Genomic DNA, 57,671 nt, shown 5'->3' on the forward strand with positions numbered 1-57,671 from the left:
TTGCATCGACAACTATAAGCCGAACCTGTTCCATAATGGAATCCGTGAAAAGCTGGATGAATTCCGCACAGGGTTTTATGATATTGAGGCAACCACCTATTATTTCCATTCTGTCCAGTCATACTTTAAAAACAGCATGTCACTGCTTGAAAAAGACAGATACCGCGCATTTTTCCACGGTGAAAATCTGGTGAAGACCAAAATCAGTACTAATCCGCCCACATTGTATAAAAAGGACAGTGATGTAAAATCATCAATCCTTGCAAACGGTGTAATAGTGGAGGGATCGATTGAAAGCTCGGTCATTTCAAGAAACGTCACTGTTAAAAAAGGAGCCACAGTTAAGAACTCGGTGATTTTTGCAAGCTGTACCATTGAACCGGGCGCCTATGTGGAGAATGTCATCCTTGATAAAGGGGTTACGATCACAGAAGGCCGTAAACTCATTGGCTCGGAGGATAAACCGTATATCGTTGCCAAGCGCTCAACTATTTAAAATGCTGAGATAGGAGGCGGAGACTACATGAAGCATGTACTTTTTGCTGCAAGTGAATGTACACCATTTATAAAATCCGGAGGACTGGCGGATGTTGTTGGAAGTCTTCCCCAGGCACTGGTGAAAGAGGGGGTGAATGTTTCTGTCATCCTGCCTTTGTACAAAGAGATCATCCATTCGGACTACCGTTCAAAAATGGAGGAAGTCACTGTTTTCAGTACACCTGTCGGGTGGCGGAACCAGTATACACGAATTTTAAAACTGACAGATCGGGGCGTAGTATATTATTTTGTGGACAATGAGTATTACTTCAACCGCGATGGCCTGTATGGATATATCGATGACGGTGAGCGCTTTATCTATTTTTCAAATGCAATCATTGAATTCATGTACCGGACGGATGAAGTATTCGATGTACTCCACTGTCATGACTGGCAGACCGGGGCTGCCGCAGCAATCGGCAGCATAAAACGGCCGCAGCCCGGCATGAAAACCGTCTACACGATCCACAATATAAAATATCAGGGCTGGTTCGGGCATTCAGGTTTCGGTGAGCTTTTGAACCTCGGCATGGAGCATTTTGCAGGGTTTGAGTGGCATGGGATGTTGAACATGATGAAAGCTGCCATCCATCATGCGGATATTATAACCACAGTTTCAGATACTTATGCAGAAGAGATTCTTACGCCATTTTTCGGAGAAGGGCTGGAATCCGTGCTGGAGAGCAGAAAAGAGGATGTTTACGGTATCGTCAACGGTCTGGATATCAATGATTATAATCCTCTCAAGGATAAGGCACTGGATTACAGATTCAAAACTTCACGCAGTACGAAGCTGAAAAATAAACGGGCACTGCAGGAAACGCTGGGACTCAAAGTGGACGGCAATGTGCCCTTGTACGGAATTGTCACACGGCTTGTGGCTCAGAAAGGACTGGATCTGATCAGGCATATTCTGCATGAATTCCTGACTTCGGATGTACAGCTCGTTGTGCTCGGTTCGGGCGAGCAGGAATACGAGGAATATTTCAAATCACTTGAAGTGAATTTTCCAGATAAAGTCCATGTCACTCTGGGATTCAGTGAGCCTTTTGCAAGGCGTATTTATGCTTCCAGCGATTTCTTCATCATGCCAAGCCTCTTCGAGCCCTGCGGGCTGGGCCAGCTGATCGCGATCCGTTATTTGTCAGCACCGATCGTTCGGGAAACGGGGGGACTGAAAGATACTGTCATCCCATATAACGAGTTCGATCATACCGGCAACGGTCTGTCATTTGAAAATTACAATGCACATGAACTGCTGGGGAAATTGGAGTACAGTCTGAGATTGTATGGAGAAGCGGAACATATGGAAGCACTCTGTGCGAATATGCTCGCGTCCGACTACGCTTGGGCAAACTCCGCCAGGCAATACGTGGAGCTGTATGAGAAGTGATGCTGCAGCTGAGACCTCCTGTTTTAAGTGGAGGTCTTTTTTGATGTATTGAAGCGGCATCAGTCAATTACGTCATTCCGCATCAACGATGAGACATATTCATCACAATCCTGCTGCGAACAAAAAGCGGGCTCCTGAGAGCCCGCTTCTGTATTATTAATGCTTCACTTCCATACTGTCCACTTTTTTCCTGTCGGGCGTTACAAATACCGTCTGCTGGTCTGTATAGGTGACAAAACCGGGTTTTGCACCGCTGATTTTATGAACATGTTTGATTTCAGTGAAATCGACCGGCACCGATTCGGATTCCTTTGCCTTGGAGAAGAATGATGCGAGCATGGCGGCTTCCAGTATATCCTGTTCTTCAATCTGATTTTCCGGATGTGTAATGACCACGTGCGATCCCGGAATGTCTTTTGTATGGAACCACAGATGGTTGTTCTGTGCTTTACGGGATGTCAGATAATCGTTCTGCTTGTTATTTTTACCGACCAGGACTGTCAGGCCGTTGCTTGTTTTATATTCATGCAGCTGAATCCGGCGTTTATTCTTTTTCTTCGCGCCTTGATTCCGCTTCACTTTGATGATGCCTTCTTCATGCAGCTCTTCCCGGATTTCATCGACTTCTTCCTCGGTCGAGATCTCCTCCATCTGATGCAGCAGGCTGGTGAAATACTCCATGTCCATCCGTGCCTGGTCGAGCTGTTCGGATGCCGCAGTTTCCCGTTTTTTCAGCTTGTTGTACCTGCTGTAATATTTCTGGGCATTATCACTGGGTGAAATATTCGGATCCAGCGGAATGCTGACCTTTTCGTCCGTGTAGTAATCCAGGACTTCCACTGAATCCTCGTACGGTTTCACCTGGTGCATGTAGGCAGTCAGCAGTTCACCGTATTTCTGAAATTCATCTTTTTCCGCCGCTTCCAGAAGGTCGTCCTTCAGCTTCCCGATCTTCCTTTCAGTCCGCTCGTATTCCCGCGTGATGACGTTCAGGTAGTCATTTGCTTTCTGCTTGATCAGGGCGGTATGATAGCGGTTGTGATAATAGTGGTCGACAAGCTCTGATATCGTATCAAATGTTTCTTCCGGTTCCCCCAGATGGCTGAGCCGTGTATAATAAAACACCTCTCTGCCGTCATTTTCATATATAGCCGGATAGATATCCTCCGCTTTTGAAAGTGTCTCTTTTACTGCCGGCACCATATTCCTGATAGTGAAATGGCCGGCTGTATGCTCGATCTCCTTGACGAACAAAGGGCTGAACCCCTCTACAGCGCCGAGTATCTGCCTATTGATCCGTCCGCTGTTGAAATCGATCCGGACCGGCAGCTTTTCTATGTCCTCAGTCCTCGGATTAAGTTTTTCTGCCGTCGGCGGCGCCTGATACATGAAGCCGGGCATGATCGTCCGCGCATTATTATTCGGAGTCAGGTGTTTGATCCCTTCGAGGATATTATATTTTTCATCCGTGATGATGATGTTCGAATGCCTGCCCATGATTTCCAGGATAAGGATGCGTTCCACATCATCCCCGATCTCATTGCGGGACTGTATATGAAATTCGACACGTCTGTCGTTACCGATCTGCCTGATGTCTTTTATGATACCGCCTTCGATGTGCTTTCTGGCCACGCGCAGGAACATGGGCGGATTGAACGGGAATTCATATTTTTGTTCCGTCAGATGGAACCGGGCGTACATCGGGTGTGCACTGATCAGCAGGTTGTGGTTGGACCGCTGCGAACGGATTTTAAATACCAGGGAAGTGTCATCCATCTGCTGGATTTTATTAATTTTGCCTTTTTCCAATATGGAAAGTTCGTCGATGATTGCATGGACGAAGTTGCCGTCGAATGCCATAGTCTGTTCCTCCTGTAATTTGCTATCCTGTATTTTAACATGAAACGGGGCAGTTTGAATCATACAGAGATTTATAATGAATTTTAAACTTATATATGGTACATTAAGAGGTAATTACAAATAGAAAGGTTACGTGTTATGACTTCAGAAAAGGGACTTCTAATTGTTCTTTCCGGACCGTCCGGTGTCGGTAAAGGTACCGTAAGAAAGGCAATCTTCGATCATCCGGAAACGGATTTCAAGTACTCGATATCAATGACAACAAGACAGATGCGTGAAGGGGAAGTGGACGGCGTCGACTATTTCTTTAAAACAAAGGAAGAATTCGAGTCGCTCATCGAACAGGATAAGTTTATCGAGTATGCCGAATATGTCGGCAATTACTACGGGACCCCTGTAGAATATGTAGAACAGACAATGGCGGATGGACATGATGTATTCCTGGAAATTGAAGTCGAAGGTGCGAAACAGGTTAGGGAAAAATTCCCCGATGCACTTTTCATCTTCCTCGCTCCACCGAATCTCACACAATTGGAAGCGCGGCTTGTCAACCGCGGGACAGATTCCCCGGATATCATCAGACACCGGATCGAAGAAGCCAAGCGTGAGCTGAAACTCATGAACCTGTATGATTATGTAGTTGTGAACGATGATGTCGATGCTGCGCGCCAGCGGGTCCAATGCATTGTGGAGGCATCCCATATGAGACGTGCACGTGTCGAATCTAAATTAAGAATGCTGCTGGAGGTTAATAATTAATGCTTTACCCATCAATTCATGAACTGAAGAACAATGTCGATTCCAAATATCTGCTTGTGACTATGGCTGCCAAACGCGCACGCCACCTGCAGGATCATCCGGATGATCTGATTCTGGACGAGTATAAGACGCTCAAGACTGTAAGCCGTGCTTTAGAGGAAATCGCAGAAAATAAAGTGACAGAACAACGCTAGCTGACAATTCATTGTCAGCTTTTTTTAAAGAGGTGAGGACATGGCAAATATTGTATTAGGTGTGACAGGCGGTATCGCCGCCTATAAAGCAATCGATCTGACGAGTAAGCTGACCCAGTCCGGGCATGATGTTCGTGTCGTGCTTACGGATAATGCGCTTGAATTCGTGACGCCGCTCGCTTTCCAGGCAATCGGACGCAATCACGTTTACACAAATACGTTCAAAGAGGAAGAACCTTCCGTCATTTCACATATCAAGATTGGGGAATGGGCGGATATGATCGTCGTCGCCCCGGTCACTGCAAATACGATTGGCAAGCTTGCGAGCGGAATTTATGACAATATGCTGCTGAATGTACTTGCTGCAAATACAAAACCGGTAATCATGGCACCTGCAATGAATGTCCATATGTACAATCAGCCGGCAGTGCAGCGCAATATAAAGGCTTTGATGCAGGAAGGCTACCATTTCATCGATGCTGAATCCGGTTTTCTGGCCTGTGGCTATAATGCGAAAGGCAGGATGGCCGACGTTCCGCAAATAAAGGCCCATATCGAAGATATGCTTTCCATGGAACAGAGTCTTGCGGGGAAAAAGGTGCTGATTACAGCAGGACCGACTCAGGAAGCGATCGACCCGATCCGTTATTTGACAAACCATTCCAGCGGCAAGATGGGGTATGCGATCGCAGAAGCCGCTGCTGCGCGCGGTGCTGACGTCGTACTGGTCAGTGGACCGGTCAGTCTGCCGGCACCCGGGAATGTGACCCGGATAGATGTCGAATCCACCCGGGATATGTTCGAAGCGGTAAAAGATCATATGGATGCCGATCTCGGGATATTTACAGCGGCAGTCAGTGATTTCACGCCCCGGGAAGTACATGGTTCCAAGATGAAGAAGCAGGACGGCAGGGAAGTGTCTATTGAACTGAAGGAGACCCAGGATATCCTCCAATATGTTGGCGCGCATAAAGGCGGCATGTTCGTCGTCGGTTTTGCAGCGGAAACGGATAATGTGCGTGAATATGCAGCCGGCAAGCTTAAAAAGAAAAACGCAGACTGCATCGTGATGAACGACGTCTCCAACAAGGAAATAGGGATGAACAGTGATGAAAATGAAGTGGTCATGCTTTTCAAGAACGGCGGCGAGCAGGCCTATCCAAGGATGGATAAACAGACGCTCGGCATACAGATCATCGAGACGATTGTTAAGAGGTGGAACGATTGATGTTTGCTTCAGTCATAGTGGATGTACCAAGCAAAAGTGTCAACCAGGTCTTTGATTACAGGATTCCTAGCGGGATGCAGGACATCATTAAGGTGGGTCACAGGGTCGTTGTGCCATTCGGGCGCCGGACAATCCAGGGTTATGTGATGAACATCAAGGATACGGCTGATTTCGATCCTTCAAAAATCAAGCCGATTTCACGTACTTTGGATATCGAGCCGGTTCTCACGGAGGAAATGATCGTGATTGCGAAGTATCTGGCGGAATATTATGTGGATCAGTACATCAGTGTCATAGAGACGATTCTGCCGGCTGCGCTTAAGGCGAATTATAAAAAGATCATCCGGGCAGCTGGAGATGACGGGGAGGCGGCACAGGCGCTCAGAAATCTCGGTATCTCAGGTGATATCGAGACGAGCAGGCTCACAGCGGACCAGCTGAGTGTACTGCGTCCGCATTTCAAATCAGGAGAGCTGGTTGAAGAAACAGTCATTTCCCAGCATACACGTAAGAAGACGGCGCTGGGTGTTTATTCGTTGAAAGTTCCCGAGCCGAACCTGGGACGCGCGAAAAAACAGATCGAGCTGCTTGAGAGGATTGATATGTCATCAGAACCCATACTGCTTGGCACACTGCAGGAAGAGGGGTATTCAAACGGCATGGTGAATACTTTGTACAAAAAAGGGCTCATCGATAAGGTGGACGTTGAAATCGAACGGGATCCATATTCGGGACGGATCTTTGAGTATGACAAGCCAAAAGTACTGAATGGGGAACAGCGTAGAGCCTATGAGGAAATTACGCAATCCATGGATGAAAAATCCGCTGAGACATTCCTGCTTCACGGTATCACAGGCAGCGGGAAAACAGAAGTCTATCTCCAGGTCATTCAAAAAGCATTGAATGAAGGCCGGACCGCGATTATGCTTGTCCCTGAAATTGCGCTGACACCGCAGATGGTGAACCGGTTTAAAATGCGTTTCGGGGATGATGTGGCAGTGCTGCATTCCGGGCTCTCGCCTGGCGAAAAGTATGATGAATGGCGCAAGATCAAAGAAGGCAGGGCAAGGGTTTCCGTAGGTGCGCGGAGCAGTGTGTTCGCCCCGTTTGAAAATGTCGGTGTCATCATCATCGATGAAGAGCATGAAACAACGTACAAACAGAGCGACCGTCCGATGTATCATGCGGCGGAAGTGGCAAAATTCAGAAGCCGGCGGCATGGGTGCCCGCTGATTCTCGGAACCGCGACCCCGAGTCTGGAAACCTATGCGAGAAGCGAGAAGGGTGTCTACAGACGGCTTGAACTGACAGAACGCGCCGGGACCAAAATACTGCCGGAAATACGCATCGTTGACATGTCGGAACAGCACCGTGCGGGAAACACTTCGGTCATTTCTACGCCGCTCCATGAGGCGATTACCGACCGTCTTGAAAAAGGTGAACAGACAGTGCTGCTCTTAAACAGGCGGGGATACTCCAATTTCCAGATCTGTCAGAGCTGCGGTCATGTGCCGATGTGTCCGAACTGTGATATATCTCTCACTTACCACAAATCCAACAGTTCGCTCCTTTGCCACTACTGCGGCTATGAATCAAGAGTTACCAGACAGTGTGACAATTGTTCAAGCGAGGATGTGACGTTCAGGGGAACGGGGACGGAGAAAGTGGAGGAAATTCTGCGTGATATGTTCGAGACTGATGTGGTCCGGATGGATAACGACACGACCAGGCGTAAAGGCATGCATGAAAAACTGCTGAATCATTTCGAGAAAGATGAAATACCGATACTTCTCGGCACACAGATGATCGCAAAAGGTCTGGACTATCCCAAAGTGACACTGGTCGGCGTATTGAATGCGGATACGATGCTTAATCTTCCCGACTTCAGGGCGAATGAAAAGACGTTCCAGCTGCTGACCCAGGTTTCGGGACGCGCCGGACGCCATGAACTGAGCGGAGAAGTGATTTTCCAGACATATAACCCGACCCACTACGCCATAGAACTGGCAACGCACAATGACTATAGAAACTTCTATGAAAAAGAAATGGCATTCCGGCGCATGGCAAGATACTCGCCGTTTTATTTTCATGTATTATTTACGGTTTCGAGTGAAGATGTGAGAAAGTGTCTCGGTGCAACAAGCCATATACACGAAACCCTGGCGGGAGCGATGAGCGAACAGTCGATCATCGTCGGCCCGTCACCGAGTCCGATCGAGCGGATAAACCGCCAGCACCGTTTCCAGATATTGCTGAAATATAAAAGGGAGCCGGCACTGCTGGAACTGCTCAATGAACTTGACGCGGAATATCACGAAAAATACAAGAAGGAAGGCATCTCTTTGAAAATTGATGTCAATCCGCTTGTGATCATGTAGGAGGCACCATTATGAACGAAAAGATAATATTCATGGGAACACCTGATTTTTCTGTTCCTGTACTAAAGGCACTGCACGAGAAGCATCCGGTATCCATGGTCATCAGCCAGCCGGATAAGCCTGTCGGGCGGAAGCGTGTCATGACACCGCCGCCGGTTGCGGCTGCAGCAGAAGAAATGGGCATACCTTTATTCCAGCCGGACAGAATCAGGGAGGAAGCGGCTGTTGAAAAGATAAAAGAGCTGGATCCGGACCTGATCATCACGGCAGCCTACGGGCAGATACTGCCGAAAGCATTGCTTGAAATCCCCCGTCTGGGTGCTGTCAATGTTCATGCATCCCTCCTGCCGCGGCACAGGGGCGGAGCGCCCATCCACCGTGCCATACTGGAAGGGGACAGTGAGACGGGAATCTCCATCATGTACATGGCCGAAGGCCTGGACTCCGGGGATGTCATCAGCCGGAGTGCAACCGGAATCATGGACGATGACAACACAGGAACACTGCATGACCGGCTGAGTGCAATCGGTTCAGAGCTGCTGCTTGAAACGCTCCCATCCATATTGGACGGCACAAATACACGTACACCGCAGGACGCAGAAAGAGTGACGGTCAGTCCGAATATTTCCAAAGAGGATGAATTGCTGGACTGGACGAGGGATGCACGGGATGTGTTCAACCATATCCGCGGATTATCCCCGTGGCCGGGCGCTTATACATCATTCGACGGCAAGCGTCTGAAAATATACGGTGCAAAGCTGCCGGAGGGGAAATCGGATGCAGAACCGGGTGTCATTACAGATGTGACAGAGTCAGGGTTCACAGTGGCCTGCGGGGACGGAAATACAGTCGAAGTGACTGAAGTCCAGCTCTCCGGGAAAAAGAAGACCGATGCACAGAATTTTGCAGCGGGCAGACAGGGCCTGACCGGTACCGTCATGGGGCAGGTGGATTAGATGAATGTAAGAGAACTCGCACTTGAAGCATATACAAGGATTACAGAAGAGGGCGGCTACAGCAATATCGTCCTGAACGACATCATTAAAAATAACGAGATGGAAAGTGCGGACAGGGGATTATTAACCGAGATCGTTTATGGTACAATTTCAAAGCGCCTCACGATCGACTTTTATATAAAACCATACATCAAAAAGAAAATCAGACGCTGGCAGAAAAGCCTGTTATACCTCTCCGTATATCAGATTGTCTGGCTTGAGCGTGTGCCGAATTACGCTGTGATCAATGAAGCGGTGGACATCGCCAAAGACATTGGAGGACCTGGACATGCGAATGTGATCAACGGCATACTCAGGAACTTCGAACGAAATCCGCTCCGTGACATCGGCGGAGTCAAAAAGGACCTTTCGAGACTATCTATAGAAACAAGCATCCCCCTCTGGATATTGAGACAGTGGAAAACGCATCACGGTATGGAGGGGGCTGAAAAAATCGCCCGTGCCCTGAATACGCACCCGGTGATGTATATCCGTACAAACACCTCAGTCATTTCCAGACAGGAACTTCTTGAAAAATTACAGATGGACGGGCATGATGTAGAGAAAAGTGCTCTGCATCCGGATGCGGTAAAGGTGCACGGCGGGGATATTCTGCGCTCCGCATTGTATAAAGAAGGGTACTTCAGCATACAGGACGTAAGCTCTATGCTTGTGAATACAGCGCTTGAACCGGAGCGTGACGATGTGATACTCGATGCCTGCAGTGCCCCGGGCGGCAAAGGGCTTCATGCGCTTGAAAAGATGACGGTCCGGCATGTGGATCTGTCGGACATCCATGAGCATAAGATCCCTTTGATAAAATCGCAGGCGAAACGACTTGGTCTGGAGAACTTCAATGCATTCCAGGGGGATGCGGCAGCTCACGACTATTCCAGGATGTATGACCGCATCATCGTTGATGCGCCGTGCTCAGGCCTTGGTGTAATCAGAAGAAAACCGGAAATCAGATACGAACGCACAGAACAGGATATCGGGCCGCTGGTTGAACTGCAGCTGGATATACTGAATCACGTTAAAAATTATTTAAAGCCTGGCGGGATACTCGTTTATTCCACATGTACCATCCATCAGATGGAAAATGAGAATGTGGCCTACACTTTCAAAAAGCAGAATGACGATATGGAATTTGATCCATTCAGCATTGATGCCCTTGATTTTGAAGGTCCGTTCAAGCAGATTCTGCCCCACGAAGCGGGTACTGACGGATTCTTTATTGCCAGGTTCAGGAAGAAGGAAAAGTAATGATGATAGAAAGACCGCCTAAGAAGGAAATAAAAAACTACAAATTGCCGGAGTTTGACCAGCCGTCAATATATTCACTGTCAAAGGATGAACTGAAGGACCTGGCAGTGCAATGGGGAGAAGCGGAATACAGGGGAGAACAGATCTTTGAATGGCTTTACGTCCATCGTGCAAATCATTTCGATGAGATGCTGAACCTTCCCAAATCATTCCGCACGCAACTTGCGCAATCCTATAACATGGACAGCCTGGAGACAGTCGTGCGGCAGGAAAGTAAGGACGGCACGATGAAATTCCTGTTCCGCCTGAGAGACGGATACACAATTGAAACGGTCCTGATGCGGCATGACTACGGCAATTCGGTCTGTGTTACAACACAGGTCGGCTGCCGTATCGGCTGCAGTTTCTGCGCATCGACCCTGGGTGGATTGAAGCGTAACCTGGAAGCAGGTGAGATTGTCTCACAGGTCGTCCAGATCCAAAAAGCACTGGACGAGACAGGCGAACGTGTCAGCAGCATTGTCATCATGGGCATCGGTGAGCCGTTTGAAAACTACAACCAGATGATGAAATTCCTGCGTGTCGTCAATCATGATGATGGATTGAACATTGGTGCGAGGCATATCACTGTATCCACGAGTGGCATTGTGCCGAGGATATATGATTTTGCCGAGGAAGATATCCAGATAAATTTTGCTGTGAGCCTCCATGCTGCGGACAATGATATCCGCAGTAAATTGATGCCGATCAACAGGGCATATGATATCGGAAAACTGATGGATTCACTTAAATACTATCAGCAGGTGACAAACCGGAGGATCACTTTCGAATACGGCTTGTTCGGCGGTGTGAACGACCAGCCTGAACATGCACGGGAATTGAGTGAACTGATCAAGGACCTCAAATGTCACGTCAACCTGATTCCTGTCAACCATGTACCGGAGCGCAATTATGTAAGGACGAGCCGTGATGACATTTTTGATTTTCTCGAAACATTGAATGAATGCGGTGTGAATGCGACCGTAAGACGCGAACAGGGTACTGATATTGACGCGGCATGCGGACAACTTAGAGCAAAGGAATCAAAAGAAGAGACGGAGGAATGATCCTTGAGAGTTGTTGAAAAGAGTATTTGCGGAAATTTCAGAGAGACAAACGAGGATGCTACCGGCATATTCCATAATGGCACAGGACAGATACTGATCATGGTTTCTGACGGAATGGGGGGGCACCAGTACGGGGATGTAGCCAGCAGTTTCGTACTGGACAGAATTGGTGAGGCCTGGAAGTCCGAGAATCTGCTGGATGTGGATACCGGTGAACAGTTCCTGCGCAATCTTGTGATGAAAGTGAACCGCAGCCTGTATGATTACCAGGAGGAGAATCCCCGTTACCGGGGCATGGGGACGACACTGGTCCTTGCAGCATTCATAGAGGAGACGATCATCATTTTGAATGTGGGTGACTCAAGGGCCTATGTAATGAATCCGAGATCCATCGAGCAGGTGACGAAAGATCATTCTTTCGTCAATATGCTGGTGGATGCGGGGGAAATCACTGCCGATGAGGCTAAAAGGCATCCGAAGAAAAATATCATCACTAAAGCGATGGGCACGGACAGGCTGATACAGGCGGATGTGTTCCGCCTGAGGAACAGACAGTACGATTATCTGATTGTGGCATCTGACGGACTGACTGACGAAATGGCTACAGACGAAATCCATACCCTTACCTATACATCGGAAAAAGCATTGTCTGATAAGGCAGATGATCTCATCGTACGTGCTGAAAAAAATGGTTCCACTGATAATATCAGCCTCGTACTGGCAGATCTGAAAGCGAGTGAATCAGAGTGATAGGACGAGTGGTATCGGAACGCTATAAAGTTTTAAAGTATCTGGGCGGCGGTATGAGTTCCGTCTATTTAGCGCGTGATATCATCCTGGATCGTGAAGTGGTTGTCAAACTCATCAAGGTGGACCATCATAACCGAGATAAATCGAAAGCGCGGTTTCAGCGGGAAGTAGAGAGCACCATCCAGCTTTCCCACCCAAACATAGTGAGTGTACTGGATGTTGACGAATCAGACGAATATCATCTGCTGGTCACAGAAGTGGTGAATGGACCGACTCTGAAAGAGTATATCCGTGATCATCATCCGGTCCCGCTGGATGAAGCTGTACGGATCGCAGTGATGATATTACAGGGGATCAGGCATGCACATCAAGCCGGGATCATACACAGGGATATCAAACCGCAGAATATTCTGCTGGATGGGCAGCAGCGCGTGAAGATCACTGATTTCGGCATTGCCAAAGCGCTCAGTGAAACGCGGATGACGGAAACGAATCAGGTGATGGGTTCAGTGCAGTATATTTCGCCGGAACAGGCAAAAGGCCGTCAGACAGATGAACGTACGGATATTTATTCGTTTGGAATCGTCCTGTATGAATTGCTGACAGGCAGCCTGCCATTTGATGGTGAAACGCCGGTATCGGTCGCTTTGAAACATATTTCCGAGCCGATGCCGGATGTACTCGCACACCGGGATGTTCCCCAGGGTCTCAAAAACATCATACTGAAATGTACTGAAAAAGATCCGTATAACAGATACAGGCATGCTGATGATGTAATAAGGGCAATCGGTGTTTATAAAGATAATGAAACCCCTTATGCTGCACAGGATGTGAAAGATGTTGAAAAGACGATGGTCACGCCTGTCGCAGCGCCAAAGTCTCCTGAAGAGCCGGAGGGTGAAGAGGAGACAGCAGAGGAAAAACCATCAGGAAGGAAACGCCGGTTTTTATTATGGCTGATCCCCCTGCTTCTGCTGCTGTCTGCAGGCGGAGTGCTGGCATCCACTTTCTGGCCGGAACCAAGTTTTGCAATGCCTGATTTCGAAGGCTCGACGATGGATGAGGCAGAGCAGATGCTCGAAGAAAACGGATTGGTCAAAGGCGAAGTTATCGAAGAGTACGATGACTCAGTCGAAACTGAACATATCATCGGAACTTCTCCTGATACGGGTACTGAAGTGGAGGCGGGTTCAGCAGTGGATTTTGTTGTCAGCCTCGGCAAAGAACCGTATAAGATGGAGGATTTCACGGGTGGGAACTATGATGATGTCAGCAATACAATCAATTCATTGGGTTTCCAGGCAGTGAATATAGAAGAACAATATGATGACAGCGATCCCGGGACGATCCTTTCGCAATCCATAGAACCGGAAGCCGAAGTGCATCCCGCCGAGGAGACTTTGACGCTTACAGTGTCACAGGGACTCGAACCGATTGAGGTCGTTGACTATACCGGTGAATCCTATGAAACTGCCCATGAACAATTGACGGCTCAGGGCTTCAACGTCGAAACTTCCAATGAACTGCACCACAGCGATGTGCCGGAAGGCAATATCATCAGTCAGAGCCCGAACTATGGAGATTTCCTGCCCGGGTCGACAATCCAGATGGTCGTATCCCTCGGCGAGGAACCGGGTGAGAAACAATATGTCCAGAATATTACAATCCCCTATCTGAAGGAAGGGGCCTCATCCGAAGAAGCAACTGCAGAGGAGAAGACTGGTGAAGAGGAGGAATCGGAAGAAGAATCCACTGAAGAGAAAGATTCTGAACCCGAACCTCAAAGTGTTGAAATTTTCATCGAAGACAAGGATAATGACATCAGTACAGTTGCCGACTCTTTTGAAATGACTGAAGAAAGAGAGTATGCAATCGACCTCACAATCGAGGAAGGCGAAACAGCTTCCTATAAAGTTGTAATCGACGGAAAGACAGAAATGGAAGATGAGATCTCATATGAGTAATTGTTGGCATTCGGCCAATTGATTATATATAATGGTAAGGAAACTGAAATTGGAGGAGAACTAATGGGCACTATTAAAAAAGACAAAGGTCTTGATAACACTCTAAAAGTAATGAAGCAGGGCTATCTCTACACTGCTAACCAAAGACAACGCCTCGGTGCTGACAACATTTTCGAAACGCGGGCACTTGGTGGAAAACGCGTTGTAGTAATCAACGGTAAAGAAGCTGCTGAACTATTCTACGACAATGATAAAACAGAACGTTCCGGAACATTGCCGAAACGTCTCGTAAACACATTGTTCGGTAAAGGTGCAATCCACACGACTACCGGTAAAAAACACATCGACAGAAAAGCACTGTTCATGTCCCTTATGACAGAAAATAATCTCCAGCATCTCAGAGAATTGACACGCAATCATTGGTATATGAATACCCACAAGATGGAACAGATGGATCAGATCAATATCTACAGGGAATCCATCGTTCAACTGACTAAAATCGGAACCAAATGGGCAGGCGTACAGGCACCTGAAGAGAAGATTGAAGACATCGCAACAGATATGGATATCATGATCGATTCTTTCAAAGGTCTCGGCAGCGCTTTTAAAGGCTATAAAGAATCCGTTAATGCCCGTAAACGTGTCGAAGACTGGCTTGAAGAGCAGATCATCGAAACACGCAAAGGTAAAATCTTCCCGCCTGAAGGCACTGCACTTTACGAATTTGCACATTGGGAAGACTATCAGGGAAATCCTATGGACTCAAGACTGTGTGCTATCGATCTGATGAACACGTTCCGTCCGCTGATTGCAATCAACCGTTTCGTTTCATTCGGTCTGCTTGCAATGCATGAACATCCAATTTCAAAAGAAAAGATCAAAACAGATGACGATTATGCATACATGTTCTCTCAGGAAGTGAGAAGATTTTATCCATTCGTTCCATTCCTTCCAGGAAAAGCGAAAACCGATATCGAATTCAAAGGTCATAAGATTGAAAAAGATACTATGATGGTAATCGATATTTATGGAACAATGCATGATGAGAAAGTCTTTGAAAACCCGGATGAATTTTATCCTGAACGCTTTAAAGAATGGGATGGCAGTCCATTCGACCTGATTCCGCAGGGCGGAGGGGACTACTACACCAACCACCGTTGTGCAGGTGAGTGGATGACGATCATCATCATGGAAGAGACAATGAAATACTTTGCTGAACGCATCACTTACGATGTGCCTGAACAGGACCTGACAGTGGACCTGAACAGTATTCCAGGCTACGTAAACAGCGGGTTCATCATTGAAAATGTACAGGAAAACATCGATCGTAAATAAATTTGCACTCACAGTCCGCGACATCACCAGATGCCGCGGGCTTTTTGATGCAAAAGAACCGGATTCGATATCGAATCCGGTTCCTGAACCAGCACATTTTAAATATGGTTGACCGGCCCTTCGTAGGCTGACATGCCGCCGAGGACATTGACTGCCTCATAACCACTGTCCAGCAGATAGTTCTGAACGTTTTCACTGCGTTTGCCCGACCTGCAGATGACATAATATGTCTTGTCTTTATCCAGGCTTGAAATTGTACTTTCGAAGTTTGACATTGGATAATGGACGGCACCCGGTATGAAGCCTGTTTCTTCGAGCTCGGGCGTTTCCCTGACATCTATAAGGACGTTTCCATCTTCTCTGACTGCATCGTTCACTTTGCTTACATCAATTGTTTCTGCCATTTATATACGCCTCCTATTATAATACTACATCTCATATTTTATCATAAAGAATTAAACTGTTATAATAAAGTAAATCTTTTTAAGCAGGGGTGAGGTATGTTAAAAGGGAGAATTATTAAAGCATTGAGCGGTTTTTATTATGTTGAGCATGAGGGCAGTATGTATGAGACCCGTGCGAGAGGGAAATTCAGGAAGACGCTTGAGACGCCGCTTGTCGGAGATATCGTTTCTTTTCAGATTGAAAACGAAAGCGGTGGATACATCAACGAAATCCATGAACGGAAGAATGCGCTGATCCGTCCGCCGGTTGCAAACATCGACCAGCTACTCGTGACGATGAGCATGAAATCTCCGAATTTCAGCTATTATCTGCTGGATCGCTTTCTGGCCTATGCAGAAGCGCATGATATGGAGCCTGTAATTGTCATTACGAAAATGGATCTGGGTGATGATACGCATGCCTTCGAAGAAATCAGAAACGTATATGAAGGGGTCTATCCAACTCATTTTACCGACCGTGACCATATAAATGAAGACCTTAAAGGAATTTTCAAAGACAGGCTGAATGTGCTGGCCGGCCAGTCCGGCGTAGGGAAATCGACACTGCTTAATACGCTTGTCCCCGAGCTTGAATTGAATACGGCTGAAATTTCCAATGCGCTCAACCGCGGGAAACACACAACGCGGCATGTGGAACTTGTCGAAGTCGGCGGCGGATTGATTGCGGATACGCCGGGTTTCAGCACAATCGAATTCACTGATATCGATAAATACAACATCAAATACTGCTTCCCTGATTTCAACCTGTACAGTGAGGGATGTAAATTCAGGGAGTGCTCCCATATCAATGAACCGAAGTGCGGTGTGAAGGCGGCAGTGGATGAGGGGAAACTTGCTCAAAGCCGGTATAACAGCTATCTGAGCATCCATCAGGAAATCAATAACAGAAAAGAGAGGTACTGATCATGAATAAAGTATTGCCATCGCTCCTTGCAGGCGATTTTATGCGTCTGGGTGATGATATTGAAAAAATGGAAGCGGCGGGTGCCGATATCTTCCACCTGGATATCATGGACGGACAATTTGTCCCGAACATCTCATACGGTCTGCCGGTGGTCAAGGCGATTGCGGAAAAATCTACAATTCCGCTGGATGTGCATCTGATGACCAATCAGCCGGAACAGTTCATCCCGGAATTCGCTGAAATGGGTGTGGCCATGGTCTCCTTCCATATCGAGGCGACAGCCCATCCGCACCGTATAATGCAGCTGATTCATAATCACGGAATGAAGGCGGGGATTGCACTCAATCCGCATACGCCTGTAAACATGGTCAAACATCTGCTGCCTGAAATCGATTTTGTGCTGATCATGACTGTGAACCCCGGATTCGGCGGACAGGAATTCATCAGTTCCTGTGTGGATAAAATAGAGGAACTGGCCGTGATGAAAGAAGACTCAGGATATGATTTCGCAATTGAAGTGGATGGCGGCATCAACAATGAGACGGCGGAAATATGTACAAAAGCGGGGGCAGGTCTGCTCGTCAGCGGCTCCCATCTGTTCAAATCCGGAGATTGGAAGCGTGCTGTAGACACGCTGAAAGGGTAGATCATATGCATATCAATGTCATAGTACGTGATGCTTCAAGCCATATACAGGAAGTATTCAGAGAGCGGCAGGACGAACCTTGGGCAGGAGTGGACCACGGTGTTGTCCTGCTGCTCAAGGCGGGAATAGTGCCGGCATATAATTACGGAGACTTCGATTCAATCACAGAAGAAGAAAGAAAATTCATTAAAGAACACATAGACATAGATCCTGTCCCCAGTGAAAAGGATGATACCGATCTCGCGCTCTGTCTGGCGGACCTTGCTGCAAAAGGATATGAGTCCATCAACGTCTACGGCGCAACAGGCGGCAGGATGGATCACGCACTGGGTAACATTCAGCTGCTGATGCATGAAGAACTCAGAGGGACGGAGATAAAGATCATCGACCGCCAAAATGTTATAAGCCTGATCCAGGAGGGTAAGCATGAAGTGAGACGGCAGGAAGGGATGAAATACATTTCCTTCCTGCCATTTAATGAGAAAACGACTTTATCATTGGACGGCTTCCTGTACGATCTGGATGAACAGCTGCTTGAATTTGGTACGACGCTTACAATAAGCAACGAATTTACGAAAAATATAGGAAATGTATATACAGACAAAGACATTCTTATGATACAATCCAAAGACTAGCATGAAAGAGGTGATCGAATGATGTTTATGGGTGCAGTTGCCAACGGTCTGGCAATTATCATCGGGGGACTTCTCGGGCTGGTATTTACATTCATACCTGAACCGATCAAAGACTCAATTATGAAAATCCAGGCACTGGTAATCATGACGCTCGGGATACAGATGGTTGTGCAGGCAGAAGATATCATCGTGACACTTCTCAGTCTGATCATCGGTGTCGTCATCGGTGAAGTAATCCGGCTTGAGGAGCTGTTGAACCGGTTCGGTCACTGGATGGAATTCAAACTCGGGGATAAACACGCCGGTAACTTATCGCAGGGGTTTGTTTCAGGTACACTTGTCTTCATCGTCGGAGCCATGGCAATCGTCGGCGGTCTGGATGCGGGACTGAGAGGGTCGAACGAGGTCCTGTATACAAAGTCCATCATGGATTTCTTCATCGCAGTTGTGATGACCACAACCTACGGGCTCGGGGTGATCATTTCTGGAATACCGGCATTCCTGTATGAATCCGGAATTATCGTTTCCGCTGCCCAGATCGCGCGGATCATCCCGGAATATATTCTGGATGAGATGATTCTGCAGGTTTCGGCAACCGGCGGCGTCATTCTTCTTGCCATCGGTCTCAATATGCTGAACGTGACCAAAATGCGGGTGGGGAACATGATACCCGCAATCTTTACAGCAATGGCGATGGTCTACATTCTTAATATTTTCTGATTTAATTCCCGGCAGCATGTCAATCTGAAGCTGTCCGGGGATTTTTAACGGGTGATAATGATATAATAGGCATATAAAAAATCCACCCGGGGAAATCCCGGATGGATCGAAAGTTGAATTATACGCGCTGTACTTTACCGGATTTGAGGGCACGGGCTGAAACCCATACTCTTTTCGGTTTACCGTCGACCATGATTCTTACTTTCTGAAGGTTTGCACCGAAGCTTCTTTTGTTAGCGTTCATAGCGTGTGAACGATTGTTTCCTGAAGCCGCTTTGCGTCCTGTGAAATAGCAAACTTTAGACATGCTGTCATCTCCCTTTTATAAAGATTTCAATAAAGATTGATTGCTTTATTCTTTGCATACTATAATATAATACATGATTAGAATTAGATTGACAAGTAAATTTATATTCAAATGAAAAATGAAAACTGACGGATTTAGCTTGTATTTGAAGCATATTTCTGATTATAATTAAATGATGTGTCAGGGGGGAAAGATATGACATTGGAAATTAAAAACGATTTGGGCAGCATCGATATCGCGATTGATGTGATAGCAAACATCGCAGGCAATGCAGTAGTGGAGAGCTACGGTGTCGTCGGAATGGCCTCGAAGCACCAGGTGCGCGACGGCTTTGCAGAATTACTTGGAAAAGAAAATTATGCACGCGGTGTAATTATTGAAAATAATGATGGGAATCTGGATGTCGATCTTTATATCATCGTCGGATACGGAATTAAAATATCCGAAGTGGCGAGCAACGTCCAGTCCACTGTAAAATATAATCTTGAAAAGACGCTTGGACTGAATATCAACGCTGTGAATATTTATGTACAGGGAGTCAGGATCATCAATTCAGAGGATTGATCAGGGAGGATTTACGATAGAAATGAATAAGATAGATGGCAAAATGTTTAAAAATATGATTTTAAGTGGGGCCGAAAACCTTCGGCAACACGCTGAATATGTGGATTCATTAAACGTCTTCCCTGTCCCGGATGGTGATACAGGTACGAATATGAACCTATCGATGACTTCAGGTGCCGATGAAGTGGCACACAAGGATGATACACACATCGGTACAGTCGGCAAGTATTATTCAAAAGGTCTTCTGATGGGGGCGCGGGGTAACTCCGGTGTCATCCTTTCCCAGCTTTTCAGAGGCTTTTCAAAGGCAATTGAAAATAAAGATACAATAGACGCTTCCGAATTTGCCTCCGCTCTGGGAACGGGAGTAAAAACAGCCTATAAGGCGGTCATGAAGCCGGTAGAGGGCACAATCCTCACCGTCGCGAAAGATTCAGCCGCTGCTGCAGAAGATGCTGCGGCTGATGCCGATTCGATCATCAGCATCATGGAAACAGTGATCAAGGAGGCTAAAGCTTCACTTAAGCGTACACCGGACCTGCTTCCCGTATTAAAAGAGGTCGGTGTCGTGGATTCCGGCGGGCAGGGACTGGTATATGTATATGAAGGCTTCCTCTCTGCGCTGAAGGGCGAGAAGATAGAATCCGTGACTGAAAAGGTGGATACAGACAAATTCGTTGAGGACACGCATGAATTTGATGAATTCATGACAGCAGAAGATATTGAGTTCGGTTTCTGTACTGAATTCATGGTGCGCTTTGAAGATGGGAAACGTGAATTCGATGAGGATGCTTTCCGTAAGGATATGAGCGGCTTCGGTGATTCACTGCTCGTAATTTCGGATGATGAAATAGCCAAGGTCCATGTGCATACCGAAACTCCGGGCGAGGCGATGACATATGGCGCCACGTATGGTGAGCTCATCAAGATGAAGATTGAGAACATGCGTGAGCAGTTCCGCACGATCCAGGAGAAAAAGGCTCCCAAAGAGAAGAAATCCTATGACACTGCCGTCATCACCGTATCTTCCGGTGAGGGCATCAACAAGCTTTTCAGAAGCATTGGTGCAACCCATGTAATCAACGGCGGTCAGACGATGAATCCTTCCACAGAAGATATACTTAAAATCATCGAAGATGAAGATGTGAAGAAAGTCATCATCCTCCCTAATAATAAAAACATCATCATGGCAGCCGAACAGGCGCGTGATATGCTGGAAATACCGGCAGTCGTCATTCCGACAACTTCCATACCTGAAGGGCTCGCAAGCCTGCTGTCTTATTCTCCGGATGTCGATTTGGATGATAACAGGGATGCGATGCAGGAATCACTGGAATATGTTAAGACCGGCCAGGTGACGTACGCTGTACGCGATACGAAGATTGACGGTATGAAAATTAAAAAAGATCAGCATATGGGAATCAATGACGGCAAAATCACTGCTGCGAATGATTCCCGGGAAGAAACATTGAAAACACTGATTGAATCAATGCTTGATGACGATTCTGAAATTGTCACGATACTGATCGGCACAGAAGGCAGCCGTGAGGAAGTCGACCGCATTGTAGACATGATCGAAGCTGAATATGACGAAGTTGAATTTGAAGTTCACGATGGTCAGCAGCCGGTGTACAGTTACCTGCTATCTGTAGAATAGACATACATGACCACACCGGTTTTACGACCGGTGTGGTTTTTTGGAAAATTTTTACTTATTATCCAAGGGGGATTATCATGAAATATAAAAGTGTGTTTGATATCATCGGTCCGGTAATGGTAGGGCCTTCATCCTCCCATACTGCGGGGGCGGCGAGAATCGGACTGCTTGCGCGCAGTCTTTTTGGCGGACAGCCGGATCATGCGGACATCTACCTTTACGGATCCTTCAAAGATACTTATAAAGGACATGGTACGGACGTCGCACTCATCGGGGGACTGCTTGGCTTTGACACTGATGATGACCGCATCATCACCGCAGAGGAACAGGCTAGAGAAGCGGGCCTGCATGTACAGTTCATCAAGATGGAGGAAGAACGCTCCCATCCGAATACGGCGCTGCTGCACCTTGTCAAAGGCGATGAGCGTCTCACAGTGGAAGGCATCTCCATCGGGGGCGGCAAGATAGAGCTTGTCAGCATCAACGATTATGAAATAAACGTATCGGGCAACTATCCGACCCTCCTCATTTTCCATAAAGATACTTTCGGTACGATTGCACGGGTGACAACGATACTCGGCAACAATGAAATCAACGTCAGCCAGATGAACGTATCGCGTAAGGAAAAAGGGGATATTGCCCTGATGACGATTGAACTTGATGATGAAATCAGTGATCACATCATCAAGGAAGCCAGCGGCGCTGAAGGTGTGGACAGAGTCATAGAAATGAAAGAAAGTTAGGAGGGGTTTTATATGTTCAACAGTATAGATCAGTTGGTGGAAACGGCAAACAGTGAACAGGAATCAATTGCCGATGTTATGATCAGCCAGGAGATGGAAGTGACAGGCCGCTCTTACCTTGATGTATATAAAGATATGGAGAGAAATCTGGAAGTGATGGAATCTGCAGTGGAAGAGGGCATTGCGGGTGTCACAAGCACTACAGGGCTGACAGGGATGGATGCAGTCAAGATGAAGAAGTACATCGAAAGTGGAAAGGGCCTGAGCGGGGATCTCACGCTTTATGCCATTGCCCACGCAGTCAGTACGAATGAAGTGAACGCTGCCATGGGTAAAATCTGCGCAACTCCGACGGCAGGATCCGCAGGTGTTGTACCGGGCGTATTGTTCGCCATGAAGGAGAAGCATGACGTCTCCCGGGAGGACATGATCAAATTCCTGTTTACTTCAGGTGCCTTCGGTTTCGTCGTGGCGAATAATGCAAGTATTTCAGGTGCGGCCGGCGGCTGCCAGGCGGAAGTGGGCAGTGCCAGCGCCATGGCGGCGGCCGCCCTTGTCGAAATGGCCGGCGGCACACCGGCTATGAGCGCCCATGGTTTTGCAATCGCTCTTAAAAATATGCTCGGGCTGGTCTGCGATCCTGTCGCAGGCCTGGTGGAAGTGCCCTGCGTCAAACGGAACGCTGCCGGCGCAAGCAACGCACTGACGGCCGCTGATATGGCACTCGCTGGAATTGAATCGAGGATTCCGGCGGATGAAGTTGTGGAAGCAATGTACAAAATCGGTCTCACCATGCCTTCGGCACTGCGTGAGACGGGCCGCGGAGGTCTTGCGGCTACACCGACAGGGGAACGTCTGAAACAGGAAATCTTCGGTGGCCAGTAATGGTGGCGATGTATCAGGTCATAACTCCTGAGAAACCAGTCGGAATCTTAAAAGGTGTGGGTCCGAAAGTGGCAGAAAAGCTGATGTCCATCGGGATTGAAACTGTCAATGACGTAGTATTCCATATTCCGAACAACTATGAGAACCTGAGCGTCATGAACCTGAATGATGCTGAAAATAATGATAAGGTCACGGTTCAGGGCACTGTTAAAACAGAGCCGGCCCTTGCCTGGTTCAGAGGCGGCAAAAACCGTCTGACAGTCTTTATGGAAATCGACGGCATATATGTGAAGGTCATATTTTTCAACCAGCCCTATCTGAAAGATAAACTGATCATCGGGGAAGAAGTAAGACTGTCCGGAAAATATCTGAAGCATAAGTTGGAAATCAATGGCCAGCGTCTGATATTCGAAGCGGGAGAAGGTTTCCGTGTGAAATATCCGATGGGCAAAGTCATGCACTCAAAAACATTCAATAAGATTGTCGCCGAAGTGTTCCATGCATTTTCATTCAACTATGATCTGCCTGAGGCGGTAAAAAGCAAATACCGTCTGCTGTCAGTAAGGGAAGCTTTGAGGCTGATCCATTTTCCGAAAAGCCAGCATGACATCAAAGAAGGCCGGCGCACCATCAAATTTTATGAGCTGTTCATGTTCCAGTTGAGACTGATGGAGAAGAGGCAGGAAGAGCGTGTCAGAAATGAGCGCTACATCATTGACTATGACATTGATGAACTGAAAGCATTCATAGACACCCTGCCGTTCGATCTCACAGGGGACCAGAAGAAATGCACGAATGAAATATGCCGTGACCTGAAACAGAATGTTTCCATGCACCGGCTTCTCCAGGGTGACGTAGGGAGCGGTAAGACGATTGTTGCAGGCATCGCCGCATATGCGGTGAAGACGATCGGCGAGCAAACGGCCGTGATGGTGCCGACGGAAGTATTGGCAAACCAGCATTACCAGTCGTTCATCGATACATTCGGCGGCCGTCTCACGATTGCCAAACTGACCGGTACGACAACCAAAAAGGAAAAGATGGAAATCGTGACACGGCTTGAGTCAGGTGAAATCGATCTGATTATCGGCACACATTCTCTGATTGAGGATGACGTCTATTTTGACAGACTGTCATTGATCATTACCGATGAGCAGCACCGTTTCGGAGTCAATCAGAGGAAGAGACTGAATGATAAGGCACATCGCAAGAACGTGCTTTATATGACAGCGACGCCGATTCCGAGGACACTTTCAATCACCACGTTCGGTGACATGGATGTATCCATCATCAGGGAAATGCCGAAAGGCCGCAAACCGGTTGAAACCTACTGGCGGCGCTACGAAGAAGTGGAAGAAGTAATAGCGTCCATCGCTGCAGAAGTCAAAAAGGGGCACAACGCCTATATCGTAGCCCCGCTGATAGAAGAATCGGAGACGCTGGACTTGAAGAATGTCCAGGAAATCTACCAGATGTTCCTGGATTATTTCGGCGAAGAACAGGTTGAACTTGTGCACGGCCGGATGAAATCTGCAGAGAAAGCGGAGGGTATGGGCCGCTTCGAACGGCTTGAGAAACCGGTTCTTGTATCGACGACAGTGATCGAAGTCGGCATCAACGTGCCGAATGCCACTTATATGGTTATCTTCAATGCCGAACGTTTCGGCCTGTCCACACTCCACCAGCTGCGCGGGAGAGTGGGACGGAGTGACAGGCAGAGTTATTGCGCACTCGTCAGCGATCCGAAAACTGAAAACGCAAAACAGAGGATCGATATCATGACTTCCACGACTGATGGATTTGAACTCAGTGAGCAGGATCTGGAAATGCGGGGGCCGGGTGACTACTTCGGTGTCAGACAGAGCGGACTGCCGGAATTCAAAGTCGCGGACCTTGCCGAGGATTACAGAATACTTGAGCATGCACGCCTCAGTGCAATAGAGCTGTCAGGAGAAATGAGGAAAAACGCATGAGATTATTTCTAAGATTACTGGGGATTATCCTGATGCTTTCGGCTGTCGTACTTTTCTTCTGGCAGGATATCCGGGAGTTTTTCACCGACCGTGTCAATGACCGCATCATCGAAGCCTACCGGGACGGAGACTCGTCAGTCGAAGTCGGGCAGCTGGAATCGATGATCACCGGCATCAGTACAGACGGAGGAGACCCGGATGCGTCAGATGGTGTCTCCGGTGAGCCGGACGCTGCACAGTCAGGAATCAATATCGGGGAAGGGATGGCCGGAGTCCTGAAAATCGAATCGGCCGGCATCAATGAGCCGGTGTTCAGCGGACCCGTGACGGAGGAAAAGATGCGTAACGGTGTTTCTTTTGTCAATGACACCGATCATCTAGATATGCAGAACATACCGATTGCCGGCCACCGTGTAGAAGGTGCGGGTATCCGGTTCAACTATCTGGACCGGGCGTCGGTCGGCGACAGGATTGAATTCATTACGGATGAAGAGACGCGTCAATATGAAATAACGGATATATTCGATGTCAATCCCTCACAGGTGGAAGTGATGGACCAGCGGAAAGGGCAGCCTCAGCAGCTCACGCTCATCACCTGTGAAGACTACAATCCTGACACACTCCTTTTTGAAAAGCGGATGATCGTAAAAGCGACAATTACAGACTGAAAGTTAAAATGGTTACTTCTTGAAAGAAGCAGCCATTTTTTTATGAAGTTTATACTGATTTCAATTGAAATCAGAAAGGCACTTATATATACTGATGTTAGTACCAACTACTAAATGAGGTCATCATATGGCAAGATATAAGAAAAAAGAGCGCCAGGAGCTCCTTTTGGAGAAAGTGTCGACGGATCCTTTTCTGACGGATGAACTGCTTTCCGAAATGTTCGAGGTCAGTATACAGACAATCCGTCTGGACCGGCTTGAATTGAACATACCTGAACTCAGGGAACGGATCAAACATGTTGCAAGAGAAGAGACGGAAAAGATCCGGAGCCTCTCATTACAGGAAGTCATTGGTGAAATAATTGATATAGAACTGAACAGCCATGCGCTGTCCCTGTTTATAGTGGAGGACGGGCATGTATTCCAGAAGAATAAAATTGCGCGGGGACATTATCTGTTCGCCCAGGCAAATTCGCTGTGCGTGGCAGTGATTGATGAGCCCCTCGCATTGACGAAGTCCGCAGACATCGAATTCACAAGACCGTCAAAGCTTGGTGATAAAGTGATTTCCAAAGCAATGGTGGAGAAAATGGATGGTCATACGGCGATAATCACCGTCACATCCAGAGTGGATCAGAAGATGGTCTTCAAAGGACGATTTGAAATGTACTATACAGATGAAACAGATGAAGGTGAAAAAAATGGTTAAAGTTGCAGTAGATCTAATGGGCGGCGACAATGCTCCCGGCGAAATAGAAAAGGGTGTTCTGGCTGCTGTAGAGGAAAATGAAACGCTGCAAGTGAAATTGTACGGGATGAAGGGAGCCTACACGGGCGATCATCCGCGTGTTGAATTCATCGAGGTCACAGAAAAGATAGAATCCGATGATGATCCTGTCCGTTCCGTAAAAAGAAAGAAGGACAGTTCACTGGTCAGAGCATGCAAAGCTGTCAAAGACGGTGAAGTGGCAGCATGTGTATCGGCAGGGAACACAGGAGCACTGATGAGTGCGGGTCTGTTCGTTGTCGGCCGCATCAAAGGCATCGAGCGTCCTGCCATCGGCACCCTGCTGCCAAGCATTGACGGCAAGGGGATGATGCTCCTTGACATGGGGGCCAATGCCGAGAACAAACCCAAGCATCTGGAACAGTTCGCTGTCATGGCTGACATCTATATGCGTGAAATTGCGGGCCGCACAAACCCTGCAGTGGGACTCATCAATAACGGCAGTGAAGAAAACAAAGGCAGCGAACTGACGAAGGAAACGTTCAAACTGCTGAAAGAAAGCGATATGAACTTCATCGGTAATTTCGAAACGAGGGATATCCTCTCCGGAGATGCAGATATCGCAGTGACGGACGGATTTACCGGGAACGTCGTCCTGAAGACGATTGAAGGGACGGCCTCCGCACTCATGAGTGAAGTCAAGGATGTATTCCTGAAAAGCACCAAGAACAAAATGGCGGCAATGGTTCTTAAAAACGATTTTAAAGCAGTGAAAGATCTGCTGGATTACCGGCAGTACGGTGGAGCACCGTTGCTGGGCCTGAACGGCAATGTACTGAAAGCACATGGTTCCAGCGACTCCGTGGCAATCGTCTCCGCCCTCAGACAGGCTGAAAAAATGGCGGCTTCCAACGCCATTGAAAAAATCAAAGAAAGAATCGAGGAGAATGCATGAAACGACTGATACTATTCCCGGGCCAGGGTGCCCAGTACAACGGGATGGCCAAAGACATCTATGAATCATCCTCAGAAGGCCGTACGGTCCTGGATGAAATATTCATGAATGTGGATTTCGATCTGAAATCCATCATGTTCGAGGAAGACACACGGCTGAACCAGACTGAATATACACAGCCTGCACTGTTCGCACACAGCCTTGCTGTGCTTGCAGCTGCCGGCATCAAAGGCGACATGGTCCTCGGCCACAGCCTCGGTGAACTGCCTGCGCTTGTCCATGCAGGAGTACTGAATATACAGGACGGCATCAAAATCGTCGCCAAGCGCGGTGAACTCATGAGCAAATCGGAAGGCGGCGGCATGGCTGCCGTCATCGGTATGGATCTCACTGACCTGCAGGCACTCTGTGATGATCTCTCGACAGAGACGCGGCGTGTGCAGCCGGCGAATCTGAATGCACCCGATCAGACGGTTGTGTCCGGTGATGCAGCGCTTGTGGAGGAATTCGCGGCCAAGGCAAAAGAGAAAGGGGCAAGACGCGTCATGCCGCTTAACGTATCGGGAGCATTCCACTCCCATCTGATGGACGATGCAAAAAAAGAATTCAGTGATTTTGTATCCGGAATCGAGTTCAGTACACCGGTTATCCCCGTGATTCAAAATGTTTCAGCCAGGCTTGAAACAGATCCGCAAGTCATCAAAGCGCAGCTTATAGAACAGATCACAAGTCCTGTACGCTTTACAGAATGTGTACAGGCGGCAGTGTCGGCCGGGACCGGATCCGCGGTTGAAGTCGGACCGAAGAAAGTCCTGAGCGGCCTGATAAGAAAAATCGACCGTTCCGTGAGCACGAAGAATATCGATACGATGGAACAGGTAAAGGAGTTTCAAAATGAGTAAAATAGCATTAGTTACCGGCGCATCTCGCGGAATAGGGAAAAGTATCGCGCTCTCGCTGGGTAAAGAGTATACTGTTATAGTGAACTATTCCGGTTCCAGGGAAAAGGCCGAGGGCGTGGCTGATGAAATCAACAGTGAGGGCGGCACGGCCGAGGCATATCAGTGCCACGTACAGAACTACGATGATGTCAAAGCGATGATCAAATACATTACTGACACATACGGGTCGATCGACCTTGTCGTCAACAATGCCGGAGTCACCAAAGACAACCTTCTCATGAGAATGAAGGAGGATGAATGGAACCAGGTGATAGATGTGAACCTAAAGGGTGCATTCAACGTCATCCAGAGTGTATCCCGGCCGATGATCCGCCAAAAGGGAGGGAGGATTATCAACATCTCAAGTATCGTCGGTTCGCTCGGCAATCCTGGTCAGACAAACTATGTCGCTTCCAAAGCCGGAATCGACGGCATTACCAAGTCTGTCGCGCGTGAACTTGCACCCAAAGGCATCACAGTCAACGCAGTGGCGCCCGGGTTCATTGAAAGTGATATGACAGATGTTCTCTCCGATGACATTAAAGAACAGATGCTCGGCCAGATACCGCTGAATCATTTCGGTACAGTGGACGATATATCGGAGACTGTGAAGTTTCTTGCATCCGGCTCCGCAAAGTACATTACAGGCCAGACAATACACGTCAACGGCGGTATGTACATGGGGTAGGACCTATGCTATTATTGGAGGGAGGTGAATTTTGATGGCAAACTTTGATAAAGTAAAAGACATAATTGTCGACAAACTTGGTATTGATGAAGAGAAAGTGACGAAGGAAGCATCTTTTAAAGATGACCTTGGTGCAGACTCTTTAGATATTGCTGAACTAGTTATGGAACTCGAAGACGAGTTCGAGATGGAAATTCCAGATGAGGAAGCTGAAAAGATCAATACAGTAGGCGACGCTCTTAATTACATTGACAAACTAGAAGCAAACTAATTATAAAATCCACTTTCCGGAGTGGATTTTATTTTTGTATGAAAACTTTTATTCGAATGAATATTCATTTAGAATAAGATGATGGGAGTGAGTGTTATGGAATTCAAAGAGATGGAAAATATAATAGAAAAAGATGCACATGCCAAAACAGGGCTTGCGGCATTCCGCAGGGAGTTCGTGGGATTTCTGGAACGGACAGGCATTGTGATCAATGATGAAGCATTATATGTACAGGCATTTATGCACAGCTCATACATCAACGACCTGCAGCTCAATAAAATCTACAATAATGAAAGACTGGAATTTCTCGGCGATGCAGTACTAGAATTGATGGTTTCAGACTATATATACAGCAGGTTCGATCAATTGCCCGAAGGTGATCTGACAAAGTTAAGAGCCAATATCGTGTGTGAACCCTCACTTGTAGTATTCGCCTCCAAACTGCGCATGGAACCACTCATCATGCTCGGCCGGGGAGAAGAGAAAACTGGTGGAAGAAAACGGCCTTCCATCATATCCGACACTTTTGAAGCATTCCTCGGCGCCCTGTATCTCGATCAGGGGACAGAGTCTGCGAGGAAGTTCCTGGAGGCATTTGTCTTCCCGGAAGTGAAAGATGCAAAATATAATGCAGCAGTGGATTACAAGACTGCACTGCAGGAGCATATGCACAGGAACTACAGGAAGTCGGTTGAGTATAAGCTGATTGAAGCGACTGGTCCAAGCCATGACAAGACTTTTGTCACAGGCGTATATATGGACAGCCGGCTGATCGGAAAAGGGTTTGGACGTTCCAAGAAAGAATCCGAACAGCGTGCTGCTGAACAGGCATTAAGTGAAACGAATGGCGGGGAGAACCACTGATGGTATATTTGAAAGCGATAGAAGCCCACGGCTTCAAATCATTTGCGGATAAAGTGAATATAAAATTCGATTCGGGTGTTACGGCAGTAGTCGGCCCGAATGGCAGCGGAAAAAGTAACATCACCGATGCAATCCGCTGGGTACTCGGTGAGCAGTCTGCACGGAGCATACGCGGTGTGAAGATGGAAGATGTCATCTTCAATGGCTCATCCGGCAGAAAGTCGATGAACTATGCCTATGTACGCCTTGTCCTTGATAATCAGTCCAGGAAACTTTCGGTTGGTGAAGACACAGTGAACATCACACGCAAGCTGTACCGGAACGGCGACAGCGAATACTATATCAATGACGATAAGTGCAGGCTGAAGGAGATCAATGAACTTTTCCTTGATTCCGGTCTCGGGAAAAATGCTTATAACATCATTTCCCAGGGCGAAGTGGATGAAGTGCTGAAGGCGCGGCCGGAACAGCGCAGGAACCTGATTGAAGAGACTGCAGGCGTGATGAAATATAAGCTCAGAAAGAAAGAGTCCGAAAAAAGGCTGGAGGATACGGCGCAGAACCTGAGCCGTGTAAATGACATCATCCAGGAGCTCGAATCCAGAGTGAATAAACTGGAGCGGGAGAGCGCGAATGCCAAAGAATATCTGGCCCTGAAAGAAGAAATAAGCCGCAGTGACATCGAAGTGACCGCCTATGATATCAATGCACTCATGACCATTCTCCGGACGGAGGAAGAGGCTTATGAGGAAATTGAAAAGAAGGCGGAGGACTGCCGGGCAAAACTCCAGCAGATGGAGCAGAAGATGTCAGAGCTCGGATCGGCCAGGGACAGGCATGACAGTAAAAACAGGGAACTGAACAGCAGACTGGTGGAGCTGTCCAGACGTCTCGAGAATACGGGCGGCCGCATCGAACTTTACAAAGAACGCAAGAACAACAAAGGCCAGCTTGTAGAGGAACTGAAGGTCCGTCTGTCGGAACAGCAGGCGAGAAAGGAAACGCTTGCGGCCAAAGCTGATGAAGTGGACCGGACGGCTGCATCTTTGAACGAAACTGCATTAATGCTCAAAAAATCCCTGTCGGATACGGATGAACAGAAAAAGTATCTGACCAAAGACCGGGGTGACGAGATCGAAAAGCTCAAAGACAGCTATTATGATCTGATGGTCGAGAAGACAACGCTTGAAAACGACCAGCGCCGTGAAGAATCGGAAAAATCCCGTCTGGACGGCAGTCTCCGTCAAAAAGAAGAGAGACTCGCTGCGCTCAGAAATGATTACGATACAGAAAAATCGGAGCATGATGCACTGGTTGACAAGAAAGAGAAGACAAAATCAGAACTCGCTCATGCCAGGGAAAAATATCTTGATGAGAAAAGAAATCTTGCAGAACTCAATCAAAAATATGATGCAGAACGGGAGAAGCTCCATAAGGCGAACCGTTTCATCGAACAGCAGTCATCAAAACTCGAAATGCTCAAAAATATGCAGAATGAATATCGCGGCTATTATCCGGGTGTCCGGGCGATATTAAAGAATCGCGATAAGGTGTCCGGTGTCCGCGGCTCTGTCGGGGAATTGATATCAACAGAGAATTCATATATGGTCGCCCTCGATACTGCTCTTGGTGCACAAGCACAGAATATCATCATGGCAACCGAGCAGGATGCCAAAAAGGCAATCCGCCACCTGAAGGAGAAAAAGAGCGGTTTTGCTACATTTCTTCCGATGGACGTCATCCGACCGAGATCACTTTCAGGGGATATAAGGGCACAGGTTGAAAATGCTGAGGTTGAGGCCAGGGTGATGGCTGATATTGCCGAGGCAGATCCGGATATCAAGGACGTTGTAGACCACCTGCTCGGGACGACAATCGTCACTAAAAACATTGATGACGCAGGAATATTGGCACGCTCGATCAATCACCGTGCGCGCATTGTCACAATGGACGGCGAAACGATTATGCCTGGCGGTGCGATGAGCGGGGGTTCCAGAAATACAAAGAACTCCATCATCGAGAGCCAGAGGGACATGGCGGAAACAGAAGAGAAACTTGCAGAGTACAAAAACAAGCTCGAACACATGAAAGACACTGTTAAAAAGCTGGGCGGAGAAGTTGCCGGTCAGATGGAGCAGCTATCAAAACTCGAAAGCACCGGTGAAACTCTCGCTGAAAAGCACGAACAGACAGAATCCGCTGCAGACCGTCTCGGATATCAGCTTGAAGCAAAAGCGGAAACCATGGCAGTGCTCGAAGAAGAGCTTAAATCCCTCGGACATGTAAATGAAGAACGAGATTTTGAGGGACTGATCAAAGAAGCGGAGGACAAGCTTCAGAAGCTGGATGAGCACATCCGCATGATGAGTGCTTCGGATAAGGATAAGAAGCAGAAGCTTGCCCTCCTCACTGATGAAGCTCATGAGATTGAGCGGGAATATACAGCTGTCAGGGAACGCATCAGCCATAACAGTGCCGAAAAAGAAAGGCTCGGTTCCGAACTGCATGACGTCCAGGAAGCAATCGAAGAAACAGAAGCTCAGCAGCGGCTGGTGGCAGAAGACCTCGGCGGCATGGATCTCGATGCTCTGGAAAAAGAGGAGCAGGAACTGACTGCAGAAGTGGAGAAACTGTATGCTGAGACTGACGAAGTCTCCGGACTGCAGCATGAAATCAGGAAAGAGTATAATTCAATTGTTGAGGAACGGGACAGGACTTCAAAAGAATTGGAGGAATGTCAGGAAACATTACGCAATCATACAGGGAAAAAAGAGAAATTAGATGTTAAAATAGAACAGAAGATCGAATATCTTTCCGAAAATTACAAGATGACCTATGAAAAGGCGCGGGAAGAATATGATGATTTCTCGGATATCGATCAGAAACGCATGAAGATTTCACTCAACAAGAAGAGCATCGAAGAACTTGGGCCTGTGAACCTTGGTGCAATCGAAGAGTTCGACCGCGTCAATGAACGCTATCAGTTCCTGAAAAGCCAGGAAGCGGATCTGCTTGAAGCAAGGTCGACCCTGCTTGAAGTGATTGGTGAGATGGATGAGGAAGTCTCTGTCAGGTTCCAGGAGGCGTTCGAACAGGTGAACGAGCATTTCGGCAATGTGTTCAAAGAGATGTTCGGCGGGGGCCAGGCGGAACTAAGACTGACGGATGAAGATAATTATCTGGAGTCCGGCGTGGAAATCTATGCCCAGCCTCCCGGCAAGAAATTGTCGTCCCTTTCGCTGCTTTCCGGAGGAGAGCGTGCACTGACGGCAATCAGCCTTTTATTCAGCGTGTTGAAAGTCCGCGTCAGCCCGTTCATCATTCTGGACGAGGTGGAAGCGGCTCTGGACGAATCGAATGTTCTGCGCTACGCGCAGTATTTGAAACAGCTGGCGGTAAATACACAATTCATCGTCATCACACACAGAAAAGGTACAATGGAACAGAGTGACCGGCTGTTTGGTGTGACGATGCAGGAACGCGGTGTCAGCCAGCTCATCAGTGTAGACCTTAAGAACTATGAAGAAAAAGTGAGAGAGGAAGAGACGGTGTGAGCTTTCTTAAACGATTAAAAGACAGATTCCAGCCGAATAAAGAAAAAGAGGCAGAGGAACAATCGGCAGAAGCACAGCATGAGAAACTCGATGACGGCCTCATCAGCATTGAAGCGTTTGAAGAGTGGGAACAGGAACAGATCGGCTATAAATTCAAGGCCGGCCTTGAAAAAAGCCGCGAGAAATTCCAGAATGAAATCAATGAACTGATGGCACGCTATCGTACTGTCGATGAAGATTTCTTTGAAGCTCTGGAGGAAGTGCTCATTTCCGCCGATGTCGGCTTCAATACCGTAATGGAACTGACAGATGAACTGCGCCATGTGGCAAAAGTGGAAAATATTACGGATACTGCGGACTTGAAAGAGACGATCGTTGAAAAGATGGTTGAAATCTATGAACGGAATGATGATCTGCCGGAAACGGTCAATATTCAGGAGCAGGGGCTGACAGTCATTCTTGTCGTCGGTGTAAACGGTGTCGGCAAGACGACGAGCATCGGTAAGCTTGCCCATAAATATAAGCAGGAGGGCAAACAGGTCATGCTTGCCGCCGGAGATACTTTCCGAGCGGGTGCCATCAACCAGCTGAAGGTATGGGGTGAGCGTGTCGATGTGGATGTCATCAGCCAGTCGGAGGGAAGCGATCCGGCAGCTGTCATGTTCGATGCAATCAATGCAGCGAAAAAACGCGGCACAGATGTGCTGATATGTGATACGGCAGGCCGTCTTCAGAATAAAGGGAATCTGATGAATGAACTTTCCAAAATGAAAAATGTCATTCAGAAAGTGGTGCCGGAGGCGCCGCATGAATCTCTGCTTGTACTTGATGCAACGACAGGACAGAATGCGCTGAGCCAGGCGAAAGCTTTTAAAGAAGTGACAGACGTATCCGGCATCGTTCTTACGAAGCTTGACGGGACGGCCAAGGGCGGCATCGTACTTGCGATTAAAAATGAACTCGGCATTCCGGTCAAATTCGTCGGTCTCGGCGAACAGCTGGATGATCTGCAGGAATTCAGTGCAGAGAATTATGTATACGGCCTGTTTGCTGATATGATATCAAATGCAGAGGAAATAGATGATTCTGCAGAGGATGAGGTATAATGACAGAAGAACTCGAACGCACAATGCGGATGAATTATCTTTATGATTTTTACAACTCGCTGCTGACGGATAAGCAAAGACGGTACATCGAACTTTATTATCTGGAGGATTTTGCGTTCAGTGAAATTGCGGAAGAACTTAAGGTGACACGGCAGGCGGTTTATGATAATCTGAAGCGCTCGAAGGATCTTCTGGAACACTATGAGGAAAACCTCGGTATGTACAGGAATTTCAAATCAAGAAACGAACTTATAAATCAGCTTAAAAATAAACTGGATGAATCTGCCGACTCTGAAACAGGGGAGATTCTAAACCGGTTGGAAGCATTGGATTAGGAGGAACATATATGGCTTTTGAAGGATTGGGAGAACGTCTCCAGGCCACCATGGACCGCATCAAGAGCAAAGGCAAGGTGTCCGAAACGGACATTAAAGTGATGATGCGCGAAGTGCGGCTTGCCCTGCTCGAAGCGGACGTTAACTTCAAGGTGGTCAAGCAGTTCATCAATCAGGTGAAAGAACGTGCGCTCGGCTCTGACGTCATGCAGTCGCTGACGCCGGGACAGCAGGTCATCAAGATTGTAAAAGAAGAACTGACTGAACTGATGGGCGGGGATAACCAGAAGATTAATCTCAGCCAGAAACCGCCGACTGTCATCATGATGGTCGGCCTGCAGGGTGCGGGTAAAACAACGACTGCCGGTAAGCTTGCACTGCATTTAAGGAAGAATTTCAATAAAAAACCGATGCTTGTAGCAGGTGACATCTACCGTCCGGCAGCAATCGACCAGCTTGAGACGGTGGGGAAACAGATCGATGTCCCCGTATTCGCCCTCGGAGACCAGGTGAAACCCCAGCAGATCGTCACTGAAGCGATGGCGCATGCCAAGGCGGAACATCTGGACACGGTGATCATCGATACTGCCGGCCGCCTGCATATCGACGAAGCGCTGATGGATGAACTCAAGGACATAAAAGAAATTGCATCACCTGATGAAATTATGCTGGTCGTCGATTCCATGACGGGGCAGGATGCCGTGAATGTGGCTGAATCATTCAATGATCTGCTCGATATCACCGGTGTGACACTGACGAAGCTTGATGGGGATACACGCGGCGGGGCAGCATTGTCCATCCGTTCCGTAACTGAAAAACCAATCAAGTTTGCAGGTATGTCCGAGAAGATGGACGGACTGGAGACATTCCATCCGGACCGTATGGCACAAAGGATCCTCGGCATGGGAGATGTAATGTCCATCATTGAAAAAGCACAGTCGACCGTGGATGAAGATGAGCAGAAAGTGCTCCAGCAGAAGATCAAGGATCAGAGCTTCACCCTCGATGACTTCCTTGAACAGATGGATCAAGTGAAGAACCTGGGACCGCTTGACGAACTTCTCAAAATGATGCCGGGAGCGAACAAGATCAAAGGTCTCGACAAAATGCAGATGAGCGGCAATGAAATCGATCACGTTCAGGCGATCATCCGTTCTATGACTATGGAAGAACGTGAGAATCCTGCGAAGATCAATGCAAGCCGCAAAAAACGTATTGCCCGCGGATCCGGCCGTACACTGCAGGAAGTGAACCGACTGCTTAAACAGTTCGGTGAAATGAAGAAAATGATGAAGCAGATGACCAGCCAGAAGGGCAGGAAAAAGAATTCTTTCGGCAATATGGGACTGCCATTTTAATTTCTCGAACCTGTAAAGAGAAAAGTCTTTACAGGTTTTTGTTTTTCTGTTATAGTTATAAAAGTGAAATTGAGATATAGAAAGGAGTTACCCTACCAATGGCAGTTAAACTAAGATTGACACGCATGGGTTCTAAAAGAAATCCTTACTACCGTATCGTAGTTGCAGATTCACGCAGCCCGAGAGACGGTCGTATCATCGAACAGATCGGATCCTACAACCCAGTGTCCAAAGATGAAAACAATGTAACGCTTGATGAAGAAAAAGCGCTTGAATGGCTGCAGCATGGTGCGAAACCAAGTGATACAGTTCGCAACATCCTCAGCAATAAAGGTATTATGGAACGTTACCATAATGCGAAATTGGGGAAGTAATCCCATATGAAACAATTATTGCAAACAATTCTTGAACCGATGCTGGAACATCCTGAGGTACTTAAAATCGAGAGTGAGGAAACTAAGTATAATGTTTCCTATAAGATTGAAGTCCATGAGGACGATGTGGGCCGGGTGATCGGCAAACGCGGCCGCGTAATCAAAGCGGTGCGCACTATTGTGTCAGGCGCAAACCATGGCAGTTCAAAGAAAGTGTTTGTTGATGTAGATTAGGCACACCGGTCGGTGTGTCTTTTTTATTCATAACGAATAAATGATGAAGAGGTGCAGCTGATGAAAATTAATATCGGGCGATTGGTGAACTTTCACGGCGTACAGGGGGAAGTCAAAGTACTCAGTGACTCGGATTTCACTGAAGAGCGTTTTGCCACCGGAGCCGAAGTTGAGATAAAAGGGGAAACTTTTATCATTGACGGCTACCGTACGCATAAGAATTTCCATATGCTGAAGTTCCGCGGGGTGAGGAATTTGAATCAGGTGGAACATCTTAAAGGTGCCGAGCTGCTGCAGGAAGAGGATGCTGTGGAATTCGAACTCGGCGAAAATGAATTCCACTACCAGGAAATCATTGGATTGGATGTGCTGATTGAGGACACTCTGGAGAAAATCGGCCGCGTGAAAGAAATATTCGAAACGGGCGCGAACGATGTATGGGTTGTAAAAGGTGACAGGGAATATATGATTCCCTATATCGAAGATGTGGTAAAAGTGGTCGACCTGGAAAATTCACGGGTTATCATATCTCCACTGGAGGGGATGCTCGAATGAACATCCATTACCTGACCCTGTTTCCCGAAATGTATGAAGGGGTGCTGAATACGTCCATATTGAAGCGGGCGAAAGAGAAGGGTATCGTCGATTACAATCTCATCAATTTCCGCGATTATTCCGAAAGCAAGCATAACAAAGTGGATGACTATCCATACGGCGGCGGTGCGGGCATGGTCCTTAAGCCTGAACCGGTATTCAACGCCATGGATGCACTCGATCTCGACAACCCGCGTGTCATATTGATGTGTCCCCAGGGCAGGCCGTTCGATCAGAAAATGGCGGAATCACTCAGTGAAGAAGAGGACATCGTCTTCATCTGCGGTCATTATGAAGGATATGATGAGCGCATCCGGACTCTTGTTACGGATGAGATTTCAATCGGAGACTACGTCCTGACCGGCGGCGAGCTTGCCAGCATGACGATGACCGATGCTGTCGTCCGTCTGATTCCGGGAGTACTGAGCCGCGAAGAGAGCCACCAGGAGGACTCATTCTCCACAGGGATGCTCGAGCATCCGCATTATACACGTCCAAGGGAATACCGGGGCATGGAAGTGCCGGAAGTACTGCTTAACGGCAACCATAAACTGATCGAAGAATGGCGTCATGAGCAGAGTCTCAAACGTACCCGCGAAAGACGGCCGGATCTTCTGCGTGATTAGATGATATCTGCAGATTTTTCATGAAAGCCGTTGAAAGCATCCTGCGATTATGGTAATATTATACGAGTGTCTGAGGACACACATACACAACAATCCGCTGCTATGTTGGGCAAGATAGTTGGAAGAAGGAGAAGATAATTATGTCACAGGAACTAATTAATGAGCTGACAAAAGAGCAGCTGAAAACAGATCTGCCGGATTTCAAACCTGGTGATACAGTACGTGTACACGTACGTATCGTTGAGGGAAGCCGTGAACGTATCCAGGTCTTCGAAGGTGTTGTAATCAAACGCCGTGGCGGAGGCATTTCCGAAACATTCACAGTGCGTAAAATCTCTTACGGTGTAGGAGTGGAGCGTACATTCCCTGTACACACGCCAAAAATCGAGAAACTCGAAGTTACTCGCCGTGGCCGTGTACGTCGTGCGAAACTTTACTACCTGCGTAACCTGCGTGGTAAAGCAGCACGTATCAGAGAACTCCGCTAATAGATTAGAGGAGGAGAACCTTCACAATCCTTTTGGATTGAGGAGGTTCTTTTTTATGTTTTTATGGGTGTCGATGAGGGAGGATGCGATGCTCTGCAGGGCAATGATTCCGGATCACTGATATGGAGAAGGTCTCTGCAGGGCGATGATTCCGGATCACTGATATGTAAAGGATCTCTGCAGGGCAATGATTCCGGATCACTGATATGGAGAAGGTCTCTGCATGGCGATGATTCCGGATCACTGATATGAGATCACCACACAAAGCCGGAGGATCTTTATTCAAAAATAAAAAGCACGAAACCGTCTCGGTTCCGTGCCTTCAAATCAACTTCTTTTGCTCAATCCGCCAATAAACTTCCTCACTCCGAAAAGATCAATATAGACGAATGCACCAATCAGCGAAATAAGGGAAATAGCCAGCGTCAGCCAATAGTAAGGCGGAGTGTAACTGATCCTGATGGATGTGTCTTCAGGATTCACTTCAAAGCCTGTCATGAGGTAATTTGCCCGGAAGGCTCCGAGGTCCCCGCCGGCATTGCCGGTCGCTGTCACACCATCTCTGTACATGATTGGAACGGTTGCAAGTCCGGAATGTCCCTCTTCTATCTTTATTTCATATGAATTCGGGTGTTCAATTACTTCGTGGGGCATATTCTCTGAATTACTCGCCGCTTCCAAAGTGCTGTAGTCTTCGATGTAGACAGCCTGGAGATCGACCGCATATTTCCCGGAAGAGAACTGGATCGGAATTGTTTCATCCAGTTCTGCGCGGTAGAGGAGGTCATCGGCATATGTACGGTACTTGCTTGTTGCAAATAACCGGTCATTCTCATAGCCGTCGACGTCGACTGTGAACCGCTTCACCGGATCGATCAGTTCAATATGCAGTTCGATATATACCTCTTCGTCTCCTGCAGGTGCATCAATCACTTCGTCAAAATTAAGCCGCAGTCCACCGCCGTCATCATGGACCTCAAGGATGCGGCCGTCATAATCGGCATTGAAGGAGGTGATGCCGATATCATCCAGAACATTCTCAGGAGAAGGCATTCGGCTGTCCGCCTCATAAGCATCTGTGACAATCCCATTCAGCATGGCATGTTCCCGCTGCATCGGGTTGTCGAGGTCATCAGGGTCATAGATGTTGTTGCTGAAACGTATGAAATCAAGCGGCAACCCGTTTTCGTAAATGGTATAGGTGCCGTCTGTCAGAACCGGTTCGAATTTGGATGGAATGCGGCCTTCCTCATTCTCACGCATCATATAATCCGCCTTCATCAGGGAATAAAGGTTGCTCCTCGACTGGAACGACGCATACCGGCTGATGGATTCATGCGGGAAATTCACTTTCAGGTCATTATAGTAAAAATCGATGATCTCGCCGGCTATGATGCTGGAGTACATGCTGGTCCCGCTGAAACCCATGTACATCGGTGTATTGTCCTGTTCTCTGACTCTGTAGTCTATCTTCTGTCCGGCGGATTTCATGTCCTTGATATGATCGATATTGTACTGCTGCAGTTCACTCCGGTAGTGGTTGCTGTTGATGTAGAACAGATGGTTCCTGTCGGTGATGCCCGGATGATAGATTTCCGCCTCGGTGTGTGAAGCACTGACTGTCATCGTGAAAATGACAACCAGTACAGCGAGTGTCATGATGACTGGTCTGCGCTCTTTATTTGTTGATACAATAATCAATCCGGCAAACTGGACTATTGGCACAAGCCACAGCCAGATCACCATTTCCTCTGCTATCCAGACCGAGAGCCCAAGAATGATATATACCGGAATCATGCTCAGCACGTACGTTTTAAGCGGAACGTGTTTCAGGTTTGCGAGATACTGCGCGATCAGCACCGCATGGAAGAAGACGAGCATATAATGCCAGCGTTTCTGCGGCTGCTGGAATCCATTGAAGAATGTATCGATATACGGTGACAACGTGAACAGCATGAACACAATGGTCAGGATGGCGAATAATTTATAGAAATATTTCTTGTACAACACCGGGGTGAACAGTGCCTGTACAGCTAGAAACAGAATGACGATCAGATAATTTTCATAAAAGATGTTATCCTGCGGTCCGAGTTCGGCAATGAAGGGCACCTCCACGAGGTATTCACGGGAATCATTGTTCAGGAACCCGCGGACGGCATGGAAAAATGCAACAGTGGAAATGCCGAAACCGATGATCGCCGAAGGGACGGAAAGTTTGAGGGCCTGTGCCCTCGGCAGGTCGTCTTCGCGCTTCGCCAGCAGTCTGATCACGAAGTAGACGACCGAGATGATCAATTGGAAATAGGCGAAGTAGAAATTGTTGATCAGAGTCAGGGCGACGGTGAATACAAAAAGTCCGGGCCTCCCTTTTCTCATCAGCATCTCCAGGGCGAATAAAGTAAGCGGCAGCCAGATGAACACATCACTGAAAAAAGACCAGTAGACCGTAAATCTGAAATAAGTGGGCGATGCTGCAAAGATGAAGCCGCCGAGTATTGCATAAACAGGTTTTACGCCGATGACTTTCAGGAATTTATAAGTGAAGAATATGATGGCGAATGTCTTCAGTATGGATATGAAAAAACCGTTGAAAGCCCAAAATTCGATTGTTCCCGTATCATAGCCGAATAAAAACTCGCCGATACTGACAAAAACAATGTTGATATGATAGATCACATTCGTTGAATAGTAATAGGCGAGATCTGTATAAAAATCTCCCCCCAGTCCAAAATCCGTATCAAAGAATAAAGTGCCTTCCTTGAATTTCTCATAAAGATAAAGCTGCATCGGCAGCATCTGTTCCAATCCATCGTTGGCGCCTGTCATGAAAATCTTCTGCTTCTTATCATCCGGAGCGATGAGACGCCAGAGCACATAGGCATGTGAGAATACTGCCAGTACAGCAATGATCATTAAATATCTGGATTTTTTCAGCAGTCTGATCAATTTCTCCATTTTCAAACCTCTTCATCCTTGAGTACCCACCGGGTAATTGTATATGTTACCGGAACGGTGACAATCAGCACCGGCAGGGGTGCTATAATTTCATTCCAGCTGAATATGCCGACAAACACGAACAGCAGCAGAGTCTGCATGCCCATATTGACCACCTGGGTAAGCGGGAACTTCAAAAAACTGGACCAGGCTGGTCTTACCCTGTAGACGAAATGGCAGTTTAAAAAGTATGAGATGATGAACGCCAGTACGAAACCGCCAAGGTGCGACAGCATATAGGGCAATCCGGACCATAGAAATGCAGTATAGATTACATAATAATTCAATGTATTCAAAAGGCCGATGATGATGAAGCGTGAAAATTCATTATTGAAGCTACTTGGTCTCATGGAAATTTTCCTTTTGCCGGGTCTCAAAATCCGATTGTTCGCGGACGATGAAGTTCGGCCTGTTTTTGGTTTCGATGTATATCCGGCCGATGTATTCCCCGATGATGCCGAGGGAGAACAACTGCACGCTGCCGAGCAGGAGCAGACTGGCAATGATTGTAAAGTAGCCGGGTTCATCCACGCCGGATATCATAATGTTAACAAAGATATACAGAATATATGCAAAGGATATCAGAAGGACGATCAGGCCCAGATGGAAGCAGAGGCGCAGCGGTCTGTGATTATACGCACTGATGCCGTCGATTGCGTAATCGACGAGTTTCAGCGGGTTGAACCCTGATTTTCCCGACGAACGGTCGACATGGTTGAATTCAATGACTTTCTTATTGAATCCCACCCATTCGAAAATACCTTTGGAGAAGCGGTTATTTTCACTGAGCAGCAGTATGGCATCAATCACTTTGCGGGAGATCAGGCGGAAATCACCTTCCCCGTCGACGAGCCGGACAGTGCTGGTGCTGTTCATCACCCTGTAGAACATATTTGCCGGAATGCGCCTCATCAGAGGCTCGCCTGTCTTATTACGCTTGGCAATCACCTGGTCATATCCCGCTTCGAAGTGCGCGGCCATTTCCGTGATCAGGGAAGGCGGATGCTGCAGGTCGCCATCCATGAGGATGGCCGCTTCCCCCCGGGCTTTTTCAAGGCCGGCGATGATTGCAGCTTCCTTGCCGAAGTTTCTGGAGAAGGAAATGAACTTGATATTCGGGTCATGTATGTCCTTGATCTTCTCCAGTGTATCATCTGTCGATCCGTCATCGATGAAAATGATCTCATAATCTCTTTCCAGAACCCGCATCACCGCCTGGATTTCATCATGCAGAACAGGTATGTTCTGCGATTCATTCAGTACAGGGACAATGATTGATAACATATCTCCACCTCCTGATGATTTATTAAATGGTGATTGTATTATATAATATGAAAATGAATTAATGAACTATAAGGAACGGAAGTGAAGACAATGAGTATAAACTGGTTCCCGGGCCATATGGCCAAAGCGCGCAGGGAAATAGAAGAGAATTTGAAGAAGATTGATGTTGTCATCGAAATACTGGATGCACGGATTCCGGCTTCAAGCCACAACCCTATGCTCGATGAAGTGACAAAAGATAAGCCGAGAGTCGTCATTCTGAATAAAAAAGACATGGCAAGTGAAAGTGAGACGAAATCATGGATTTCAAAGTTTCAGAAAGAAGGGAAGCATCCGGTTGCAATCAACGGACGGGATAATCAGATCATCCGCAAAATCGAGCCGCTTGCGGTCGAGGCAACCCGGGAAATGTTTGAGAAGATGGAACGTAAAGGCATTAACCGCAGAGCCATCCGGGCGATGATCATCGGTATTCCAAATGTCGGCAAATCGACTGTCATCAATAATATTGCGAAGAAGAAGGTAGCACAGACCGGAAATACGCCGGGAGTGACGAAACGCCAGCAGTGGATCAAGGCGGGTACACGCATGGAGCTCCTGGATACGCCGGGTATACTGTGGCCGAAGTTCGAGGATGAGGAAACCGGTAAAAAACTCTCGCTCACCGGGGCAATCACAGATCGTGTAGTCCCTTTGGACGAAGTGGCGATCTACGGCATGAACTTCCTGCTTGAGCATGACAGGGAGACTTTCAACGGATTCTACAATGTGGACGCCGGTCCGGATTCTGATATTGTCGAGATTTATGAATCAATCGGCAGATCCCGCGGACTCAAAGCGGGCGGGAATGAAATTAATTATGAAGCAGTCACAAACCGTATCATCTACGATATCAGAAATGCGAAAATCGGACGTTATACATTCGATCGGACGGTGGAATGATTGAAATCTGTATGGGAAATCGCCGAAGAGATCGCCCGCCTCGGCACCCTTGAAGAGATTGAAAAGTGCGGTTACGGGGCCGATGCAAGAAAAGGTGTCGTAAATGCGATTGAAAAACAAAAGCGGAGAATAGCAAAAGAGCAGAAACTGCTCGATAAATACGAAAAGATGAGCAGCTACGAGCAGAATCTCAAACCGGGATGCAGATACATCGCGGGAGTTGACGAAGCAGGACGGGGTCCGATTGCCGGAGAGGTGGTGGCTGCTGCGGTGATACTGCCTGACGGATTTTTATTGCCGGGGCTCGATGACTCAAAGAAACTTTCACTTGAAAAGCGCGAAGCATTCAGGGAGATCATCATGCGGGAAGCGGATTACGGTATCGGCATCGCAAGTGTCGAGGAGATTGATAAACTGAATATTTATGAAGCCTCAAAGCTTGCGATGCGGCGCGCCGTGGACAATCTGAACCTCACGCCCGGCCACCTGCTGGTGGATGCGATGACCATTGATATGGGCATTGATGAGACGCCGATCATAAAAGGGGATGCGAATTCTGTTTCCATAGCAGCAGCGAGCGTCATCGCTAAAACCACGCGGGACATGATGATGAAGGATTATGACGCACAGTATCCCGGGTATCATTTTTCGAATCATAAAGGCTATGGGACGAGAGAACATCTGGCAGGTTTGGAAAAATACGGAGTCTTGCCGGTGCACCGGAAAACATTCGAACCGGTGAAAAGTTTGATTCTTAAACAATAATTTGATTTCTTCAGTTTACTTTGATGAAATCCTTTTCTATAATTGAGTGGTAAGGTTTAAAAAAGTCTTAGGAGGATGAACATGAATATCCATGAGTATCAAGGGAAAGAAATTTTTCGCTCCATGGGCGTAGCTGTGCCTAACGGCAGCGTTGCATATACACCTGAGGAAGCAGTGGACGTTGCAAAAACGCTCGATTCTGATGTGTATGTCGTAAAAGCCCAAATCCACGCAGGTGGACGGGGAAAAGCCGGCGGTGTTAAAATCGCTAAATCAATTGATGAAGTAAGGGAATATGCCAAGGAACTGCTCGGCAAAGTTCTTGTTACACATCAGACCGGCCCTGAAGGTAAAGAAGTCAAACGGCTTCTTATCGAAGAAGGCTGCGATATCCAGAATGAATACTACATCGGTTTCGTAATCGACCGTGCAACTGACCGCGTCGTTCTGATGGGGTCTGAAGAAGGCGGTACGGAAATCGAGGAAGTAGCTGAAAAGACACCGGAAAAGATCTTCAAAGAAGTTATCGATCCTGTAGTCGGCCTGATGCCGTACCAGGCGAAACGTCTTGCATTCAACATCAACATCCCTAAAGAGTCCGTTAATAAAGCGGCTAAACTCATGCTTTCTCTATATAAAGTATTCACTGAGAAAGATTGTGCAATCATGGAAATTAACCCGCTCGTATCTACTGGTGAGGGAGAAGTCCTTGCATTGGATGCGAAAGTCAACTTTGACGAGAACGCATTGTTCCGCAACAAAGATGTTGTAGAACTCCGTGACCTCGATGAAGAGGATCCAAAAGAAATCCAGGCTTCCAAATATGATCTTTCATACGTTGCTCTTGATGGAAACATCGGCTGCATGGTCAACGGTGCCGGTCTTGCAATGGCGACTATGGACACTATCAACCACTTCGGTGGAAATCCTGCCAACTTCCTGGACGTAGGGGGCGGCGCGACGACTGAGAAGGTTACTGAAGCATTCAAAATCATCCTTGGTGATGAAGGTGTTCAGGGAATCTTCGTAAACATTTTCGGCGGAATCATGAAATGTGATGTCATTGCTGAAGGTGTCGTAGAAGCAGTTAAGAACGTCGGTCTTGAAATTCCGCTTGTCGTCCGTCTTGAAGGTACAAATGTTGAGAGAGGCAAAGAAATCCTCGATAATTCAGACTTTGACATCATCCCTGCAAGCACTATGGCGGAAGGCGCTCAAAAAATCATTGAAGCGGTCAACCAAAATAAATAATAACGGAGGAATCTACTGTGGGTGTATTTATCGATAAAGATACGAAAGTATTGGTACAAGGTATAACAGGTTCAACTGCACTATTTCATACGAAACAGATGATCGAATACGGTACGAAAATCGTTGCCGGCGTAACACCTGGCAAGGGCGGTCAGGAAGTTGAAGGTGTGCCTGTCTACAATACTGTTGAAGAAGCAAAAGAAGCAACAGGTGCAAACGTCTCTGTAATCTATGTTCCGGCACCATTCGCAGCGGATGCGATCGTCGAGGCTGCAGATGCAGAACTTGATATGGCAATCTGTATTACAGAACATATCCCTGTACTTGACATGGTTAAAGTCAAGCGCTACCTCGAAGACAAAAAGACACGTCTTGTAGGTCCTAACTGTCCGGGTGTAATTACAGCCGACGAATGTAAAATCGGCATCATGCCGGGCTATATTCACAAAAAAGGCCATGTAGGCGTTGTCAGCCGTTCCGGTACATTGACTTACGAAGCTGTACATCAGCTTACAGAAGAAGGCATCGGACAGACGACTGCTGTCGGTATCGGCGGAGACCCTGTGAATGGAACAGACTTCATCGATTCCCTCAAAGCATTCAATGAGGATCCAGAAACATATGCCGTTGTAATGATCGGTGAAATCGGCGGTACTGCAGAAGAAGAAGCTGCAGAGTGGGTCAAAGAAAATATGACCAAACCTGTAGTGGGCTTCATCGGCGGTGTAACAGCGCCTCCGGGAAAACGCATGGGCCATGCCGGTGCAATCATCTCAGGCGGCAAAGGTACTGCGGATGAGAAGATCAAGACAATGAACGCATGCGGCATCGAAACGGCAGATACGCCTTCTGAAATCGGCGAGACACTCATCTCCCGCATCAAAAAAGAAGACGGGCTGTATGAAAAATGCCTGACTGTAAAGTAAATGTCATATAAATCAAAGATGTGATATAAAAAGAGGAGAATCCTTCATGGATTTCTCCTCCTTTTTACTTTTATTGCCAGTAAATGTACCAGAACATTAATCTGAAACCAATTCTTTTTCTTCTATAATATACATATGAGAAAAGACGTCAGGAGGAAGAAAATGAATCTGCTTTCTATGAGTTATGCTGGAATCACCCCGCACGAATATGCTGCTTTAACCGGTAATACCAACAGGATTGACAGGGCGAAGCTGGCAGAAAAACTGAATTATTCCAATCAGCTGAACGAAGAATTTCTGAGAAAAAACATGGAGGAAAAGAATATTTCCGTCATTACAATCGAAGATGAAGCCTATCCCGTGAACTTAAAAGAAACGTATGATCCACCCTACATACTTTACTGCCGGGGAGAGTTGGAAATATTGAAAAATCCGCTGCTGGGTGTTGTCGGAAGCAGAAAGGCGACCAGCTATTCCAGGATGGTATTATCAGACATTTTACCTCATTTTAAAAATAAAATTTCAATTATTTCAGGGCTTGCATACGGAGCTGATGAAATGGCGCATAATATTTCGATAAGTTCGGGGATAAAAACGATCGGTGTGCTCGCCTTCGGTTTTGATTTCCACTATCCTGCAACCACAAAGAAATTAAGAAAAATAATGGAAAGGGAACATCTGGTAATCAGTGAATATCCACCGCACAGCGGTATTGATAAATGGAAATTCATAGCAAGAAACCGCATCATATCAGGACTCTCAAAAGGTGTGCTGGTAACAGAGGCGGAAGAGAAAAGTGGCAGTCTGATCACTTTGGATATGGCTTTGAATGAAAACAGAATTGCTTATTGCATCCCTGGAAACATCACTTCAAAATTGTCGAAGGGAACAAATTTAAGAGTGCAGGAAGGTGCAAAGCCGGTCCTCGGAGCGGAGGACATTTTAGAAGATTTTTCCTTTGAAATTTCATCATCCACTGAAAAATTAAAGTCTATTATAGTTGACAAACAATTTTAGTTCACTGTATTATTTGGATTTGAAAAGACAAGAAAAAAGGAGGCAGTCGATAATGGCAGATAATTTGGTTATTGTCGAATCACCGGCCAAAGCCAAAACCATCGAGAAATATTTGGGCAAACGATATAAAGTCGTTGCTTCGATGGGACATGTTCGAGATTTGCCTCGCAGTCAAACGGGGATAGATACAGAAAATAATTACGAGCCTAAATACATTACGATTCGCGGTAAAGGTCCTCTTCTTAAAGATCTGAAGAAAGAAGCCAAAAAAGCGAAGAAAATATACCTGGCCAGTGACCCGGACCGCGAAGGTGAAGCAATTGCCTGGCATTTGAGCCATGCACTTGGTGATGATAAGGACTATTACAGAGTCGTATTCAACGAAATAACAAAAGACGCAGTCAAAGAAAGTTTCAAACATCCAAGTGAAATCAATCAGCAGCTGGTGGACGCCCAGCAGGCCAGACGAATTCTGGACCGCCTTGTTGGCTACAACATTTCTCCAGTACTATGGAAGAAAGTGAAAAAAGGCCTGTCAGCCGGCCGTGTCCAATCCGTCGCACTCAGACTGGTGATTGACCGTGAAAATGAAATACGCAACTTCGAGCCGGAAGAGTACTGGACGATCACCGGACAGTTCAAATATGGACGGAGCAGTTTTGAAGGCAAGTTCAACCGGCTTGAAAAAGAGAAGGTCAAATTGAAGACCAAAGAGGACGTGGACAAAGTCCTCGCCCAGCTCGATGGAAATGATTTTAATGTAGATTCTGTCGAAAAGAAAGAGAAAAAGAGACATCCCGCACAGCCGTTTACAACTTCATCGCTGCAGCAGGAGGCGGCCCGCAAGCTGAACTTCAAAGCACGCAAGACGATGATGGTTGCACAGCAGCTTTATGAAGGGATCGACATCAAGCGCGAGGGTACAGTAGGACTGATCACATATATGAGAACAGACTCTACAAGGATTTCCCCTGTTGCTCATAAAGAAGCTGCGGACTTTATTCAAAAAGAATACGGTGATGAATATGTGGGCCGGAAAAAATCGGCGAAACAGTCGGAATCCAGCCAGGATGCCCATGAAGCTGTCCGTCCGACATCCGCCAACCGTACGCCGGCTAATATGAAGCAGTATCTCTCACGTGACCAGTACAGATTATATAAACTTGTGTGGGACCGTTTCATTGCGAGCAACATGGCTCCGGCGATACTGGATACCGTAAAAATGGAACTGTCCAACAATGGGGTAATCTTCAGAAGCAACGGACAGACGATCAAGTTCAAAGGATTCATGCAGATCTATATCGAAGGAAATGATGATGGTGAAGAAGATCTGAACAACCGTCTTCCTGAAATAGCCGAACAGGAAACGGTCCAGTCCGACAAAATCGATCCAAAACAGCATTTCACACAGCCGCCGCCGAGATTCACAGAGGCGCGACTCGTGAAAACGCTCGAAGAACTAGGAATCGGCCGTCCTTCCACATATGCACCGACTATCGATACGATACAGAAACGGAATTATGTAAAAATGGATCAGAAACGGTTCATGCCGACTGAAATCGGAGAAATCGTCAACCAGTCCATGACTGAATACTTCCCGGATATTATCGATGTGGATTTTACGCGGACGATGGAGAAAAGCCTTGATGATATCGCAGAAGGTGATGCGTCATGGGTTAAAGTCATAGATGAGTTCTATAAAGAGTTCAGTCCGCAGGTTGAGCGTGCAGACGAAGAGATGGAGAAGATTGAAATCAAAGATGAACCGGCAGGTGAGGACTGTGAGAAATGCGGTTCGCCAATGGTTTATAAAATGGGGCGCTACGGCAAATTCATGGCATGCTCCAACTTCCCTGACTGCAGGAACACAAAAGCCATCGTCAAGACGATCGGTGTGAAGTGTCCGAAATGTAAAGACGGGGAAGTGGTCGAAAGAAAGTCCAAGAAGAATCGTATATTCTACGGATGCGACCAGTATCCTGAATGTGACTTCATATCATGGGACCGTCCGATCGGCAGGGATTGTCCGAAATGCGATCATTATCTGGTGGAAGCGAAAAAAGGCAAAAGTGCCAAAGTCAAATGTACAAACTGCGACTACGAAGAAAAAGCCGAGTAATCAGCAATACCCATATGCATATATGGGTATTTTTGCTTGCTTTGAAAATGTTTTAATAATATTCATTAAATTTTGTGCATTCGGCATCCAAATGGTTTACAATATATCATTGGGAACTGAGAGATGATTTGATAAAGCGTTATTTTATGGTGAATCGCATATCATTTGTATGATTTTTTATAATTGTGATAAGATTCTGATAAAGGAGGTGGGGATATCCGCTACCTTGAACAGTTTCTGGATCAGCTGACTTTTCAGCGCAATCTTTCGATGCATACCGTCACAAACTATAAAAGGGATATCCTTGAATTTGAAAAATTTTTGGAAACGGAAGTACTTTCCATAGAAAATTTTAAATATATGGATGCCAGAAACTATCTGAATCACCTATATGAAAATAAGTTGAAGAAGTCGACGGTATCCAGGAAAATATCATCATTGAGAAGCTTTTATAATTATTTGTCTGACCGTAATATAGTGGCTGCCAATCCATTCAGCAGCCTCCCGAACCCGAAACAGGAAAAGCCTTTGCCGGGTTTTCTTTACGAAAATGAAATCAATGCGCTGTTTGATGGTCTGGACCGGAATTCAAGCATGTACAAAAGAGATTTGGCTCTGCTCGAATTGCTCTATGCCACAGGAATCCGGGCGTCTGAGCTGCTGAGCCTGAAACTCACAAACATTGATTTCAATCATTCCATCATCAAAGTTACAGGTAAAGGCGGCAAGGAAAGGGTCATACCTTTTGGGGAAAAAGCATCACGTGCACTTCAGGATTACATTGAGGCGCATCGTGATGCGATTGGTTTGTGTGAGGCGCTGTGGGTCAACCACAGGGACGGCCCGCTGACTTCAAGAGGATTAAGATATGTGCTGGATATGATGGTCAGGAAGAGTGCGAGCGACTTTCATATACACCCGCATAAGATCCGGCACAGTTTTGCGACCCATATGCTGAATAATGGTGCGGATCTCCGGGCGGTGCAGGAACTGCTCGGACACGAGTCTCTTTCTACAACACAGAGATATACCCACGTCTCCAAGGAACAGCTGAGGAAGACGTATTTAAAACATCATCCAGCAAATAAGTAAGAGGTGAGAGAATGGCTATTAAAGGAACAACGATATTCGCCATCAAACATCAGGACAGGATGGCGATGGCCGGAGACGGACAGGTTACACTGGGAAACCAGGTCGTAATGAAACATACTGCGCGTAAAGTGAGGCGGCTTTTCGACGGCAAGGTGGTCGCGGGTTTTGCCGGCAGCGTGGCAGATGCATTCACATTATTTGAGAAATTCGAAGCCAACCTGCATGCATACAACGGCAACCTGCCGCGTGCTGCCGTTGAACTTGCCAAAGAGTGGAGAGGCGATAAGATCCTGAGACAGCTCGAAGCGATGCTGATTGTGATGGACAAGGAAACCATGCTTCTTGTAAGCGGCACCGGCGAAGTCATCGAACCGGATGACGGCATACTCGCAATCGGGAGCGGCGGCAACTTTGCCCTCAGTGCCGGCAGGGCAATGAAACGTCATGGGGACAACCTCGATGCAGAAACAATTGCACGCGACAGTCTGTTGATTGCCAGTGAAATATGCGTGTTCACAAATGATAATATAATTGTAGAAACGATCTATTAAAGGAGCGTCTATAAGTGAAACAGAATCTTTCTCCCCGTGAGATAACAGCGCGTCTTGATGAAAACATCATCGGACAGAATGATGCAAAGCGCAAAGTTGCGATTGCAATGCGGAACAGATTCAGAAGGATGCAGCTGGATGATGAATTGAAAGAAGAAGTGATTCCTAAAAACATCCTGATGATTGGACCGACTGGAGTAGGGAAAACAGAAATAGCAAGGCGTATGGCGAAACTTACAGGTGCGCCTTTCAGCAAAGTCGAAGCGACCAAGTTCACTGAAGTGGGCTACGTCGGCCGCGATGTCGAGAGCATGGTGCGGGATCTTGTTGAAGCGGGAGTCCGCATCGTCAAAGAAAAACAGATGGAACTCGTGCAGGAGGACGCAGCGAACCTTGCCGAAGAACGCCTGGTCGGATTGCTTGCTCCGGGAGTTAAACGCACGAAACAGTCTAACAACCCCTTTGAAATGCTCATGAACCAGCAGGGGGATGACGAGTACGAAGAGGTCACTGATGAAGTGCGCCAGAAAAGGATGAGCCTCCGCGACAAACTGAAGGCAGGGCTTCTTGAAGATGAAAAAGTGACGATTGAAGTGGAGCAGAGCCAGAACCCTATGGGTATGATGATGCCGGGCATGGACGAAGGCGGCATGCAGGATATGCTGAAACAGTTCATGCCGAAGAAAAAGCACAAGCGCACGATGCCCGTTAAAAAAGCGCGGGAATATCTGAAACGTGAAGAAGCGGAAAAGATCATCGACATTGATACTGTGAATTCCGAAGCGATTGAGCTAGCAGAAACGATGGGAATCATTTTCATCGATGAAATGGATAAGATTGCGAAGGGCGGACAGAACTCCGGGGATGTTTCCCGTGAAGGTGTCCAGCGGGATATCCTGCCGATCGTGGAAGGCAGCACGATCCAGACCAAATACGGTCCGGTGAACACCGATCATATCCTCTTTATCGGAGCGGGTGCTTTCCATGTTGCAAAACCGAGTGATCTGATACCGGAACTGCAGGGCCGTTTTCCAATCCGTGTCGAACTCGATAAACTCAAAGCGGATGACTTTGAAAATATACTGCGGGAACCGAAAAGTTCTCTGCTGAAACAGTATGAAGCACTTCTGTCAACGGAAGGTGTCACAATCTCCTTCACGGATGAAGCGGTACGGGAACTTGCAGAAATCGCGTTCCAGGTGAATTCGGATACGGATGATATCGGGGCAAGACGCCTGCACACCATACTGGAAACGCTGCTGGAAGAACTGCTTTTTGAAGCAAGCGGTATGCAGGGCGCGCATGTCGAAATCACCCGTCAGTACGTTACATCAAGATTGGACAAAATAAAATCGGATAAAAACTTAAGTGCATTTATCTTATAAACATAAAGGAGAAAAAAGAATGAGCAGTCTATTACAAAAAACAAGAGAGATTAACAAACTGATTCAAGGGAACAAAGGTCTGAAAGTTGATTTTAAGGAAGTTTCTGAAATTGTGAGCAGTGTGCTGGTATGTAATGCATTCATCGTATCCCGCAAAGGCAAGGTGCTCGGCTTCGGTGTTAATTCCGAAATCAAGAACCAGCGTATCCGGGAAATGCTTGAAACACGGAGATTCCCGGAAGAATATGTGAATCAGGTAATGAAGATTGATGAAACACGCGAAAATATCAAATTCGAAGACCCGATGACAATATTCCCTACAGAAGATTCCTTCCAGGACTCAGAAACATGCATCGTCCCGATCAGCGGCGGCGGAGAGCGCCTGGGCACACTAATCCTCGGCCGTGTGAGCGAGCCGTTTTCTGATGATGATCTGGTCCTTGCAGAATATGCCGGCACGGTTGTAGGCATGGAAGTACTTAGGGAGAAACAGGGAGAAATCGAGAAGAAAGCACGCGACAAAGCAAGTATTGCAATGGCGATACGTTCCCTTTCCTATTCTGAAAGAGAAGCGATCGAGCATATTTTTGAAGAACTTAATGCGGATGAAGGCCTGCTCGTTGCTTCAAAAGTTGCAGACCGTGTAGGAATTACGCGTTCAGTGATCGTAAACGCGTTGCGCAAGCTTGAGAGTGCCGGCGTCATCGAATCCAGATCACTCGGCATGAAAGGCACATTCATCAAAGTTAAGAAGGAAGACTTTCTTCCGGAACTTAGAAAAGAAAGCTGATTTTATATTTGATTTAAACAATGAAATATGATATATTATTTAACGGCTGAATTACAGTCCATTACACACAGTACTGTCAATTGCTGACAGGTGCCGATCGGGTCGTCATCATAGCAGTACTGGAGGAAAAACCCAAGGAGGAAATATCAATGGCAGTTATTACTATGAAACAATTGCTTGAAGCTGGTGTACACTTCGGTCACCAGACACGCCGCTGGAATCCAAAGATGAAGAGATACATCTTCACTGAGAGAAACGGCATCTACATCATCGATCTACAGAAAACAGTTAAGAAAGTAGCGGAAGCCTACGACTTCGTGAAAAGCATTTCCGAAGAAGGCGGCAAGGTTCTGTTTGTGGGAACTAAGAAACAGGCTCAGGAAGCGATCAGAGAAGAAGCTGAAAGAGCGGGCCAACTTTTCGTAAACGAAAGATGGCTTGGTGGTATTCTTACCAACTACAAAACAATCTCCAAACGTATTAAACGTATCTCTGAAATCGAAAAGATGGAAGAGGATGGAACTTTTGAAGTACTTCCTAAAAAAGAAGTTACTGAACTCCGTAAAGAGTATGACCGTTTGAACAAATTCCTCGGCGGTATCCGTGAAATGAAAGAAATGCCTAAGGCACTCTTCATCGTGGACCCTAGGAAAGAGCGCAATGCAATCATGGAAGCTAAAAAACTTAACATTCCAATCGTTGCGATGGTTGATACTAACTGTGACCCAGATGAAATCGACTATGTTATCCCTGCAAACGACGATGCAATCCGTGCTGTAAGACTTATGACAAGCAAAATGGCGGATGCTGTACTGGAAGGTCAGCAAGGCGTTTCTGATGAGGAAATCGCACAAGAACAGAACATCGACATGGCAGAAGGCTCTGAAGAAGAGACTGCTGAAGCAGGCGAAAGATAATAAGGATTGAAACAACGGTGATAAGTATATTATTCTTATCACCTTTTTTTACAGATGGATCAGTTGATTTACCCATCTGCATATGAATACATTAGTTCAGGAGGATGAATTATGGCTATTTCAGCAAAATTGGTTAAAGAACTACGTGAAAAAACAGGTGCGGGCATGATGGACTGCAAAAAAGCACTTCAGGAAACTGACGGTGACCTCGATAAAGCTGCAGACTACCTTCGCGAAAAAGGTATCGCAAAAGCTGCTAAAAAAGCGGACCGCATTGCTGCGGAAGGCCTTGTCGGCGTTAAATCAGAAGGGAATGCGGCAGCTATCGTTGAGATTAACTCAGAAACTGACTTCGTTGCAAGAAACGAAAGTTTCCAGTCTCTGGTCAACGATATGGCGACTCATATCCTTAAGACTAAACCGGCTGACCTTGAAGCATTGAATGCTTCTGAAATGAACGGCAAAAAAGTTGAAGATGTGATGACTGAAGCGGTTTCCAAGATTGGTGAAAAACTGACTCTCAGAAGGTTTGCTGTTGCTGAAAAAACAGACAACGATGCATTCGGTGAGTATCTGCACATGGGCGGCCGCATCGGTGTCCTGACAATCGTTGAAGGTTCTACAGATGAGCAGGCTGCCAAAGATGTAGCGATGCATGCAGCTGCGCTGAACCCTAAATATGTTTCAAAAGACGATGTCTCCCAGGAAGAGCTCGATCATGAGAAAGAAGTCCTGAAGCAACAGGCGCTCAACGAAGGCAAACCTGAGAACATCGTGGACAAAATGGTCGAAGGAAGAATGCGCAAATATCTCGAAGAGATCTGCATTGTTGACCAGCCGTTTGTAAAAGATTCAGATCAGACTGTTGAACAGTTCCTGAAATCCAAAGGTGGCACACTTAAAGACTTTATCCGTTTTGAAGTTGGAGAAGGTATCGAGAAGAGAGAAGAAAACTTCGCAGACGAAGTTCTCGGTCAAGTCAATAAGTAATAAAAAAAGACACTTCGGTGTCTTTTTTTCTAAATGAATATTCAACAATAAAAGATAAGGATGAAGATATATGCCTGAAACTTCCAAATACAATCGTATCGTACTGAAATTAAGCGGAGAAGCATTAGCAGGAGATGAAGGCTTCGGCATTAATCCAGTAGTCATTAAAAATATAGCCGAACAGGTTTCAGAAGCCAAGGATCTTGGTGTTGAAATTGCAGTCATCGTCGGCGGCGGCAATATATGGCGCGGCAAGGTCGGCAGTGATCTCGGAATGGACCGCGGAACTGCAGATTATATGGGCATGCTTGCCACCGTGATGAATTCTCTTGCACTTCAGGACAGTCTTGAGCAGATCGGCTGCGAAACACGGGTGCTTACTTCAATCGAAATGAAGCAGGTGGCGGAGCCTTACATCAGAAGACGTGCAATCAGACACCTCGAAAAAGGACGCATTGTCATATTTGCAGCGGGTATCGGCAACCCTTACTTCTCCACTGATACTACGGCGGCACTCCGTGCTGCAGAAGTTGAGGCGGATGTGATCCTTATGGGTAAAAATAATGTGGACGGTGTTTATTCTGCGGATCCAAAACATGACAGCAGTGCATTCAAGTACGATACTCTGACTTATATGGAAATGCTCCAGGACAATCTCCAGGTGATGGATGCAACAGCTTCATCCTTTTGTATGGACAATGATATACCGCTTGTGGTATTTTCGATTACAGAAGATGGTAATATCAAACGTGCTGTATCAGGAGAAACTATCGGTACGTTTATCAAAAAGTAATGGGAGAGAAAGACAATGAGTGAAGCAGTATTGAAAGATGCAAAAGGGAAGATGCAGAAATCCCTTGAAAGCCTGCAGCGTGATTTGGCAGGAATCCGTACAGGACATGCGAATGCGAACATGCTTGACCGTGTAACAGTGGATTACTATGGTGCACCGACACCAATAAACCAACTGGCGGGTATAGCAGTGCCGGAAGCGCGCATGCTCACTGTGACGCCTTATGACAAAGGTTCTGTCGATGATGTGCTTAAAGCGATCCAGCAGGCTGACCTTGGTGTAAATCCGACAAGCGACGGCACGATGATCCGTATCACTGTACCTCAGCTGACAGAAGAACGCCGTAAGGAATTCGTCAAAGATGCACGCAAAGAAGGCGAAAATGCTAAAGTGGCAATCCGTAATATCCGCCGCGAAGCCAACGATGAATTCAAAAGCATGGAAAAGAATGGCGATATCAGTGAAGATGAACTGAGAGGCTATAATGATGATGTCCAGAAGCTTACCGATGAGTTTATTACAAAGATCGACTCTGCGTGTGATGATAAAGAGAAGGATATCTTGGAAGTTTAATCTATTCTTTACAGGCGGGATTTCCTGCCTGTTTTTTTATGCACCTTTCTTTGTGGTAGAATAAAGTGATTGAGGACAATTTGCTATCAATGTATACTATTAAATATAATGCTTTTGGAGGATTAACATGTTTGGTTGGAAGAAGCAGAAGCAATCAGCTGAGATAAAGGCGCTGCCGGAACATATCGCAATCATAATGGACGGTAACGGCAGATATGCCAAACAAAGAAACAGGCCGA

General features: G+C 47.0%; 58 protein-coding genes (2 of these 58 only partly in view). 52 read left to right on the forward strand and 6 right to left on the reverse strand.

The features are described from left to right. Both glgD and BM271_RS01730 read left to right on the forward strand, forming a co-directional pair. A protein-coding gene (gene glgD / locus BM271_RS01725; RefSeq protein WP_046789917.1) for a glucose-1-phosphate adenylyltransferase subunit GlgD crosses the window boundary here: on the forward strand, positions 1-496 show its 3' portion. 611 nt of this gene lie to the left of the window's left edge; 496 of the gene's 1,107 nt are visible here — the last part of the coding sequence; its start codon lies beyond the left edge, outside the window; the stop codon is at positions 494-496. Between the two features lie 27 nt (positions 497-523). Further along, a complete protein-coding gene (locus BM271_RS01730; protein ID WP_046789918.1) occupies positions 524-1,930 on the forward strand; it encodes a glycogen synthase in 1,407 nt (468 codons plus the stop codon). A 156-nt stretch (positions 1,931-2,086) separates the two neighbouring features. Here BM271_RS01730 and BM271_RS01735 read toward each other — a convergent pair whose 3' ends face one another. Beyond that, positions 2,087-3,790 (reverse strand): Rqc2 family fibronectin-binding protein, encoded by a 1,704-nt coding sequence (locus BM271_RS01735; protein WP_046789919.1) that lies wholly within the window; start codon positions 3,788-3,790, stop codon positions 2,087-2,089. A 138-nt stretch (positions 3,791-3,928) separates the two neighbouring features. On the opposite strand from BM271_RS01735, the gene gmk reads away from it, so the two are divergent. The 10 genes from gmk to BM271_RS01785 all read left to right on the forward strand — a co-directional run bounded on the left by gmk (position 3,929) and on the right by BM271_RS01785 (position 15,762). Further along, positions 3,929-4,549 (forward strand): guanylate kinase, encoded by a 621-nt coding sequence (gene gmk / locus BM271_RS01740; RefSeq protein ID WP_074924523.1) that lies wholly within the window; start codon positions 3,929-3,931, stop codon positions 4,547-4,549. Next, the gene (gene rpoZ, locus BM271_RS01745) at positions 4,549-4,743 is read left to right on the forward strand and encodes a DNA-directed RNA polymerase subunit omega (protein ID WP_046789921.1); all 195 of its coding nucleotides are present in this window, start codon (positions 4,549-4,551) and stop codon (positions 4,741-4,743) included. Before gmk ends, rpoZ begins: the two co-directional genes overlap by 1 nt. A gap of 40 nt (positions 4,744-4,783) precedes the next feature. Next, positions 4,784-5,971 carry a bifunctional phosphopantothenoylcysteine decarboxylase/phosphopantothenate--cysteine ligase CoaBC gene (gene coaBC / locus BM271_RS01750; protein WP_046789922.1) on the forward strand — a complete coding sequence of 396 codons (1,188 nt, stop codon included), beginning with the start codon at positions 4,784-4,786 and terminating at the stop codon, positions 5,969-5,971. Then, positions 5,971-8,349: a primosomal protein N' gene (gene priA / locus BM271_RS01755; RefSeq protein ID WP_046789923.1), complete on the forward strand. Its 2,379-nt coding sequence runs from the start codon at positions 5,971-5,973 to the stop codon at positions 8,347-8,349. The genes coaBC and priA overlap by 1 nt, the downstream gene beginning before the upstream one ends. 11 nt (positions 8,350-8,360) lie before the next feature. After that, a complete protein-coding gene (fmt, locus tag BM271_RS01760; protein WP_046789924.1) occupies positions 8,361-9,305 on the forward strand; it encodes a methionyl-tRNA formyltransferase in 945 nt (314 codons plus the stop codon). Further along, positions 9,306-10,607: a 16S rRNA (cytosine(967)-C(5))-methyltransferase RsmB gene (rsmB, locus tag BM271_RS01765; RefSeq protein WP_046789925.1), complete on the forward strand. Its 1,302-nt coding sequence runs from the start codon at positions 9,306-9,308 to the stop codon at positions 10,605-10,607. It begins immediately after the preceding gene. 2 nt (positions 10,608-10,609) lie between these two features. After that, a complete protein-coding gene (gene rlmN / locus BM271_RS01770) occupies positions 10,610-11,713 on the forward strand; it encodes a dual-specificity RNA methyltransferase RlmN (protein ID WP_046791463.1) in 1,104 nt (367 codons plus the stop codon). Positions 11,714-11,716: 3 nt separating this feature from the next. Next, positions 11,717-12,463: a Stp1/IreP family PP2C-type Ser/Thr phosphatase gene (locus BM271_RS01775; protein ID WP_046789926.1), complete on the forward strand. Its 747-nt coding sequence runs from the start codon at positions 11,717-11,719 to the stop codon at positions 12,461-12,463. Beyond that, the gene (pknB, locus tag BM271_RS01780) at positions 12,460-14,427 is read left to right on the forward strand and encodes a Stk1 family PASTA domain-containing Ser/Thr kinase (RefSeq protein WP_234960368.1); all 1,968 of its coding nucleotides are present in this window, start codon (positions 12,460-12,462) and stop codon (positions 14,425-14,427) included. The genes BM271_RS01775 and pknB overlap by 4 nt, the downstream gene beginning before the upstream one ends. A 63-nt stretch (positions 14,428-14,490) precedes the next feature. Next, positions 14,491-15,762: a cytochrome P450 gene (locus tag BM271_RS01785; RefSeq protein ID WP_046789928.1), complete on the forward strand. Its 1,272-nt coding sequence runs from the start codon at positions 14,491-14,493 to the stop codon at positions 15,760-15,762. A gap of 98 nt (positions 15,763-15,860) precedes the next feature. Here the strand turns inward: BM271_RS01785 and BM271_RS01790 are convergent, their stop codons facing one another. Continuing rightward, positions 15,861-16,166, reverse strand: coding sequence for a rhodanese-like domain-containing protein (locus BM271_RS01790; protein ID WP_046789929.1), 306 nt, complete (start codon positions 16,164-16,166; stop codon positions 15,861-15,863). Positions 16,167-16,262: 96 nt separating this feature from the next. Between BM271_RS01790 and rsgA the strand changes: the two genes are divergently transcribed. Genes rsgA through BM271_RS01810 form a run of 4 tightly spaced genes read left to right on the forward strand, consistent with a single transcriptional unit; the run spans position 16,263 to position 19,131 of the window. Next, complete coding sequence (gene rsgA / locus BM271_RS01795; RefSeq protein ID WP_046789930.1) at positions 16,263-17,129, forward strand: ribosome small subunit-dependent GTPase A; 867 nt, start codon at positions 16,263-16,265, stop codon at positions 17,127-17,129. 2 nt (positions 17,130-17,131) lie between these two features. After that, positions 17,132-17,776 carry a ribulose-phosphate 3-epimerase gene (rpe, locus tag BM271_RS01800; RefSeq protein WP_046789931.1) on the forward strand — a complete coding sequence of 215 codons (645 nt, stop codon included), beginning with the start codon at positions 17,132-17,134 and terminating at the stop codon, positions 17,774-17,776. 5 nt (positions 17,777-17,781) lie between these two features. Beyond that, positions 17,782-18,411 carry a thiamine diphosphokinase gene (locus BM271_RS01805; RefSeq protein ID WP_046789932.1) on the forward strand — a complete coding sequence of 210 codons (630 nt, stop codon included), beginning with the start codon at positions 17,782-17,784 and terminating at the stop codon, positions 18,409-18,411. A gap of 18 nt (positions 18,412-18,429) precedes the next feature. Further along, positions 18,430-19,131 (forward strand): DUF554 domain-containing protein, encoded by a 702-nt coding sequence (locus BM271_RS01810; RefSeq protein WP_046789933.1) that lies wholly within the window; start codon positions 18,430-18,432, stop codon positions 19,129-19,131. Between the two features lie 118 nt (positions 19,132-19,249). On the opposite strand, the gene rpmB is transcribed toward BM271_RS01810, so the two are convergent. Next, positions 19,250-19,438 (reverse strand): 50S ribosomal protein L28, encoded by a 189-nt coding sequence (gene rpmB, locus BM271_RS01815; RefSeq protein ID WP_046789934.1) that lies wholly within the window; start codon positions 19,436-19,438, stop codon positions 19,250-19,252. A gap of 195 nt (positions 19,439-19,633) precedes the next feature. Between rpmB and BM271_RS01820 the strand changes: the two genes are divergently transcribed. The 21 genes from BM271_RS01820 (at position 19,634) to rplS (ending at position 39,043) form a co-directional block, all read left to right on the forward strand. Beyond that, positions 19,634-20,002 (forward strand): Asp23/Gls24 family envelope stress response protein, encoded by a 369-nt coding sequence (locus tag BM271_RS01820; protein ID WP_046789935.1) that lies wholly within the window; start codon positions 19,634-19,636, stop codon positions 20,000-20,002. A 22-nt stretch (positions 20,003-20,024) separates the two neighbouring features. Next, positions 20,025-21,659, forward strand: coding sequence for a DAK2 domain-containing protein (locus tag BM271_RS01825; RefSeq protein ID WP_046789936.1), 1,635 nt, complete (start codon positions 20,025-20,027; stop codon positions 21,657-21,659). A 77-nt stretch (positions 21,660-21,736) separates the two neighbouring features. Further along, the gene (gene sdaAB, locus BM271_RS01830; protein ID WP_046789937.1) at positions 21,737-22,402 is read left to right on the forward strand and encodes an L-serine ammonia-lyase, iron-sulfur-dependent subunit beta; all 666 of its coding nucleotides are present in this window, start codon (positions 21,737-21,739) and stop codon (positions 22,400-22,402) included. Positions 22,403-22,414: 12 nt separating this feature from the next. Further along, positions 22,415-23,287, forward strand: coding sequence for an L-serine ammonia-lyase, iron-sulfur-dependent, subunit alpha (gene sdaAA, locus BM271_RS01835; RefSeq protein ID WP_046789938.1), 873 nt, complete (start codon positions 22,415-22,417; stop codon positions 23,285-23,287). Further along, a complete protein-coding gene (gene recG / locus BM271_RS01840) occupies positions 23,287-25,260 on the forward strand; it encodes an ATP-dependent DNA helicase RecG (RefSeq protein WP_052749842.1) in 1,974 nt (657 codons plus the stop codon). Before sdaAA ends, recG begins: the two co-directional genes overlap by 1 nt. Beyond that, complete coding sequence (locus BM271_RS01845; protein ID WP_046789939.1) at positions 25,257-25,928, forward strand: class A sortase; 672 nt, start codon at positions 25,257-25,259, stop codon at positions 25,926-25,928. Before recG ends, BM271_RS01845 begins: the two co-directional genes overlap by 4 nt. A gap of 127 nt (positions 25,929-26,055) precedes the next feature. Beyond that, entirely contained in the window at positions 26,056-26,637 is a 582-nt protein-coding gene (gene fapR / locus BM271_RS01850; protein WP_046789940.1) for a transcription factor FapR, read from the forward strand. Continuing rightward, positions 26,606-27,610, forward strand: coding sequence for a phosphate acyltransferase PlsX (plsX, locus tag BM271_RS01855; RefSeq protein ID WP_234960370.1), 1,005 nt, complete (start codon positions 26,606-26,608; stop codon positions 27,608-27,610). The genes fapR and plsX overlap by 32 nt, the downstream gene beginning before the upstream one ends. Beyond that, positions 27,607-28,512: an ACP S-malonyltransferase gene (gene fabD, locus BM271_RS01860; RefSeq protein WP_046789942.1), complete on the forward strand. Its 906-nt coding sequence runs from the start codon at positions 27,607-27,609 to the stop codon at positions 28,510-28,512. The genes plsX and fabD overlap by 4 nt, the downstream gene beginning before the upstream one ends. Next, on the forward strand, positions 28,505-29,239 hold the full coding sequence (gene fabG / locus BM271_RS01865; RefSeq protein WP_046789943.1) for a 3-oxoacyl-[acyl-carrier-protein] reductase: 735 nt from the start codon (positions 28,505-28,507) through the stop codon (positions 29,237-29,239). Before fabD ends, fabG begins: the two co-directional genes overlap by 8 nt. Positions 29,240-29,273: 34 nt before the next feature. Beyond that, entirely contained in the window at positions 29,274-29,510 is a 237-nt protein-coding gene (locus BM271_RS01870) for an acyl carrier protein (protein WP_046789944.1), read from the forward strand. A 111-nt stretch (positions 29,511-29,621) separates the two neighbouring features. Beyond that, on the forward strand, positions 29,622-30,374 hold the full coding sequence (gene rnc / locus BM271_RS01875; RefSeq protein ID WP_046791465.1) for a ribonuclease III: 753 nt from the start codon (positions 29,622-29,624) through the stop codon (positions 30,372-30,374). Next, positions 30,374-33,928 (forward strand): chromosome segregation protein SMC, encoded by a 3,555-nt coding sequence (gene smc / locus BM271_RS01880; protein ID WP_046789945.1) that lies wholly within the window; start codon positions 30,374-30,376, stop codon positions 33,926-33,928. Before rnc ends, smc begins: the two co-directional genes overlap by 1 nt. Next, entirely contained in the window at positions 33,925-35,034 is a 1,110-nt protein-coding gene (gene ftsY, locus BM271_RS01885) for a signal recognition particle-docking protein FtsY (RefSeq protein ID WP_046789946.1), read from the forward strand. Before smc ends, ftsY begins: the two co-directional genes overlap by 4 nt. Beyond that, positions 35,034-35,369, forward strand: a complete 336-nt coding sequence (locus BM271_RS01890) for a putative DNA-binding protein (RefSeq protein WP_046789947.1) — start codon at positions 35,034-35,036, stop codon at positions 35,367-35,369. Before ftsY ends, BM271_RS01890 begins: the two co-directional genes overlap by 1 nt. A gap of 11 nt (positions 35,370-35,380) precedes the next feature. Next, on the forward strand, positions 35,381-36,727 hold the full coding sequence (gene ffh / locus BM271_RS01895) for a signal recognition particle protein (RefSeq protein WP_046789948.1): 1,347 nt from the start codon (positions 35,381-35,383) through the stop codon (positions 36,725-36,727). A 98-nt stretch (positions 36,728-36,825) separates the two neighbouring features. Beyond that, positions 36,826-37,101 carry a 30S ribosomal protein S16 gene (rpsP, locus tag BM271_RS01900; protein WP_046789949.1) on the forward strand — a complete coding sequence of 92 codons (276 nt, stop codon included), beginning with the start codon at positions 36,826-36,828 and terminating at the stop codon, positions 37,099-37,101. Between the two features lie 6 nt (positions 37,102-37,107). Then, positions 37,108-37,335 carry a KH domain-containing protein gene (locus BM271_RS01905; protein WP_046789950.1) on the forward strand — a complete coding sequence of 76 codons (228 nt, stop codon included), beginning with the start codon at positions 37,108-37,110 and terminating at the stop codon, positions 37,333-37,335. A gap of 60 nt (positions 37,336-37,395) precedes the next feature. Beyond that, the gene (gene rimM / locus BM271_RS01910; protein ID WP_046789951.1) at positions 37,396-37,890 is read left to right on the forward strand and encodes a ribosome maturation factor RimM; all 495 of its coding nucleotides are present in this window, start codon (positions 37,396-37,398) and stop codon (positions 37,888-37,890) included. Continuing rightward, positions 37,887-38,555 carry a tRNA (guanosine(37)-N1)-methyltransferase TrmD gene (gene trmD, locus BM271_RS01915; protein WP_046789952.1) on the forward strand — a complete coding sequence of 223 codons (669 nt, stop codon included), beginning with the start codon at positions 37,887-37,889 and terminating at the stop codon, positions 38,553-38,555. The genes rimM and trmD overlap by 4 nt, the downstream gene beginning before the upstream one ends. A 140-nt stretch (positions 38,556-38,695) precedes the next feature. Further along, the gene (gene rplS / locus BM271_RS01920; RefSeq protein ID WP_046789953.1) at positions 38,696-39,043 is read left to right on the forward strand and encodes a 50S ribosomal protein L19; all 348 of its coding nucleotides are present in this window, start codon (positions 38,696-38,698) and stop codon (positions 39,041-39,043) included. A gap of 327 nt (positions 39,044-39,370) precedes the next feature. Here rplS and BM271_RS01930 read toward each other — a convergent pair whose 3' ends face one another. Genes BM271_RS01930 through BM271_RS01940 form a run of 3 tightly spaced genes read right to left on the reverse strand, consistent with a single transcriptional unit; the run spans position 39,371 to position 43,321 of the window. Further along, a complete protein-coding gene (locus BM271_RS01930) occupies positions 39,371-41,998 on the reverse strand; it encodes a YfhO family protein (protein WP_046789955.1) in 2,628 nt (875 codons plus the stop codon). Between the two features lie 2 nt (positions 41,999-42,000). Next, positions 42,001-42,387, reverse strand: a complete 387-nt coding sequence (locus BM271_RS01935; protein WP_046789956.1) for a GtrA family protein — start codon at positions 42,385-42,387, stop codon at positions 42,001-42,003. Next, positions 42,374-43,321 carry a glycosyltransferase family 2 protein gene (locus tag BM271_RS01940; RefSeq protein ID WP_046789957.1) on the reverse strand — a complete coding sequence of 316 codons (948 nt, stop codon included), beginning with the start codon at positions 43,319-43,321 and terminating at the stop codon, positions 42,374-42,376. Before BM271_RS01940 ends, BM271_RS01935 begins: the two co-directional genes overlap by 14 nt. Before the next feature lie 90 nt (positions 43,322-43,411). On the opposite strand from BM271_RS01940, the gene ylqF reads away from it, so the two are divergent. From ylqF to BM271_RS02015, 15 genes are all read left to right on the forward strand, one after another. Beyond that, positions 43,412-44,263 (forward strand): ribosome biogenesis GTPase YlqF, encoded by an 852-nt coding sequence (gene ylqF / locus BM271_RS01945; RefSeq protein ID WP_046789958.1) that lies wholly within the window; start codon positions 43,412-43,414, stop codon positions 44,261-44,263. Next, on the forward strand, positions 44,264-45,028 hold the full coding sequence (locus tag BM271_RS01950) for a ribonuclease HII (protein ID WP_046789959.1): 765 nt from the start codon (positions 44,264-44,266) through the stop codon (positions 45,026-45,028). Between the two features lie 81 nt (positions 45,029-45,109). Further along, complete coding sequence (sucC, locus tag BM271_RS01955) at positions 45,110-46,279, forward strand: ADP-forming succinate--CoA ligase subunit beta (RefSeq protein WP_046789960.1); 1,170 nt, start codon at positions 45,110-45,112, stop codon at positions 46,277-46,279. Positions 46,280-46,296: 17 nt separating this feature from the next. Beyond that, positions 46,297-47,205, forward strand: a complete 909-nt coding sequence (sucD, locus tag BM271_RS01960; protein ID WP_046789961.1) for a succinate--CoA ligase subunit alpha — start codon at positions 46,297-46,299, stop codon at positions 47,203-47,205. Positions 47,206-47,367: 162 nt separating this feature from the next. Next, complete coding sequence (gene dprA, locus BM271_RS01965; RefSeq protein WP_046789962.1) at positions 47,368-48,222, forward strand: DNA-processing protein DprA; 855 nt, start codon at positions 47,368-47,370, stop codon at positions 48,220-48,222. Positions 48,223-48,274: 52 nt separating this feature from the next. Further along, positions 48,275-50,341, forward strand: a complete 2,067-nt coding sequence (gene topA, locus BM271_RS01970) for a type I DNA topoisomerase (RefSeq protein WP_046789963.1) — start codon at positions 48,275-48,277, stop codon at positions 50,339-50,341. A 216-nt stretch (positions 50,342-50,557) separates the two neighbouring features. Beyond that, positions 50,558-51,433 carry a tyrosine recombinase XerC gene (xerC, locus tag BM271_RS01975; RefSeq protein WP_046789964.1) on the forward strand — a complete coding sequence of 292 codons (876 nt, stop codon included), beginning with the start codon at positions 50,558-50,560 and terminating at the stop codon, positions 51,431-51,433. 11 nt (positions 51,434-51,444) lie between these two features. Next, the gene (hslV, locus tag BM271_RS01980; protein ID WP_046789965.1) at positions 51,445-51,984 is read left to right on the forward strand and encodes an ATP-dependent protease subunit HslV; all 540 of its coding nucleotides are present in this window, start codon (positions 51,445-51,447) and stop codon (positions 51,982-51,984) included. A 14-nt stretch (positions 51,985-51,998) separates the two neighbouring features. Then, complete coding sequence (gene hslU / locus BM271_RS01985) at positions 51,999-53,369, forward strand: ATP-dependent protease ATPase subunit HslU (protein WP_046789966.1); 1,371 nt, start codon at positions 51,999-52,001, stop codon at positions 53,367-53,369. 19 nt (positions 53,370-53,388) lie between these two features. Then, the gene (codY, locus tag BM271_RS01990) at positions 53,389-54,159 is read left to right on the forward strand and encodes a GTP-sensing pleiotropic transcriptional regulator CodY (RefSeq protein ID WP_046789967.1); all 771 of its coding nucleotides are present in this window, start codon (positions 53,389-53,391) and stop codon (positions 54,157-54,159) included. A 149-nt stretch (positions 54,160-54,308) separates the two neighbouring features. Further along, positions 54,309-55,076, forward strand: coding sequence for a 30S ribosomal protein S2 (gene rpsB / locus BM271_RS01995; protein WP_046789968.1), 768 nt, complete (start codon positions 54,309-54,311; stop codon positions 55,074-55,076). Between the two features lie 111 nt (positions 55,077-55,187). Next, complete coding sequence (gene tsf, locus BM271_RS02000) at positions 55,188-56,066, forward strand: translation elongation factor Ts (RefSeq protein WP_046789969.1); 879 nt, start codon at positions 55,188-55,190, stop codon at positions 56,064-56,066. Positions 56,067-56,136: 70 nt separating this feature from the next. Then, complete coding sequence (gene pyrH / locus BM271_RS02005) at positions 56,137-56,859, forward strand: UMP kinase (protein WP_046789970.1); 723 nt, start codon at positions 56,137-56,139, stop codon at positions 56,857-56,859. A 15-nt stretch (positions 56,860-56,874) separates the two neighbouring features. Then, positions 56,875-57,432: a ribosome recycling factor gene (frr, locus tag BM271_RS02010; RefSeq protein ID WP_046789971.1), complete on the forward strand. Its 558-nt coding sequence runs from the start codon at positions 56,875-56,877 to the stop codon at positions 57,430-57,432. A gap of 127 nt (positions 57,433-57,559) precedes the next feature. Next, positions 57,560-57,671: the 5' portion of an isoprenyl transferase gene (locus tag BM271_RS02015; protein ID WP_046789972.1), read on the forward strand. It continues 641 nt past the right edge of the window; 112 of the gene's 753 nt are visible here — the first part of the coding sequence; the start codon lies at positions 57,560-57,562; the stop codon falls past the right edge of the window.

The sequence above is a fragment of the Salinicoccus halodurans genome, assembly GCF_900114445.1.
GTDB classification, from domain to species: Bacteria; Bacillota; Bacilli; order Staphylococcales; family Salinicoccaceae; genus Salinicoccus; species Salinicoccus halodurans.

Excerpts from the sequence above, each read along its gene's own strand:
- BM271_RS01730 (WP_046789918.1), top strand. The coding sequence starts at position 524 with ATGAAGCATGTACTTTTTGCTGCAAGTGAATGTACACCATTTATAAAA.
- BM271_RS01735 (WP_046789919.1), bottom strand. The coding sequence starts at position 3,790 with ATGGCATTCGACGGCAACTTCGTCCATGCAATCATCGACGAACTTTCC.
- gmk (WP_074924523.1), top strand. The coding sequence starts at position 3,929 with ATGACTTCAGAAAAGGGACTTCTAATTGTTCTTTCCGGACCGTCCGGT.
- rpoZ (WP_046789921.1), top strand. The coding sequence starts at position 4,549 with ATGCTTTACCCATCAATTCATGAACTGAAGAACAATGTCGATTCCAAA.
- coaBC (WP_046789922.1), top strand. The coding sequence starts at position 4,784 with ATGGCAAATATTGTATTAGGTGTGACAGGCGGTATCGCCGCCTATAAA.
- priA (WP_046789923.1), top strand. The coding sequence starts at position 5,971 with ATGTTTGCTTCAGTCATAGTGGATGTACCAAGCAAAAGTGTCAACCAG.
- fmt (WP_046789924.1), top strand. The coding sequence starts at position 8,361 with ATGAACGAAAAGATAATATTCATGGGAACACCTGATTTTTCTGTTCCT.
- rsmB (WP_046789925.1), top strand. The coding sequence starts at position 9,306 with ATGAATGTAAGAGAACTCGCACTTGAAGCATATACAAGGATTACAGAA.
- rlmN (WP_046791463.1), top strand. The coding sequence starts at position 10,610 with ATGATAGAAAGACCGCCTAAGAAGGAAATAAAAAACTACAAATTGCCG.
- BM271_RS01785 (WP_046789928.1), top strand. The coding sequence starts at position 14,491 with ATGGGCACTATTAAAAAAGACAAAGGTCTTGATAACACTCTAAAAGTA.
- BM271_RS01790 (WP_046789929.1), bottom strand. The coding sequence starts at position 16,166 with ATGGCAGAAACAATTGATGTAAGCAAAGTGAACGATGCAGTCAGAGAA.
- rsgA (WP_046789930.1), top strand. The coding sequence starts at position 16,263 with ATGTTAAAAGGGAGAATTATTAAAGCATTGAGCGGTTTTTATTATGTT.
- rpe (WP_046789931.1), top strand. The coding sequence starts at position 17,132 with ATGAATAAAGTATTGCCATCGCTCCTTGCAGGCGATTTTATGCGTCTG.
- BM271_RS01805 (WP_046789932.1), top strand. The coding sequence starts at position 17,782 with ATGCATATCAATGTCATAGTACGTGATGCTTCAAGCCATATACAGGAA.
- BM271_RS01810 (WP_046789933.1), top strand. The coding sequence starts at position 18,430 with ATGATGTTTATGGGTGCAGTTGCCAACGGTCTGGCAATTATCATCGGG.
- rpmB (WP_046789934.1), bottom strand. The coding sequence starts at position 19,438 with ATGTCTAAAGTTTGCTATTTCACAGGACGCAAAGCGGCTTCAGGAAAC.
- BM271_RS01820 (WP_046789935.1), top strand. The coding sequence starts at position 19,634 with ATGACATTGGAAATTAAAAACGATTTGGGCAGCATCGATATCGCGATT.
- BM271_RS01825 (WP_046789936.1), top strand. The coding sequence starts at position 20,025 with ATGAATAAGATAGATGGCAAAATGTTTAAAAATATGATTTTAAGTGGG.
- sdaAB (WP_046789937.1), top strand. The coding sequence starts at position 21,737 with ATGAAATATAAAAGTGTGTTTGATATCATCGGTCCGGTAATGGTAGGG.
- sdaAA (WP_046789938.1), top strand. The coding sequence starts at position 22,415 with ATGTTCAACAGTATAGATCAGTTGGTGGAAACGGCAAACAGTGAACAG.
- recG (WP_052749842.1), top strand. The coding sequence starts at position 23,287 with ATGGTGGCGATGTATCAGGTCATAACTCCTGAGAAACCAGTCGGAATC.
- BM271_RS01845 (WP_046789939.1), top strand. The coding sequence starts at position 25,257 with ATGAGATTATTTCTAAGATTACTGGGGATTATCCTGATGCTTTCGGCT.
- fapR (WP_046789940.1), top strand. The coding sequence starts at position 26,056 with ATGGCAAGATATAAGAAAAAAGAGCGCCAGGAGCTCCTTTTGGAGAAA.
- plsX (WP_234960370.1), top strand. The coding sequence starts at position 26,606 with ATGAAACAGATGAAGGTGAAAAAAATGGTTAAAGTTGCAGTAGATCTA.
- fabD (WP_046789942.1), top strand. The coding sequence starts at position 27,607 with ATGAAACGACTGATACTATTCCCGGGCCAGGGTGCCCAGTACAACGGG.
- fabG (WP_046789943.1), top strand. The coding sequence starts at position 28,505 with ATGAGTAAAATAGCATTAGTTACCGGCGCATCTCGCGGAATAGGGAAA.
- BM271_RS01870 (WP_046789944.1), top strand. The coding sequence starts at position 29,274 with ATGGCAAACTTTGATAAAGTAAAAGACATAATTGTCGACAAACTTGGT.
- rnc (WP_046791465.1), top strand. The coding sequence starts at position 29,622 with ATGGAAAATATAATAGAAAAAGATGCACATGCCAAAACAGGGCTTGCG.
- smc (WP_046789945.1), top strand. The coding sequence starts at position 30,374 with ATGGTATATTTGAAAGCGATAGAAGCCCACGGCTTCAAATCATTTGCG.
- BM271_RS01890 (WP_046789947.1), top strand. The coding sequence starts at position 35,034 with ATGACAGAAGAACTCGAACGCACAATGCGGATGAATTATCTTTATGAT.
- ffh (WP_046789948.1), top strand. The coding sequence starts at position 35,381 with ATGGCTTTTGAAGGATTGGGAGAACGTCTCCAGGCCACCATGGACCGC.
- rpsP (WP_046789949.1), top strand. The coding sequence starts at position 36,826 with ATGGCAGTTAAACTAAGATTGACACGCATGGGTTCTAAAAGAAATCCT.
- BM271_RS01905 (WP_046789950.1), top strand. The coding sequence starts at position 37,108 with ATGAAACAATTATTGCAAACAATTCTTGAACCGATGCTGGAACATCCT.
- rimM (WP_046789951.1), top strand. The coding sequence starts at position 37,396 with ATGAAAATTAATATCGGGCGATTGGTGAACTTTCACGGCGTACAGGGG.
- trmD (WP_046789952.1), top strand. The coding sequence starts at position 37,887 with ATGAACATCCATTACCTGACCCTGTTTCCCGAAATGTATGAAGGGGTG.
- rplS (WP_046789953.1), top strand. The coding sequence starts at position 38,696 with ATGTCACAGGAACTAATTAATGAGCTGACAAAAGAGCAGCTGAAAACA.
- BM271_RS01930 (WP_046789955.1), bottom strand. The coding sequence starts at position 41,998 with ATGGAGAAATTGATCAGACTGCTGAAAAAATCCAGATATTTAATGATC.
- BM271_RS01935 (WP_046789956.1), bottom strand. The coding sequence starts at position 42,387 with ATGAGACCAAGTAGCTTCAATAATGAATTTTCACGCTTCATCATCATC.
- BM271_RS01940 (WP_046789957.1), bottom strand. The coding sequence starts at position 43,321 with ATGTTATCAATCATTGTCCCTGTACTGAATGAATCGCAGAACATACCT.
- ylqF (WP_046789958.1), top strand. The coding sequence starts at position 43,412 with ATGAGTATAAACTGGTTCCCGGGCCATATGGCCAAAGCGCGCAGGGAA.
- sucC (WP_046789960.1), top strand. The coding sequence starts at position 45,110 with ATGAATATCCATGAGTATCAAGGGAAAGAAATTTTTCGCTCCATGGGC.
- dprA (WP_046789962.1), top strand. The coding sequence starts at position 47,368 with ATGAATCTGCTTTCTATGAGTTATGCTGGAATCACCCCGCACGAATAT.
- topA (WP_046789963.1), top strand. The coding sequence starts at position 48,275 with ATGGCAGATAATTTGGTTATTGTCGAATCACCGGCCAAAGCCAAAACC.
- hslV (WP_046789965.1), top strand. The coding sequence starts at position 51,445 with ATGGCTATTAAAGGAACAACGATATTCGCCATCAAACATCAGGACAGG.
- codY (WP_046789967.1), top strand. The coding sequence starts at position 53,389 with ATGAGCAGTCTATTACAAAAAACAAGAGAGATTAACAAACTGATTCAA.
- rpsB (WP_046789968.1), top strand. The coding sequence starts at position 54,309 with ATGGCAGTTATTACTATGAAACAATTGCTTGAAGCTGGTGTACACTTC.
- tsf (WP_046789969.1), top strand. The coding sequence starts at position 55,188 with ATGGCTATTTCAGCAAAATTGGTTAAAGAACTACGTGAAAAAACAGGT.
- pyrH (WP_046789970.1), top strand. The coding sequence starts at position 56,137 with ATGCCTGAAACTTCCAAATACAATCGTATCGTACTGAAATTAAGCGGA.
- frr (WP_046789971.1), top strand. The coding sequence starts at position 56,875 with ATGAGTGAAGCAGTATTGAAAGATGCAAAAGGGAAGATGCAGAAATCC.